The organism is Nocardioides segetis (assembly GCF_051390595.1).
Classification (GTDB): Bacteria; Actinomycetota; Actinomycetes; order Propionibacteriales; family Nocardioidaceae; genus Nocardioides.
This window is the reverse complement of the sequence record NZ_JBNINR010000006.1, coordinates 336,675-378,323: the sequence shown is the minus strand read 5'-3', so window position 1 is coordinate 378,323 and position 41,649 is coordinate 336,675. Positions and strand designations below refer to the sequence as shown.

Sequence of the window (41,649 nt, the reverse complement as noted above, 5' to 3'; positions counted from 1 at the left end):
CGCACGCCAGGCCCCATGCGACCGTCGCCAACCGCAGCCGGCAACCCAACCCAGCCACGCTGCCGGCCTTCCCCGTCACTGCCTTTCGGAACGAAACCACGCACCCCACCGCAGCCCACGGACATCCCCCGCAGCACGACCGGCAACAAGGAACGACACCAGCCCGGTCCCGCCCACCGGACCGCAACCCGACCACCGAACCACCCCCCTCCCGACCCTCCTCGTCGCCGCCTTTCGGAACGGAACCACGCACCCGCGCGAGCAAGCACCAGAGCTGGCACCAGAGCCGGCAACGGAGCAAGAACGGTCAAGCGACCACCCCCGCCACCGAGCACACTGGTCCCATGACCGGCCGTGACCGCCTCCGCGAGCTCCTCGACGCCGTTCTCGACGAGGACAGCCGCACGCTGACCGCCATGGCGGACCGGGCGTTCGCGTCGCCGTACCACTTCAGCCGGATGCTGTCCCGGGACACCGGGGAGGCGCCGGTGGCGATGCGGCGGCGGGTGATGCTCGAGCGGGCGGCGTGGCGGCTGCGCCAGGGCGGCAGTGTCACGGACGCCGCGTGGGAGGCGGGCTACGAGTCCGTCGAGGGGTTCAGCCGCGCGTTCACCCGGGCCTACGGGCACCCGCCGAGCGAGGCCGCCGGCGCCGCCGCCCAGGACGGAGGGCGGCGCAGCACCTGGCTACCGGCCGCCAACGGCATCCACTTCCATCCGCCCACGAGCCTGTGGGTGCACACCACGGAGCAGCCCATGAACCCCCTCACCGACCAGCTGGTCCGCCACGACCTCGACGACACCCGTCTTCTGCTGGACCTCGCCAAGGGACTCAGCGAGGAGGAGTTCCGCCGACCCCGGCTGGCGGGTCACGAGGTCAACTCCTGGGAGGGGCCGGAGGAGTCGATCGCGACGGTGCTCGAGCACCAGGTCGGCACGAAGGAGGTCTGGCTCGCCGCGATCGAGGGCGCCGACCTGCCGGAGCGGTCCGAGGGTGCGACGGCGGCCGATCTGGTCGCCCGGCACGACGAGGCGGCGGCGCGGTGGCTGGCGGTCGTCCGCGACGTCGACCGGCGCGGTGCCTGGGACGACCTGCTCGTCGACGCGCTCTGCGAGCCGCCGGAGAGCTTCCAGCTCGGCAGCGTCATCGCGCACGTCCTGACCTATGCGGCCCACCGCCGCCAGCTCGCCCGCCATCTGCTGCGCTCCGCCGGCGTCGACGTCGACGACGGCGATCCGATCATGTGGCTACGCACCGAACGAGGAGACCACGCATGACCCGCACGACCTACTACACCGCCACCACCCTGGACGGCTTCCTCGCCGACCCGGACGACTCGCTGGCCTGGCTGCTGCGCCAGGACCTCGACGAGTCGGGACCGCAGAACTACGGGGCGTTCATCGAGCGGATCGGCGCCCTGGTGATGGGCTCGACGACCTACGAGTGGGTGCTCGCGCATCTCGCGGAGACCGGCGAGTCCTGGTACTACGCCCAGCCGAGCTGGGTGATGACCTCCCGCGAGCTGCCGACCCTCGAGGGGGCCGACGTCCGCTTCGCCAAGGGCGACGTGACCACCGTGTACGACGACCTGCGGGCGGCGGCCGGCGACAAGGACGTGTGGGTGGTCGGTGGGGGCGACCTCGCCGGGCAGTTCGCCGACGCCGGGCTGCTGGACGAGGTGATCGTGTCCGTCGCGCCGGTGGTGCTCGGCGCCGGTCGCCCGTTGCTGCCGCGCCGCCTCGACCTGAGGCTCGAGGAGACCGCGCGCAACGGCGCGTTCGTGACCGCGCGCTACGCGGTCGACGGTCCGCTGACGGAGGACCGCACGGCTTGACAGCGGGGGGATGGTGGAGGGACAGGTCCACTGTCTCGGGAGGACATCGTGCGCCGTACCCCCACCATCCTCGTCGCGGTCGCCTCGACCTGGTGACCAGCGGCGTGTCCGTCGGCGTGCCCGGCACGCCGGCCACCTGGCAGACCGCGCTCGACCGCTGGGGGAGCGTCTCGCTCGCCGCGGCGCTGCGTCCGGCCGCCCGGCTCGCCCAGCGCGGCTTCGTCGTCGACGACACCTTCGCGTTGCAGACCCGCGAGAACGCCGAGCGGTTCCGCACCTTCACCAGCACCACCGACCTCTTCCTCGCCGACGGCGTGCCGCGAGCCGGCAGCAGGTTCCTCAACCCGGACCTCGCGCGCACCTACCGCCAACTGGGCGCGAAGGGGGTCGGCTGGCTCTACACCGGACGACTCGCCGCCGAGGTCGCCCGCACGGTGCGACAGCCGCCGCTCAGCGGCGCGACCGGCCTCCCGGTCCCGCCGGGCAGCATGACGGTGGAGGATCTCGCGACGTACGAGGCGCTCGTCCAGGCGCCGACGTCGATCGAGTACGGCGACCACGAGGTCTACGGCATGGCGCCGTCGTCCTCCGGGGGCACGACGGTCGGGGAGTCCCTCAACATCCTCGAGCAGTCCCGGCCCGCGGGCCCGGCGGGTGCTGTGCCCACCCTCCACCGCTACCTGGAGGCGACCGCCCTCGCTTTCGCCGACCGCGGGAGGTACGTCGGCGACCCCGCCTTCGTGGACGTCCCCACCGCCGCGCTGCTCGACGACCGCTTCGCCCGGGAGCGCGCCTGCTCCCTCGACCCCGACACCGCCGCCGCCAAGCCGGTGCCGGCCGGCGACGTGACGTCCTACGACGGCGTCTGCGCCGCCCCGGCCGGCGCGGGGACGACCGACGGCGACACCGAGAACCTCTCGACCACGCACCTCACGACCGCTGACCGGTGGGGCAACGTCGTGGCCTACATGCTGACCATCGAGCAGACCGGCGGCTCCGGGATCGTGGTCCCGGGTCGCGGCTTCCTGCTCAACAACGAGCTGACCGACTTCTCCACCGTCTACGACCCCGACGACCCCAACCGGATCGAGCCGGGCAAGCGGCCGCGCAGCTCGATGGCGCCGACGATCGTGCTCCGCGACGGGCGGCCGGTGCTGGCTCTCGGCTCGCCCGGCGGGTCGACCATCATCACCACGGTGCTGCAGGTCCTCCTCAACCGACTCGACCTCGGCCTCGGCCTCCCCGACGCGGTCGCCGCGCCCCGGGCGTCCCAGCGCAACACCGCCGCCGTGACCGCCGAGCAGGCCTTCATCGACACGTACGGCGCCGCGCTGGCGACGTACGGGCACACCTTCACCGTCGCCGGACCGCCCGGCTCGAGTGCCGCGGAGATCGGTGCCGTCGCGGCGGTCGAGATCGGTCCCGACGGCCGGCTGACGGCCGTGGCGGAGCCCACGCGGCGGGGAGGCGGGGCCGCCGGTGTGGTCCTGCCTACGCTGAGTCCGTGACGACCGAGGCATCGAGCGAGACCTGGACCGAGATCACCGACGCCGACGCGCTGACCGAGCTGCTCGGCGTGCCGACGCCCGCGGCGCGCGACAAGGAGCGGACCGCGCTGACCGACATCGACCGGGACTGGCTGGCTGCCTCGCCGTTCTGCATGGTCGCCACGGCCGACGCCGCCGGACGCTGCGACGTCTCCCCGAAGGGGGACCCGGCCGGCCGGCTGGTGCACGTCCTCGACGACACGACGATCGCGATCGCCGAGCGGCCGGGCAACCGGCGGGCCGACGGCTACCGCAACATCCTGGCCAACCCCCAGGTCGGGCTGAACTTCCTCATCCCCGGCCGGGGCGACACGCTGCGGATCAACGGACGCGCCCGGCTGGTCAGCGAGGCCCCCTTCCTCGACGACATGGTCGTCAAGGGACACCGGCCGCTGCTGGCGGTCGTGGTCGAGATCGAGACGGTCTTCTTCCACTGTGCCAAGGCCTTCCTCCGCTCGCAGCTGTGGCGCCCCGAGACCTGGGAGCCGGAGGTCAGCGTCCCGCGCCGGGCCGTCGTCGCCCAGCGCCTCGAGCGGCCCGACGACACCATCGAGGTGCTCGACGCCCACTACGGCCCCGACTACGAGGAGCATCTCTACGGCTGACCGGTGGACCCCGCGGCCTCGAGGAACCCCCGCAGCGCGGGCTCGGGCTCGGCGACCGTGGTGATGTTCGCGAGCGTCACCACGCCGAGGAGGGCGACGGCACCGGCCGCCGTCACGGCGGCCGGACGACGCCCGTGCCGCCAGGCGCGCGCTCCCAGGCGGGCGACCAGGACGGCGGCACCGGCGGCCAGCGCGACCATCGTCAGGTGGTAGATCGCGAAGTCCCGCACCAGGGCGGCGAAGGCGGGCGTCCCGTCCGAGGCGAGGGCGAGGTCGGCGGCGCCGGCCGGCACCATCGAGAGCAGCGAGGACAGGGGAGCCACGGCCCCCTGGATGTTCGCGATCAGCACCACCGTGGCGACGACGGCGAGCGCCAGCAGGGCGACCCGGCCCGGCCCGCGGCGTACCCGGCCGAGCGCGACGAGCAGCGCCGTCAGAAGAGCCGCCGCGGCGACGGCCTTCACCACGTGGAAGGCCGCCCAGTAGTCGACGGCGTCGGCCAGCTCCCCGGTCACGGCCCCGTCCCCGAGGCGCCAGTGGTCGGCGAGCGCGCCCGGCAGCGCGTCGCGGAGCGCCCCGACGCCGGAGTAGTCGCCGACGAGGAGGGAGGCCAGGAGCTGGGGCGCCAGCAGGACGGCGGCCACCAGGGTCGCGGTGGTCAGGGTGAGCGTGCGGGTCATGACGACGACGCTAGGAGCCGGCGCCGGCCACCGCGTCGGACCACGGTCTGATCCGGCGGCACGATGCGTCCACCCGCGGCACGACCGCCTACCCTGGACGCGTGTACCCCTTCCTCAAGGGCCACGGCACCGAGAACGACTTCGTCCTGCTGCCCGACCCCGACGGCACCGTCCACGGCGAGCTGAGCGCCGAGCGCGTCCGCGCGCTGTGCGACCGACGGGCCGGCATCGGCGGCGACGGCGTCCTGCGCGTCATCTCCACCGCGGCGATCGGCGCGGCGGGGGCAGGCCAGGACGCCGCCTGGTTCATGGACTACCGCAACAGCGACGGCTCGGTCTCCGAGATGTGCGGCAACGGGGTGCGCGTCTTCGGCCGCCATCTCGCCGAGCAGGGGCTCGTCGACCCGACCGCGCCGGTCCCCGTCGCGACCCGGGCCGGCGTCAAGGTCCTGACCTTCGCCGGCGGCGCCGTCGACGGCGAGATCACCGTCGACATGGGGATCCCGAAGGTGCTCGAGGAGACCACCGTCGCGATCGGCGAGCGGTCCTGGCCGGCGCTGCACGTCGACATGGGCAACCCGCACGCGGTCGCCTTCCTCTCCGAGGGGGCCGACCTCGCCGACATCGGCCCGCTGCTCGACGCCCCCACCCACGACCCGGCGGTCTTCCCGGCCGGCGTCAACGTGGAGTTCGTCGTACGACGCGGACCGGGTCACGTCGCGATGCGGGTCCACGAGCGCGGCTCGGGGGAGACCCGGTCCTGCGGCACCGGCGCCTGCGCGGTCATGGTCGCCACCGCCCTCGCGGACGGAGCCGCCCGCGACACGGCATACCGGGTCGACCTGCCGGGCGGCACCCTCCGGATCACCTGGACCGCCGACGATCGCATCCTGATGACCGGCCCGGCCGTGGTCGTCGCCGCGGGCACGACCTCTCTCTGAGTCTCAACACTGACACCGACGGTGTCACGGTGGGGCGCCCGCCCTATGCTCCGGACCATGGAACTCACCGGATCCTCCGCCATCGTCACCGGCGCCGCCTCGGGCATCGGTGCCGCCGCCGCCCGCCAGCTCGCCGCGAAGGGCGCGACCGTCGTCGTCGCCGACCTCCAGGCCGACAAGGGCGAGGCCCTCGCCGCCGAGATCAAGGGCGTCTTCGCCCAGGTCGACGTCACGAACACCGAGCAGATCGCGGGCGCGGTCAAGGCCGCCGCCGACATCGCCCCGCTGCGCGCGGTGGTCAACTCGGCCGGCATCGGCTGGGCACAGCGCACCATCGGCCGCGACGGCCAGCTCGAGTCGGCCCACTCCCTCGAGGCGTTCACCAAGGTGATCGCGATCAACCTGATCGGCACGTTCGACATGGTCCGCCAGGCCGCCACCGTGATGAGCCAGAACGAGCCCGACGCCGACGGGTGCCGCGGTGCCATCGTCAACCTCGCCAGCGTCGCCGCCTTCGACGGCCAGATCGGCCAGGCGTCGTACTCCGCCTCCAAGGGCGGCGTGGTCGGCATGACGCTCCCGGTCGCCCGCGACCTCGCGGCCTCCGGCATCCGCCTCAACACGGTCGCCCCCGGCCTGATCGACACCCCGATCTACGGCGAGGGCGAGCAGGCGGAGGCGTTCAAGGCCAAGCTCGGCGAGAGCGTGCTCTTCCCGAAGCGCCTCGGCGTCCCTGACGAGCTGGCCAGCATGGTCATCGAGTGCCTGACCAACTCCTACATGAACGGCGAGGTCGTCCGCGTCGACGGCGGCATCCGGATGCCCCCGAAGTAGTCCCGGCCCCCTGGGCGCCGCCGGGGCTCAGCCCTGGCACATCGTCTGGCCGTACGGCCCGTCCGTGGAGCGCCGCTCGGTGACCTTGCCGTTGATCGTGATCACGCAGGTCACCGGCGTCCCGGAGGGGCCTGCGCCGAAGAAGAGGCGCGCGTAGTCGGGGTTGCCGTAGGCGATCGTCGTGAGCGACCAGCGGGTCCCGACGTTCTTCACCGTCCCGGACGGGTCGGTCAGGCTGGTCGGCACCTGGTAGCCGACGATGCCGATCGGCGCCTTGGAGAAGACCTCCAGGCGCACCCGGATCTTCGGCAGCGACGCGCTGCCGCCCTTGCCCGTGAGCCCGGGCATGCTCAACGGCGGCAGGCTGCCGGCTCCCGCCGCGAACCCGCTGGGCGCGCTGCCGGGCCCGCCGGCGCTGGGGCTCGCGCTGGGGGTGGGCGTCGTCGTCGGTGTCGCCGACGGCACCTCCGTCGGCAATCCGCCGGGGCCGGCGTCGGCCGACGGGGACGGCGTCGCCCGCGGGCGTGCCGTCGTGCCGCCGTCGTCGCCGCCGCCTCGCCCGACGACGACGCTGATCACGATGATGAGGAGGGATACGCCCACCACGATCCATCCGCGGTGGTCGCCCCCCGGCCGACCGACTCTCACACCAGGTCAACGAGCGGAGGCCGCCGGCGGTACGTGAGGTGCGGCACGCGCGGTCCGGCCGATGTTCACCGACACGCAGCGTCGTGATCAGGGCCCGGTCGCCGAGGAGCGGTTCGCTGACGCAATGTGACGCTGCTCGGGGACGACCAGACCCGCCTGGCCGACCGGCTCGCCGACCTCCGGGTCGGCCGCCGTACGACGATCGTGGCGGGCCTGTCCGGCGCCTCGGTGCCCGCGCTGGGACTGCTCGGCCGCTCGCCGAGCCTCGTCGAGCGCCGCCGGGACCTGACGTCCGGCGTCCGCAGCGGCGAGGTCACCACCTCCTCCGCGGTGATCTGGTCGCGGGGGCTGCGACCCAGCCGGCTCATGGTCCGCCTGCACAGCGACGGTCGGCACCGTCGGCTGGTGCGCGGGCCGTGGACGGACGAGCGGACCGACTTCACCGCCCGGATCCACCTCACCGGCCTCGCCCCCGGCCGACCCTACGACGCCGAGGTGTGGTTCGAGAGCCCCGACGGCGAGCGCAGCGCGCCGCAGCGGCTCACCTTCGCGACCGCGCCGGTGCACGCCGCCGCCCAGTCCGTCGTGTGGTCGGGCGACACCTGCGGCCAGGGCTGGGGGATCGACCGCGCCCGGGGCGGCCTGACGACGTACCGCACCATGCTGGGGCTGCGTCCCGACCTGTTCGTGCACGTCGGCGACACGATCTACGCCGACGAGCCGATGGACGAGACCGTGCTCCTCGACGACGGCACCACCTGGCGCAACGAGCTGACCGAGGACGTCATGGTCGTCTCGGAGACCCTCGACCAGCTCCGCGGCCGGCACCGGTACCCGCTGCGCGACGACAACGTGCGTGCCTTCTACGCCGCCGTCCCGACCGTCGCGATGTGGGACGACCACGAGACCTGCAACAACTGGTGGCCCGGCGAGGTCATCGACGACGAGAGGTACGCCGAACGTCGCGCCGACGTCCTCGCGATCCGGGGGCGCCGGGCGTGGCAGGAGTACCAGCCGGTGCCGGTGCGCCGGCTGGCTGCGGCGGGCGGCGACGGATTCGCGGCCACGCGCCTCTATCGGCGGGTGCCGCGCGGGCAGCACCTCGACCTGTTCTGCCTCGACATGCGCAGCTGGCGCGGCCCCAACCCCGACACGGACCCCGCGCTGGCCGGAGACCGGACCCCGGCCGGACTGCTCGGCCCCGACCAGGAGGCCTGGCTGGTCCGCGCACTGCGCTCCTCGACCGCGACCTGGAAGGCGGTCTGCACCGACCTGCCGCTGTCGGCGCCCACCAACCGGGTCACCGACCTCGACGGCTACGCCAACAAGGACGACGGCCCGCCGATCGGACGCGAGCCGGAGCTGGCCCGGATCCTCTCCGCCCTCAAGCGGCACGGCGTGCGCAACGTCATCTGGCTGACCGGGGACGTCCACTACACGGCCGCCCACCACTACCACCCCGAGCGGGCCGCGTTCACCGACTTCGACCCGTTCTGGGAGTTCGTCTCCGGGCCGGTCGCCTCCTCGCCCTTCTGGGTCAAGGACGCCGAGCTGGACCGGACCTTCGGCCCCGAGGTCGTCTTCTCGCGGGGCGAGGCCGAGACCGGCCGCCTCGACATCGCGCCGCACCCCACGAACCAGTACTTCGGCCACCTCGACGTCGCCGCCTCCGGCCTCCTCACCGTCCGGCTCTACGACGGTGCCGGCAGCGTGCTGTGGGAGCGCGCGCTCGAGCCCGCGTGAGGAGTCTGCGCGAAATCGCTGCGCGCGGACCGTCGGTCGCCTAGCGTGCGACCGACGGGTGGCGTGCGTCGCGTCATGAGGGCCCCGTCGGACGAAGGCCGGTGTGGACAGCCATGACGGACATCTTCTTCATCCCGCGGGTCTCCCCGACCCGCCCCACGCGCCGAGCGGTCCGCTGGGCCGCCGCGGCCGCCGGTACCGCGCTGATCGCCGCCTCGGTGCAGGTCCCGGTGCGGGCCGCCGCCGAGGAACCGGTCGCGCCGGACGGCACCACCACCGTCACGCTGACCGCGACGGCCGACACCTGGGTGCGCACCGGTCTCGGCCAGCCCGGCCGACCGGCCGCGCCGGAGCTCCAGGTGGGGTCGAGCAACTACGGCCTGGTCAAGGCGCGGTCGTTCCTCGCCTTCGACACCTCCAACGTGGACCTCGCCGGCGCGACCGTCGTGGACGCCGAGCTGACGATGAGCAACTTCGCCACCGGCTCGTGCACCGGCTCCCCGGTGCGGGTCTCCCGCGTGACGTCGGCCTGGACCGAGAGCATCAAGTGGAGCACCCAGCCGCAGGCGACCGCGACCGGGTCGGCGACCACCAGCACGGCATACGGCAGGACCGGCTGCGCCGACGAGGGAGTGGCGGCCTGGGACGCCACCGCCATCGTCCAGGCCTGGGCCGGCGGCGCGGCCAACCACGGCGTGCAGGTCCGGGCCGACAGCGAGAGCAGCGCGACCGGCTACCGCCAGTACCGCTCGCTCGAGAACGGCGACTCCGCGAAGCTGCCGACGCTCACCATCACCTACACCCCGGCTCCCGAGCCCAACCAGCCTCCCGCCACCCCGGCCCAGCTGAACGCCACGCCCGGTGCCCACGGCTGGGTCCGCTCCGCCACCCCGACGCTCTCGGCCGTCGTGTCCGATCCCGAGGGCGGCCCCGTCGCGGCCGTCTTCGAGATCGTCGAGGGAGCGGACGTCGTGTGGACGGGCACCAGCGACGAGGTCGCCTCCGGTGGCACCGCGTCGGTCCAGGTGCCCGCATGCGTCCTCGCCGAGGGCACCGCGTACGTCGTCACCGCGACGGCCCGCGACGAGGCCGGCGACCTCAGCGCTGAGCCGACCGCCCTGTGGCTCGTCGTCGACACGGTCGCGCCGACGGCCGCGGTCTCCTCCGCGCGGTTCGTCGACGGCACCTGGACCACCACCGTGCCCTCGTCCGACACGCTGACCTTGACCGGCGGCGAGGGCACGAGCTGGTTCACCGTCACCGCGGACGGGCACGCGTTCGTGGTCGGCGCGGACGCCTCCGGCGTCGCCACCGTGCCCTACACCCCCGTCGCCGGCTGGCACGAGGTGGTCGTGGTCGCCGGCGACCCGGCCGGCAACGTCAGCGAGCCGGCCCGTCTCTCCTACGGCACCGGACCCGCGCCGGTGTGGTCGGCCCCCGCGGCCAACGCCACCAGCCCGGCGTCGTACGCCGTCGAGGTGTCGGGACCGCCGGGGTCGAGCTACGGCTCGCTGCACTGGCGGGTCGCGGGCGAGTCGGGCTGGCGGTCGGCGAGCGAGGTGACCACGGTGGACGGTACGCCGTGGTCCGGCGCGCTGGCCCCGTCGAGCGCGCGGTCGACCACCGGGCCGCTGACCTGGCACGCGACCGAGGAGCCGTACGGCAGCGGGACGCTCGCCCCGCCCGCGGTCCTGCAGCTGCGCGCGTGCTTCAACTACGCGGGCCGGCTGTCGTGCACCGACATCCGCAATCTGGCGCTGCAGGAGGCGGCCACGCCGTGAACCTCGGATAATCGGGAAGCATCTCGTGGCGCTCGTCGTTACGCTGGACGACGCCTATGACGAACCGTGCTGAAGACTTCTCCCTCGCCGACGCGCTGCGAGCCACCGAGGGCTGGGACGACCCCGACACCGAATTCGACGACTTCGAGTCCGGCTACGCGAGCGAGCCCGCTGGCGAGCTCCGTGCGGGGGAGGACCCGACCACCGGCGACCTCGACCTGGTCGAGCGCCACGAGCTGCGCCGGGTCGCCGGCCTGCGCACCGAGCTCGAGGACATCACCGAGGTCGAGTACCGCCAGCTCCGCCTCGAGCGGGTGGTGCTCGTCGGCGTGTGGACCGGCGGCGCCATCAGCGAGATCGAGAACGCGATGGCCGAGCTCGCCCTGCTCGCCGAGACCGCCGGCTCGGAGGTGCTCGACGCGATCTACCAGCGCCGCACCTTCCCCGACCCGGCGACCTACATCGGCCGCGGCAAGGTCGACGCCCTGCGCGAGATCGTGCGGGCCACCGGCGCCGACACCGTGATCTGCGACGGCGAGCTCGCGCCCTCCCAGCTGCGCAACCTCGAGGACAAGGTCAAGGTCAAGGTCGTCGACCGGACCGCGCTGATCCTCGACATCTTCGCGCAGCACGCGAAGTCCAAGGAGGGCCAGGCGCAGGTCGAGCTCGCACAGCTCAACTACATGAAGCAGCGCCTGCGCGGCTGGGGTGGCAACCTCTCCCGCCAGGCCGGTGGCCGGGTCGGCGCGGACGGCGGCGGCATCGGCGGCCGCGGCCCCGGTGAGACCAAGATCGAGACCGACCGGCGCCGGATCAACGACAAGATCGCCAAGCTCCGCCGCGAGCTGAAGGTGATGAAGGGGACCCGCGACACCAAGCGCCAGGAGCGCCGTCGCAACGAGGTCCCGTCGGTCGCGATCGCCGGCTACACCAACGCCGGCAAGTCGTCGCTGCTCAACCGGCTCACCGGCGCCGGGGTGCTGGTCGAGGACGCGCTGTTCGCGACGCTCGACCCGACCACGCGTCGTACCTCCACCGCCGACGGCCGGGTCTACACCATGAGCGACACGGTCGGCTTCGTCCGGCACCTGCCGCACCAGCTGGTCGAGGCGTTCCGCTCCACGCTCGAGGAGGTCGCCGACGCCGACCTGATCGTCCACGTCGTCGACGGCTCGCACCCCGACCCCGAGGGCCAGCTCGCCGCGGTGCGCGAGGTGCTCGCCGAGATCGGCGCGACCGACGTGCCCGAGCTGGTCGTGGTCAACAAGATCGATGCCGCCGACCCGCTCGTCGTCGACCGGGTGCTGCGTCGCGAGCCCCATGCCGTCGCCGTCTCGGCCCGCACCGGCGAGGGCATCGCCGAGGCGATCGCCGCCGTCGAGGCCGAGCTCCCGCGTCCCCGGGTCGAGTTCACCGCCCTCGTCCCCTACGCGCGGGGCGACCTGATCGACCGGATCCACAAGGACGGCGAGATCGGCACCCTCGAGCACACCGCCGACGGCACCCGGGTCACCGGCCGGGCCACCGAGGCGCTGGCCGGCGAGCTCGCCGCCTACGCGGTCTGAGCCCGGCCTCCTCTTCGTACCGGACGATTCGGTTGCGATTCGGCCAATTCGGCAACCCGATCGTCCGGTACGACGGATGATGCCGGCGTGACTCGGCACCGACTGCTCCTCGGCCTGCTCGCGCTCGTCGTCACGACCGTGGCGAGCACGGCCCTGCTGGCGCGCGCCGGCGCCCGGACCGACCCCTGCGTGGCCCGGGGCGAGCGCGCCGAGGCGCGGGCCGCGCTGGTGACCGGGTCCGGAGCCTCGGTCCTGGTGATCGGGGACTCCTACTCCGTCGGCGTCGGCGCGCGCCCGGAGCGGTCCTGGCCGGTCCGGCTGCCCGGCCGGGTCCGGGTCGACGGCTTCTCGGGCAGCGGGTTCTCCTCCGGCGCCAGCGCCTGCGGCGACGTCTCCTACGCCACGCGGGCCGCCGCCGGTGTCGCGGCAGCCGACCTCCTCGTCGTCGAGGGCGGGCTCAACGACGCCGACCAGCCGACCGCCGACCTCCAGGCCGGGTTCGACCGGCTGATGCGCGAGCTCGCGGGTCGCTCGGTGCTGGTGGTGGGACCGCCGCCGGCGCCGCGGCTGCGCTATGACGACGTGGCGGCCGTCGACGCGACGCTCGCCCGGCTCGCGGCCGACCACGGGGCGGCGTACCTGTCCATGCTCGACGTCGAGCTGAGCTACGACGACGACCGGCTGCACCCCGACGCGGCCGGTCACCGCGTGTTCGGCGACCGGGTCGCGGCGCGGGTCCGGGAGCTCCTGCCCGTCGAGTAGCCCGCGAGAACGAGCGGGCGCACCGAGACGCTGTGGAGGGGTGCGCGAGGACGTCGGCGCGACCCTCTAGGGTTCTGCGGTGACCACCACCGCAGACGACCGGACGTCCCCGGTCCGCGACCTGCTCGCGACGGCGGTGGAGGCCCTCGGCGGGCGGCGCCGCGACGGCCAGGTGGCGATGGCCGAGGCCGTCGCCGACGCCTTCGCCGCCAAGGAGCACCTGCTCGTCCAGGCCGGCACCGGCACCGGCAAGTCCCTGGGCTACCTCGTGCCCGCCCTGCTCCACGACCAGCGCGTCGTGATCGCCACCGCGACCCTCGCCCTGCAGCACCAGCTGGTCGAGCGTGACCTGCCGCGGCTGGTCAAGGCGGTGGGCACGGTCCCCGGCGTCGACGCGTCGTACGCCGTGCTCAAGGGGCGCTCCAACTACGCCTGCCTGCACCGGGTGCGCGAGGGCGCCCCCGACGACCAGGGCGAGCTGATCCAGGCCGAGGACGCCATGGGCGCGATGGGCCGCAAGGTGCTGGCGCTGCGCGAGTGGGCCGAGAAGGCCGCCGAGGACCGCCGCGGCACCGGCGAGCGCGACGACGCCCCGCGGCACACCGACAAGGAGTGGCGCCAGGTCAGCGTCACCGCGCGCGAGTGCGTGGGCGCGAGCAAGTGCCCGTTCGGGGAGGAGTGCTTCGCCGAGCGCGCCAAGGAGAAGGCGCAGAAGTCGCACCTCATCGTCACCAACCACTCCCTGCTGGCGATCGACGCCATCGAGGGCATCCCGATGATCCCGGAGTACGACGCCGTGGTGATCGACGAGGCCCACGAGCTCGCCGCGCGGGTCACCCAGGCCGCCACCGACGAGCTCTGGGCCGCGGAGGTCGAGCGAGCCGCCCGGCGCAGCATCCGCCACGTCGAGGGCGACGAGGCCGAGGACCTCGCCGACGCGGCCGACGCGCTGCGCGCCGCGATCACCGACGCCCCCGCCGGCCGCTTCGAGCAGGTCCCCGAGGCGCTCGCCGACGCGCTCGTGCTGGTCCGCGACGCCGCCCGCGCCTGCGCCGGCGCGTTCCCCAAGGCCGACGCCGGGAGCGAGCCCGACGCCGCGCTGACCCAGGCCAAGGGCATGGTCCAGGAGGTCTTCGCGACCGCCGAGCGGATGGCCGCCAATTCCGAGGCCGACGTGCTCTGGCGCACCGAGGGCACCGACCGGATGCCGCCGATCCTGTGCATCGCGCCGCTCCAGGTCTGGGGCCAGATGCGCGACAAGCTGCTCGCCGACAACACGGTCGTGCTCACCTCCGCCACGCTCATGCTCGGCGGCGACTTCTCGACCGTGGCGGGCTCGGTCGGACTGAAGCCGTCCGAGCGCAGCGACGGCACCGGGCCGCGCGGCGACGTACCCGACGACGCCCAGCCGTGGCGCGGACTCGACGTCGGCAGCCCGTTCGACTACGCGAAGCAGGGCATCCTCTACGTCGCCCGCCATCTGCCGCCGCCCGGCCGCGACGGTCTCGGCCCGGCACAGCTCGACGAGATCACCGAGCTCATCGACCAGGCCGACGGTCGCACCCTGGGGCTGTTCTCCAGCCGCCGCGCCGCCGAGGCGGCGGCCGAGCACGTCCGCAAGGCGCTGCCCCACCTCACCACGCTCGCGCAGGGGGAGGCGCAGCTGCCCGAGCTGGCGCGTCAGTTCGTGGAGGACCCCTACACCTGCCTCTTCGGCACCCTGGGGCTGTGGCAGGGGCTCGACGTCCCCGGCGACACCTGCCAGCTGGTCATCATCGACCGGATCCCGTTCCCGCGGCCCGACGACCCGCTGATGAGCGCGCGCCAGAAGGCCGCCGACCAGGCCGGCGGCAACGGCTTCATGCAGGTCGCCGCCACCCATGCCGCCCTGCTCCTCGCGCAGGGCAGCGGGCGCCTGATCCGCACCACCGAGGACCGCGGGGTCGTCGCCGTCCTCGACCCGCGGCTGGTGACCGCCCGCTACGGCTCCTTCCTCAAGGCCAGCCTGCCGCCGATGTGGCCCACGACCGACCCCGCGATCGTCCGGCAGGCGCTGGCCCGCCTCAGCGGCCGGGCGCCGAAGTAACGCCGACCCGGCTCAGATTGAACCCGAAATGACGCCGACCCGGCGCAGACTGAACTGTTCGACAGTTCAATCTGCGCCGGGTCGACGCGTTCAGCGCTTCAATCTGCGCCGGGTCAGCGCACCACGCGGGCGCTGACCGAGGCCTTGGCGTCCTTCTTGCCGGAGTTGGCCAGGGTGACCTCGACCCACTTGACCTTCTTGCCGAACGCGAAGGCCTTGGTCTTGTCGCCCTTGCGGTTGACCTTGACCATCTTGGCGACGGGCGCCTTGCCCTTCTTCTTGATCGTCACCACGACGTAGCCGCCCTTCTTGCGCTTGGGGACGTCGACGTGGATCCGCACGCGCGCCTTGCCCGACACCTTCGACTTGAAGCGGATGGTGCGCGAGGCGAGGTGGTTGAGCGAGGTGCGGTCGGAGAAGGAGCGGCGCGCGTTGGTGAGCTTCACGCCGCGCCACAGCCGGGCCCGCGGGTAGGCGGCGCCCTCGGAGTAGTTCAGCGCCGGCTGCCGGTTGGCGGCGGCGAACCAGCCGAACTGCGTGCGCAAGTCGGTGCCGCGCGCGGCCAGCGCGGTGCCGATCGCCTGTCGCGCGTTCGGGGCGCCGGCCGCGAGGTCCCAGATGTCGCGGACGACGACGGGCATGCCGCCGGGCCCGTTGACGGCCGGGAAGCGCTCGCTGAGGTACTTGAAGAAGATCCACGCGCCGTACGGCGCCAGGCCGCGGCGGTAGTCCATCGACTGCGCCGGCTGACCCAGCGGGCCGCCCTTGAGGTACTGGCGGTTGTCGTTGATGTCGTCGTAGATCTCGTCCTCGGCCCACGTCGCGGTGGCCTCGAGCAGCCAGGTCTCCTCGTTGACGTCGTAGGCGAACTGGACGGCGTGGAAGTACTCGTGCGCCGCGGTCACCTGCAGGTTCGCCAGCGGACCGGGGACCGGGCCGTACTCGGCGTAGTTGTTGTCGAGGACGCAGTACGCCGGCGCGGTGACGTGGCCGGCGACCCGCTGGTCGGTCGTGCAGTAGCCGTACAGGCCACGGGAGCCGAGGTCGGCGAGGTAGACGTCGAACAGGTTGGTGCCGCCACCGGCGGTGCCGTCGCCGACGGGCGGACGGTAGCCGGCCGCGGCGTACTTGCCGGCGACGTTGTTCATCACCGAGAGCACGGCGTTGACGTACGCCGGCGTGGCGGCGTCGGCGGTGCTGGAGACGTAGTGGACGCAGATGCCGCCGCCGCAGACCGGCGGGGCCTCACCGGTCGTGTAGCAGGGCAGGCCCGAGCCGGGCGTGCACTCAATGCCACCGCTGCCGGGCGGCGGACGGTGGGCGGTGTTGGGGCGGGCGAGCAGCCGTGCCGCCTCGTCCTGCAGCCCCTTCGGCAGGTCGTCGCGCGTGACGGCGAGGTCGCGCAGCGCCATGGTGAGGTCGGCACCCTCGGCGGTGGTGACGGGCGCCGCCGGGTCGGCTGCGCCGGACGCCGCGGGCTCGAGGAGCTCCTGCACGGCCTCCAGGGCCTGCTCGGCGAGCTCCTGGGCGACGGGGTCGTCGCCCGCGGCCACGGGTACGGCGGACGCCGGGTCCGTCGGGGCGGTGGGGTCGGCCTGAGCGACGCCACCGGACAGCGGCACGATCACGACGGCGGCGAGCAGAGCGCCCAGCAGGGTGCGGAGGGGCAGCCCGGGGAAGGGGAAGCGGCTGCGAGGAGGCATCAGGACCGGCCTTAAGGTGCGGCGACAGGACGTCCTGACCCTATGTCACCGGCCGGTCAGGCCGACCTCACACCCGCCGGAGAACCGCCGTCACCTTGCCGAGGATGGTGGCGTTGGTGCCGTCGATCGGCTCGAAGGCCGGGTTGTGGGGGAGGAGCCAGACCCGGCCGTCCTTGCGCTGGAAGGTCTTGACCGTGGCCTCGCCGTCGATCATCGCGGCGACGATCTCGCCGTTCTCGGCGGTGGGCTGCTGCCGGATCACGACGTAGTCGCCGTCGCAGATCGCGGCCTCGATCATCGACTCGCCGCTGACCTCGAGCAGGAAGAGCTGACCGTCGCCGACCAGCTGGCGGGGCAGCGGGAAGACGTCCTCGACCCGCTCCTCGGCGAGGATCGGGCCACCGGCCGCGATCCGGCCGACGACCGGCACGTTGGCGGGCACCGGCGCGGCGTCGCCGATGCCGGTCTCGTCGAACCCCTGGCGGTCGGGGTCCTCGACGGAGCCCATCGCGCGCCGCGCCGCCATCACCTCGGGCAGGAAGACCTCGAGTGCCCGCGGCCGGTTGGGGTCGCGCTTGAGGTAGCCCTTCTCCTCGAGCGTGCGCAGCTGGTGGGCGACGCTGGAGGTGCTGGTGAGTCCGACGGCCTGACCGATCTCGCGCATGCTCGGCGGGTATCCGCGCTTCTCGATGCTGTCCTTGATGTGGGCCAGGACCCGCTGCTGGCGCGGGGTCAGGCCGGTCGCGTCCGCCGGCCCGTCGGGCAGCTCGGTGACGCTGCTCGGCTGCCCGGTGCGGTCGGTGCCTGTGCGCTCGGCCATGGATGCCCTCCAGATCGGCTCGGGTGGTGCGGTCCGGGAGTGCCCGGATCCGTGGTCCGACGCTAACCGAACCCGTGGGGCCTTTTCAAACATCTGTTCGAACCGCGTGTCGCGCGCTGTAACTACCTGTCCTTACCGCTCCCTGAGCGGTCTACGGGTCAGGGAGCAGCGCGAACAGGTAGTTGCAGCGCGGGCGCGACACGCCGGTCGAACGCAGTTTCGAACAGATCCTGGATTTCTTCGAACACCTGATCTAATCTCGTACACATGTTCGATCGAACGCCTGATCGAACACCTTCCGTCGGACCCCCTGGATAGACCAGGGCCCACGTCCACTTCCCCCGGAGGTCACCATGAGCACGATCACCCTCGCCCCGCGCGTCGCCCCCGCCCGTCGTACGACGAGCGCGTCCCGCTCCCGCGGCCAGGTCCGGCTGACCCGGCGCGGTCGGGTGGTGGTCTTCCTGCTCGCGCTCGCCGTCGTCACGCTGGCCGCCGTGTGGCTGGCCGCCGGCTCGGCCGCGACCCGCGACGACGCCGGCGCGCCGCAGGTCGACCTGGTGACCGTCGCGCCGGGCGACACCCTGTGGGACATCGCCAGCGAGGTCGCGGCCACCTCGGGCGACGACGTGCGCGACATGATGCGCACCATCCAGCAGCTCAACACGCTCGACGGCAGCGTCGTCTACGTCGGGCAGGAGCTGCGGGTGCCGACCTCGTAGCGGGAGGACCGGGTTTCGCGCCCGGTGCTGCCCGGTGCGACCGGTCTGAGGCGCGTCGTCGTGCGCCACGAGCTTCTCCGCTGCCTCGACCCCAGTGGAGATGGGGCCACTCCTGGCCCTGGGGAATGACGAAGGGCGGGATCCGACCGAACCGGATCCCGCCCTTCGCGCGTCATCGCGCGGCGCGCTTGCCCCCCTTGGGGGTGCCGGGGTCGCGCCGGGGTCGCGGCTCGTGGTGGTGCGAGCTCAGGCCGAGCGCACGGGAGAGGCGGATGGCCAGCATGAAGGTGAGGAACAGGCAGAGCATCGCGCCCGCCGATGCGACGCCGAGGAGGACCCAGGCGCTGGACTTGTCGTCGTGGCGCGCGGTCGCGCCGAAGTCGATGGCGGCGATGACGAGATAGCCCCACGCCACGAGCGACAGGGTGATGCCGACGGCGAGCAGGAGCAGGGCGGGGCGGAATCTCGGCTTCGCTCGATCGCCAGCTCGCTTGCCACCCGTCACGGCGGTCATTGTTGCCGATGGGTGGCTGGATTGCCCCGGCAACCCGCCCATCGGGGCCGCCGCGGGGTCCGCGACACGCCCTGCGCGGGCCGTCGTACCGCGGCCGGAGTGCGTGGTGACCTGCACAAACGTGTGGCCGGAGCGGTCGGTCCCGAACTCCTGCCGGGGCCCGCTTGCATCGGTGGTGGCCGGGGCGTACGGTTACCACTACATCTAGTAGTTACAACGATGTAGTTCTCCACATCTAGTCCACAGGGCGACCCTCCGTCACTCACAGGACCGGGGTGGGAACCCACAGATCCCCCCTGGTTTTCCACAAGCAGCACGACCAGGTCGGGACTTGTCCACAGCTCGTACGCTCGGGAGGAGGGGCCATGCACTGTCCGTACTGCAAGCACAACGACACCAAGGTCCTCGACTCCCGGGTCGCCGACGACGGCTGCTCGATCCGGCGGCGCCGGGTCTGTCAGTCGCCGAGCTGTGAGAAGCGGTTCACGACCGTCGAGGCCATGCAGCTGACCGTGCTCAAGCGCTCCGGCGCGACCGAGCCGTTCACCCGCGAGAAGGCCGTCGCCGGCGTCCGCAAGGCCTGCAAGGGTCGCCCGGTGGACGAGGACGACCTGGCCCGGCTGGGCCAGGAGGTCGAGCACCAGCTGCGGCTGGCCGGCAGCCCGGAGATCGCCGCCCACGAGGTGGGCCTGGCGATCCTCTCCCCGCTGCGCCGCCTCGACGAGGTCGCCTATCTCCGCTTCGCCTCCGTCTACCGCGGCTTCGACTCGGCCGCCGACTTCGAGAACGAGATCTCCCTGATGCGGGCCGAGCGCCAGCTCACCTCCACCGCCGTGGTGGAGGAGCGCCCGTCGGCGAGTCTCGAGACAACAGCCCCGACGGGCTGACCACAGACGCCCGGCAGGTAGTGGGGAAGCTGCCTGCCGGGCCACCACCCTTCCCCGAAGGCACCGCCCCTGTCGATCGCAGGAGCTCCGTCCCGCCGCAATCGTGACGACCGCCGCACCCGCTGTACCTGTTGAACCGCCGCCCCCGCCGACCCGCCGCACAGAGGAGACCAGGAGAGCCATGACCGAGACGGCCCGCAACGAGACGACCACCGAGTCGGCCAGCTACCCGAAGGGCGGCCTGAAGATCGAGCGGGTCTTCAGCACCGAGGGCGTGCACCCCTACGACGAGATCACCTGGGAGCGCCGCGACGTCGTCCAGACGAACTGGAAGACCGGCGAGACCGTCTTCGAGCAGCTCGGTGTCGAGTTCCCCGACTTCTGGTCGCTCAACGCCTCCACCATCGTCACCACCAAGTACTTCCGCGGCGCCGTGGGCACGCCCGAGCGGGAGCGCGGCCTCAAGCAGCTCATCGACCGCGTCGTGTCGACGTACGTCAAGGCGGGCAGGGAGCACGGCTACTTCGCGAGCGCGGCGGACGCGGAGGTCTTCGAGCACGAGCTGACCTGGCTGCTCGCGCACCAGTACTTCTCCTTCAACTCCCCGGTGTGGTTCAACGTCGGCACGACCGCGCCGCAGCAGGTCTCCGCCTGCTTCATCCTCTCGGTCGACGACTCGATGGACTCGATCCTCAACTGGTACAAGGAGGAGGGCTTCATCTTCAAGGGCGGCTCCGGCGCCGGCCTGAACCTCTCCCGGATCCGCTCCTCCAAGGAGCTCCTCAGCAGCGGCGGCACGGCCTCGGGCCCGGTCTCCTTCATGCGCGGCGCCGACGCGTCGGCCGGCACCATCAAGTCGGGCGGCGCCACGCGGCGCGCGGCCAAGATGGTCGTGCTCGACGTCGACCACCCCGACATCGAGGAGTTCGTCGAGACCAAGTGGCGCGAGGAGGACAAGATCCGCGCCCTGCGCGACGCCGGCTTCGACATGGACCTCGGCGGCAAGGACATCACCTCGGTCCAGTACCAGAACGCCAACAACTCGGTCCGGGTCACCGACGAGTTCATGCGCGCGGTCGAGAACGGCTCCGAGTTCGGCCTGCGCGGCCGGATGACCGGCGAGGTCATCGAGACCGTCGACGCCCGCAGCCTGTTCCGCAAGATCAGCGAGGCGGCCTGGGCCTGCGCCGACCCCGGCCTGCAGTACGACGACACGATCAACGACTGGCACACCAACCCCGAGACCGGCCGGATCACCGCGTCCAACCCGTGCTCGGAGTACATGTCGCTCGACAACTCCTCGTGCAACCTCGCCTCGCTCAACCTGCTGAAGTTCCTGCGCGACGACGACACCTTCGACGCCCCGCTGTTCGCCAAGGCCGTCGAGCTGATCATCACCGCGATGGACATCTCGATCTGCTTCGCCGACTTCCCGACCGAGCCGATCGGCGAGACGACCCGCAACTACCGCCAGCTCGGCATCGGGTACGCCAACCTCGGCGCGCTGCTGATGGCGATGGGCCTCGGCTACGACTCCGAGGGCGGTCGCGCGATGGCGGCCACCGTCACGTCGCTGATGACCGGCACGTCGTACCGTCGCTCCGCCGAGCTCGCCGCGATCGTCGGCCCCTACAACGGCTACGCCCGCAACGCCGAGGCCCACCAGCGCGTGATGCGCAAGCACCAGGCCGCCAACGACGACGTGCGCACCCTGCACATCGCCGACGCCGAGGTCCACAAGCTGGCGACCGAGGAGTGGGCCAAGGTCGTCGAGCTCGGCAAGACCAACGGCTTCCGCAACGCGCAAGCCTCCGTGCTCGCGCCGACCGGCACCATCGGCTTCATGATGGACTGCGACACCACCGGCATCGAGCCCGACTTCTCGCTGGTGAAGTTCAAGAAGCTCGTCGGCGGCGGCTCGCTGCAGATCGTCAACCAGACCATCCCGCGGGCGCTGAAGAAGCTCGGCTACGACGAGGAGAAGATCGAGGCGATCGTCGCCTACATCGGCGAGCACGGTCACGTCGTCGACGCCCCAGGCCTCAAGCCCGAGCACTACGAGGTCTTCGACACCGCGATGGGCGAGCGCGCGCTCAAGCCCATGGGCCACGTGCTGATGATGGCCGCGTGCCAGCCGTTCCTGTCGGGGGCGATCTCCAAGACGGTCAACCTGCCCGAGTCGGCCACGGTCGAGGACATCGAGCAGATCTACCTCGAGTCTTGGAAGCTCGGCCTCAAGGCGACCGCGATCTACCGCGACAACTGCAAGGTCGGCCAGCCGCTCGCCGACGGCGGCGGCAAGGCCAAGAAGGACGCCGCCGACGCCGCGGAGGCCGCCGAGGGCAAGGTCGTCGAGAAGGTCGTCGAGAAGGTCGTCTACGCACCGACCCGCAAGCGCCTGCCGAAGTCCCGCCAGGCCCGCACGACGTCGTTCACGGTCGCCGGTGCCGAGGGCTACATGACCTCGGGCGCCCACGACGACAACACGCTCGGCGAGATCTTCCTCAAGCTCGGCAAGCAGGGCTCGACCCTGGCCGGCGTGATGGACGCCTTCTCGATCGCGGTCTCGATCGGCCTGCAGTACGGCGTCCCGCTGGAGACCTACGTCTCGAAGTTCACCAACCTGCGCTTCGAGCCCGCCGGCCTCACCGACGACCCGGACGTCCGGATGGCGCAGTCGATCATGGACTACGTCTTCCGCCGCCTGGCGCTGGACTACCTGTCCTTCGAGGAGCGCTCCGCGCTCGGCATCTACTCCGCCGAGGAGCGCCAGCGCCACCTCGAGACCGGCTCCTACGAGCCGATCGAGGAGACCGGCAGCGCCTCCGAGCTCCTCGAGTCCGCCCCGGTCGCCACGTCCGCTCCGGTCGAGGTCGAGGTCGAGGTCGTCGATGCCGACACCGACGACGACCCGCTCGCCGGCGCTCCGGTCGTCGAGGCCAAGACGGCCAAGACGACCGCCGAGCTCCTCGAGCAGATCACCGGCCACGCCGTCGACAGCCCGCTGTGCATGACCTGCGGCACCAAGATGCGTCCCGCCGGCTCCTGCTACGTGTGCGAGGGCTGCGGCAGCACCTCCGGCTGCAGCTGAGCCGAGGGCGTTTCGAGACGCAGGCGACTACGACGGCCTGGTCCCTCCTCGGAGGGGCCGGGCCGTTCGGCGTCGGTGATGCGAAGTTCCGAGCAAGGCCGGCCTGGGCCCAGTGGCCACGGACCGCGCAGTGGATGGTCACGAGTCGACTGAGGGATAGCGGCTACCGGCGCACCCGCCCGCGACGGGCTGGGTCGAGACGGTCCGAGGGGCGTGGGTCATCCAGGTAGGTAGCCGAGCCACAGGCCGTCGCGGGCCCGGGTCATCCCGACGAAGAGCTCGCGGCGGAAGCGCTCGAGCCGTTCGGTGTACGACGAGTCGGTCTCGCTCGTGCGCTGACGCGGGGGGTGGTGGCGCAGACCGGGCATGAGTACGTACTTGAAGTCGAGGCCCTTGGCCCTCTTGAACGTGCCGACCTTCACCCTGTCCTGCGTCGTACCGTCGTAGGCGGTCAGCTCGACGCTGGGAATGCCGGCGGTGCGCAGGATGCGCCGGTAGCGTCCGACCTCGGCGACGTAGGCGACCAGCACCGCCATGTCGCCGAGTGGTATGCCCGCGTCTCGGCTCCGAGCGATCTGGTCCACGAGCCGCTCTTCCAGGTGGGCCTGGGAGCTGGCGAGGAACTCGAGAGGCGGATTGCCGCTCCGGCTGACGTCGACCTGCCGTCTGCCGTGCTCGATCAAGCCTTCGAGATCGCTGAACCGGTCTCCAGCCACCTCGCGGGTCGCGCGCTCGAGGATCTCGGCGGTGTTGCGGTAGTTCACCTTCAACACGGTGGAGCGTCCTGTGATGTTGATGCCCGCCTCGATGAGGTTGAAGCCGCCCGGGTAGACCGACTGCTGACCGTCGCCGATCAACAGCAGTTGGCCATCGCGCGCGAGCGTCGAGAGGAACCGCAGGCCGGTCAAGGTGAGGTCCTGGACCTCGTCGACGATCACGGCTCCGTACTGCAGGAGGGTCGGCTCCGCGTCCAGGACGTCGAGCGCGTTGAGCAGGAGATCGTTGAAGTCGCAGACTCCGGCTTCGCTGATCAACTCGCCGTAGCGGCAATAGAGCGCCCAGAGGGCCTCCCGGCTTTCCCGCGGGAAGGTCGTCTTGCGGCCGACACGGTCGAGGTCGCGGTACGCCTCGAAGTCCAGGATTCCGCGACCCTTGATGACGTAGTCGATCTCCTCCCGCCAGTACTCCGGCCGCGGTTCGTACTGCGTGAGCCTGGTGGCGGCGGCCGTCTCCTGCCAGGCCTGGTCGAACGCGCCGCTGCAGGCGTCGATGTCGATCACGACATCGAGCCCGGCGGCCTCGAGCACGCGATATGCCAGCTGGTGCGCGCTCGCGAACTCGATGTTCGCGGCCCCAGCGACGGACATGCGCCGGGCGAGCGCGGCCTGCACGCGCGGAAGAGTCTTGACGAAGGAGGTGAACAGCACGGGGAGATCGGAGCGCTGGGCCAGATAGACAGCGCGATGGAGTCCGACCACCGTCTTGCCGGTACCAGCTGGACCGCGAATTCGGTAGGGCCCGTTCCACTGCGCGCGCACGAGCCTGTTCTGCTCCGGATGGATGAAGGTCATCCAGTCCTCGATCGGTTTGGCCAACAGGGCCTCATTGAGCGCGCCCTCGACCTCGTCGAAGCCGATCAGAGGCTCGTCGAGCTGTGCGTCCTGCGCTCGCGGCTTCCGTGGCACCTTCGCTCGCGTCAGCAGGGATAGCGGGGCCTTGGGCGGGCACGACAACTCCAGGTCGTCCGCGATCTCGTGGAGTCGGTCGTCCGCCAGGCGACGCGGTCGCGACAGGAGCCAGCCGATCAGCCGGTGAGCGCCGATCGCCGTGATCGGACCGATGGGGGTCGCCTTCATGTCCTGGTTCGTGAAGGCGAGCACCGACTCGATCGCGCTCGGGACGAGTCCGTGATCGGCGAGCTGATCGGCGAGCCGGTCGATGAGCGTGACTTGCTTGCGCACCGTCTCCGTCTCGTCGGCATCGCCTCGATAGAGCGTCCCGTCGGCGATGGTGACGTCCGCCCATTCCTTGGCATCGATCACCAGGACGCCAGGTGGACCTACCGCTATGAAGTCGATATTGGCCCGTGAACTGTTGGGCCATTCGCGGTCCTCGAGGATGCGCCAGCCGAACTGGACGAGTTCCTTGAGGTACTTCGAGAGCGTCTTCTCGGACTCGGCGGCGATCAAGAAGTTGTTGGCACGCTGCTCGATGGCTCGCGCGTACTCGCGTAGTCGATCGGCCTCGTCCCGTGCCGAGTCTCCAGCAGCCATCGGGTCCCTCCTGGCCGGCACGGTAGTGCGATCGACGGGGGTGGGGACGCGGAACGGTCCGATTCGGAGGACGCGCGACGCGGTGGTCGAACATGTGTTCGAAGGTGTGATAGAGTGGGCTCAGGCCGTACGGCGGGACGCTCCGAGTGGTCCCGGGGACCTGAGGCCCAGCGTTGCAGGACATGGCGCGCACCTGCCAGGTGCGCTGAGACCGCTGAGCCGAGGAGGCTCCTCCTGGAAGGCGAGACCTTGTCGTCGCGCCCTCAGGATGGAGACCCGATGTCGACCGCCACGCTCGCTGCACCGCATCCGGTGGTGGCCTGTGCTGCCGAGGTGCGTGGGGTGCTGGCCGGGGTGGGGGCGGTGCAGCCGGTGTTCATGTCGGTGGCCGAGAAGGAGACCGCCCTGGTCGAGCTCACCCGTGCCGAGGCCCAGCTCGCCGAGCTCAAGACCCGCATCCTCGCGACCGGTGACGACGTCGCGACCCGGCACGGTGCCCGCGATGTCGCGGCCTGGCTCGCCCACACCACCCAGACCGACCACCGCACCGCCCGAGCCGAGCTCCACCTCGCCCTCGCGTTGGACCGCCATCCGGGCGTGGCGGCCGGCATGCGAGCCGGGACCGTCTCGACCGCCCAGGCACGTGTCATCACCACCGCACTCGACGACCTCCCCACCGACCTCGGACCCGCTGTCGCCGGGTCGGCCGAGCAGACCCTGGTCGGGTACGCCGCCCACCACCCGCCCCGTGACCTCCAACGACTCGGCCGCCGGATCCTCGAGGTCGTCGCCCCCGACCTCGCCGACGCCGAGGAGGGCAGACGGCTCGAGGACGAGGAACGCCGGGCCCGGGAGAAGGCATCGCTGCGCTTCCGCGACCTCGGCGACGGGCGGACCCGGCTCTCGGGAGTCCTGCCCACCCCGGTCGCGCAACGCCTACGCCACTACTTCCACGCCTACACCAACCCCCGCACCCACGCCCACGCCGACGCCCACGCCGACGGTCAGGAGCACACCGCGCATCGGTTTGGTCGTCCGGGCGGTCATCCCCGAGGGGAACGGGTGCCGCAACACCGCGCCTACGCCCACGCGTTGGCTGCACTGCTCGAGACCCTCGACCCCGACCACCTGCCCGAGCAGGGCGGGGACGCGACCACCGTCATCGTGACCCTCACCCTCACCCAGCTGTTGAGCGACCTCGCGGCAGCGGGAGTGATCGCCGGCGACGGCGAGGAGGCCATCTCCGCCTCCGAAGCACGACGCCTGGCCTGCCAGGCCACGATCATCCCCGCCGTCCTCGCCACCACCAGCGAGGTCCTCGACCTCGGCCGACGCACCCGCCTGTTCACCCGCGCCCAACGCCGCGCCCTTCGCCTACGTGACCACCACTGCCGCGCCGAAGGCTGCACCATCCCCGCCACCTGGACCGAGGCCCACCACCTCACCCCCTGGACCCACGGCGGCACCACCGACCTGACCAACGCGATCAGCCTCTGCAACCACCACCATCACCGCATCCACGACCACCGCTACACCCACGAGCGCCTCCCCAACGGCGACATCCGCTTCCACCGACGCACCTAAGCCGTCGAGCGCATCCACCGAGCCACGACTGGTCAGGGTCCGAGCCCGGCCGTCCCGGGCCCCGGTCCGCGCGTTCACGCATGCCCAGGCGAGGGTGGCGGACCCACCTCGCTCGGGCGGCCACGGCCCGCCGGAGCCCGCGAAGCGGTCGCCGTCAGCAGTTCGTCGTGGTCTCCGCGTCGCAGCGGTCGCGGCCCGGCCCGCCGTCGGCGCGGTCGTTGCCGCGATCACCGACCAGCCGGTCGTTGCCACCGTTGCCGCGGAGCACGTCGTGACCGCCGTTGCCGTGGATCTGGTCGGCGCCACCGCGACCGACGATCCGGTCCTCGCCCTTCCAGCCGTACAGCGTCTCGGCGGCGGAGCTGCCGGTGATGACGTCGTCGGCGATGCCGCCCGTGAAGGACTCCAGTCCGTCGACGCGGATGTCGCCCTCGGCCCAGCGGACGAGGCCGGCCGCGACGTCGATCGTCAGCGGGCTGCGGAGCGTCTGGGCGGAGAAGGCATCGTGGCCGGAGCCGCCGATCCAGCGCGCGTCGGTCGCGGTGGGGGCACCGCTCGGCGGGGTGGCGCCGCTGACCTCGGCGTGGAACCGGTCGTCGCCGCTGCCGCCGCGGATCTCGCCCGTCACGCGGTAGCCGATGAACAGGTCGTTTCCGCGACCGAGGCGCACGGGGCTGGTCAGGTAGCTGGCCGAGACCCAGTCGTCGCCGGGCCCGGGACGCAGGTCCGCGGTGACCGCGGTGCTGGTCAGGACGTCGTCGCCGCGACCGCCCACGATCCGATCGCGACCGTCCGTGGCGTAGCCGAGGTCGTCCCCGTCGCCGAGGAGGACGGTGTCGTCGCCACCCTCGCCGAAGATGTTGTCGTCGCCGTCCCCGGCGCAGATGAGGTCGTCGCCGTCGCCGCCGCGGAACTGGTCGTTGCCGCCCCCGAGCACGACCACGTCGCGGCCCGGGGTGCCGTGGAGCTTGTCGGCTCCCTCGGTGCCGACGATCGTGGCGGTCCGGCCGTCGCACACCGCCGCGGGCGCGGCGTACGTCGCCGGCACGGCTCCGGTGCCGGCCCCGAGTGCGACGCCGCCGGTCAGCAGTGCGATCGTGCTCGCCGTCCGTCGAAGCAGGGTCTGCATGTGCTCAGCTCCTCGATCCCGGTCGCGGGAGCGACCTCCTGGAAGCCAGATGCCCGCTGGCCGGCGGGTCACACCTTCCGCACGTCGGATGCACCGGCGGCGAGCAGCTCCACCGCGGGTACGTCGGCCGGCGCCCACGCCAGGTCGAGGAGCGCGTGCGTCGGGCGCCAGGTGACGGCGGCGTGCTCGGTGAGCACCGGGGTGCCGCTGATCAGCTCGCAGTGGAAGGTCGTCAGCGTGACCGTGCCGAAGCCGTACCTGTGTGTCGTGGTCGCGAGCTCGGCGCCGACCGCGACCTCGCAGTGCAGCTCCTCGCGGATCTCGCGTTCGAGGGCTTCCCGCGCGCTCTCGCCGGGCTCGATCTTCCCGCCGGGGAATTCCCACAGCCCGCCCGTCTCGCCGCCGGGCCGGCGCTGCGCGCACAGGACGAGCCCGTCCCGGACGATGACGGCCCCGACGACCTCGATCTCCACCCGCCGATCGTCGCAGACGCGCGCTGACCGTCGTGTGCCGCGCGACGAACGACGGGCCTCCGCTCCGGCCCGTCGCGGACGGCTATCGTCGCGGACGTGAGCGCCCGCACCCAGCCCGACGTCGTACGGCGAGCCAAGGCTCTGCTGGGTCGGACGATCGTCGGTCACGGGGTGAGCGTGCGGATCACCGAGGTGGAGGCGTACGGCGGGTGCGAGGACCCGGCGTCGCACGCGTTCACGCGCACGCCGCGCTCGGAGATCATGTACGGGCCGTCGTACCGGCTCTACGTCTACCGCTCCTACGGCATCCACTTCTGTGCCAACGTGGTCACCGGACCCACGGAGATCGGCGCGGCCGTGCTGCTGCGCGCCGGCGAGGTCGTCGAGGGCCACGAGCTGGCCCGGTTCCGCCGCGGTGGGACCGCGCCCGAGCGCGACGTCCAGCTGGCCCGCGGGCCGGGCAATCTGGCGCAGGCGCTGGGGATCACGCTCGACGACCTCGGCACGGACCTGCTGGCCGATCACGGGAGCGGTCCGGAGTTCACCGGTGTCCGCCTCGGCCCCGAGCGCCGCGGCCGGCCGCGGATCGCCAGCGGGCCGCGGGTGGGGGTGTCGAAGGCGGCCGACGTGCCGTGGCGGTTCTGGCTCGACGGCGACCCGACGGTCTCGGCGTACCGCCGCAGTCCGCGCGCCCCGACGCCCGGCTGAGCCGGCTAGAACAACTAGCGGGCGGGCACGATCCGCTCCACGAGGCCGGACACCAACGCGCCGAGCTCCTCCGGCCCGTCGGCGTGCAGCCCGGGGAGGGTCAGGTGCTCGAAGAGCAGGCCGGTCATCGCGAGGTAGAGCACGCGCGCGGCCTCGGGCCCGCCGGGGAACCCGCCGTCGACGTGGTCGGCGGTGATCGCCTCGAGGTTCGCGCGGAAGCGGGCGGTGAACACCTCGCGCAGCGCGGGGTGGCGGGAGGCCTCCATCCGCAGCTCGAACAGAGCGAGGTGGCCGGGCCGGTCGGCGTTCGCGCGCTCGACCAGGTCGTGCATGAGGGCCGCCTCCAGGTCCCGGGTCCGGGGAGCGTCGAGCCGGTCGGCGACGTACGCCGGGTCCGGGGTGAGGCGGGCGAAGACGTGGTCGCAGAGCTCGCGGAGCAGGTCGTCGCGGGAGCGGAAGTAGTTGGACGTCGTCCCGGTCGGTGCTCCCGCCTGCTCGTCGACCCCGCGGAAGGTCAGCCCGCGCGCGCCGACGGCGGCGAGGAGGTCGGTGGCGGCGTCGAGGAGCTCGCCGCGACGGGCGGGGTTGCGGGCCATGGCCGCATCCTGCCCGAACATCCGCCGCCGAACAAGGACACTTGACGTACTTCATCTGTAGTGGTTTGCTCTCCGGCATGCCCGCGCTGACCTACTACATCGGTGTCACCCTCGACGGCTTCATCGCCGGACCGCAGGACGAGGTGGACTTCTTCGGCCTCTCCGACGACTTCCTGGCCTTCCTCGCCGAGGAGTACGCCGACCTCCAGCCCGGCCACCTGCGCGCCGCGCTCGGCGTGGCCGATGCGCCGCTGGCCCGCTATGACACCGTCGTGATGGGCCGGCGCACCTACGACCCGGCGCTCGCGGCCGGCATCGCCGACCCCTACGCCCACCTGCGCACCGTCGTCGTCAGCGGCTCCCTGTCCGCCGCGGACGGCCCGGTCGAGATCACCGCGGAGTCGCCGCTGGAGGTGGTCCGCCGCCTCAAGGCCACCGACTCGGCGTACGACGTCTACCTGGCCGGCGGCGGTCGCCTGGCCGGGGAGGTGAGCGGCGAGATCGACCGGCTCGTGGTGAAGAAGTACCCCGTGGTGGCGGGCAGCGGTGTCCGGATGCTCGACCGGCCCTTCGCGCCCGAGGCGTTCCGGCTCGAGGACCTGCGGACGTTCGACAACGGCTGCGCGGTGCTGACCTACGCGCGCCAGTAGGCTTCGCGCCCGTGACCACCGACAGCACCCAGCGCGCGACGTACGACAACGTCACCCTCGACCCGCAGGCCAACGTCTACTTCGACGGCGCCTGCGTGAGCCACACGTTCTTCCTCGCCGACGGCACCCGCAAGTCCGCGGGCGTCATCTTCCCGGCGAGCCTGACCTTCGGCACTGCCGCGCCCGAGGTGATGGAGCTCAACGCGGGGCGGTGCCGCATCCGGCTGGCCGGCGCGGAGGAGTGGCAGGAGTACGCCGCCGGGGAGTCCTTCAGCGTGCCCGGTGACTCGTCGTTCGACATCGAGGTCGTCGAGACGCTCGGGTACGTCTGCCACTACGGCTGACCCGCCGGAGGTGGATGCAACCCCGCGACGTCCGCCGCACGTGTAGGGAGCATGAGACCGAAGGCCCGCGACGCCGAGTTCGAGGATTTCGTCCGCCGCCGCCGCTCCACGCTGCTCGGCACCGCCGTGGTGCTGACCGGTGGGGACCACCATCTCGCCGAGGACCTGGTCCAGGGCGTGCTGGTGCGGCTGTATCTCGCCTGGGGACGGGCGAGTCGTCGCGGTGGCGTCGACGCGTACGCGCGGCGTGCGCTCGTCAACGCCTTCATCGACCACCGCCGGCGCCCGTCGGTGAGCCGGGAGCGGGTCACCGACGAGGTCCCGGACCGTCCGGGGCCCGGTGACGCGAGCGCGCTCGGGGAGGCCGCGGTCGACGCGGAGCTCCTCGCCGCGCTCCGGGCGCTCCCCGCCCGGATGCGGGCGGCCGTCGTCCTGCGGCACGTCGCCGACCTCAGCGTCGAGGACGCCGCGGACACGCTCGGGTGCAGCCCGGGGACGGTCAAGAGCCAGACGGCTCGCGGTCTCGCCAAGCTGCGGGAGCTCCTCCCGCAGACCGCACCGGTTCCGGCCGCACCCTACGAAGGAGACAAGTCATGACCGAGTCCCACGACCTCATCGATCGCCTGCACCGCCTCGGTGGCGCCGAGCCCGCCCCCGCGGACGAGACGGTACGCCGCGACCTCGCCCGGGGCCGGGGTGCGTCGCGGCGTCGCGCCCTGCGCGTCGGGACCGCGAGCCTCACGCTGGCCGCGGTCGCCGGCGTCGGCGTCGCGATCGCCGTGTCCGCCGACCGCACGCAGCCGACGTCTCCGGCTCCCTCGATCGCGGCGCCCGCCCCGGATGCGGGGGTCGAGCTCGTCGCCTACACCGGCCGGCAGCAGCCGGGGTTCGTGGTGACCAAGGTGCCGGCCGGCTTCGTGCTCGAGGGCGCGACGGCCTTCAACCTCAACGTCGCCCGCGCCGACGACCACAGCGGCCTCGACGTGTTCGAGGACAAGCTCGTCGTGATGCTCGAGTCGTCGTCGGTCACCGGCGAGCCCGAGGGGGCACCGGTCGCCGTCGGGTCGCACGCCGGCTGGCTGCGCACCTCGGAGGACGGCGCGCAGATCCTGACGTACGACGACGGCGAGCACCGGGTCGTCGTCCAGGCCTGGGAGACCCTGGGCCTGAGCGACCAGCAGGTCGTGGAGTTCGCCGAGGGCGTGACGGTGACCGACGAGGCGCAGGCCGGCGTCGGCTGACACCGGCCCGCGCGCCGGCGCGAAGCGCCCGGGGCTCGGATCAGTCCTCGGCGGGCGGCTCCTGGAGCGCCCGCACCTCCACGCGCGAGGACAGCGCCTTCGAGGCCTTCGCGGCCCAGTCGACCGCGGAGGCCTCGTCGGCGACGTCGATCACCCAGAACCCGCCGAGGTACTCCGGCGCCTCGACGAACGGCCCGTTCGCGGTGCGCAGCTCCGCGCCGGTGTTGTCGACGGTGGTCGCGGTCGACGGCGGCATCAGGCCCCCGGCGAACACGAAGGCGCCCGACTGCATCAGCTCCTCGATGAACGCGCCGGCCGCCGCCATCGCGGCCTCGAGCTCGGCCGGGTCCATGGTGGCCATGGTGGGCTCGGCGGCGGAGTCGTGGGGGAGGGACAGCAGGTACTGGGTCATCGGATCTCCTGGGGAGTCGTGGGGGTGTTGTCAGCAGTTCAACGTACGGGCCGGTCGGGATACGACAGCGGGCCGGAGATCTTGTGAAGGAATTTTCTCCGGTCGCGGCTTGACGCGGATAGTGTTTGTCCGAGTAATCTCAGATAAACACTATCCATGTTTGGAGGCAGGGCATGAGGATCGTCATCTTCGGGGCAGGGCTGATCGGTGGTCAGCTGCGTGACCGGCTGCGGGCGGAGGGGCACGACGTCGTCGCCCTCGGGCGCGAGGCGGGCGTCGACACCACGACGGGAGAGGGCGTCGCCGCCGCGGTCGCGGGAGCGGACGTCGTGGTCGACCTGACCAACTCGCCGTCCTGGGCCGACGACGACGTCCTCGCCTTCTTCCGGGACTCGACGAGCCACCTGCTCGCGGCCGAGGTCGAGGCCGGCGTGGGGCATCACGTCATCTTGTCCATCGTCGGGGCCGACCGGCTCACCGACGCGGGCTACATGCGCGCCAAGCTCGCCCAGGAGCAGGGCGTCCTCGACGGTCCTGTGCCGTTCACGATCGTCCGCTCGACCCAGTTCTTCGAGTTCGTCGCCGGCATCGCCGACGCCGGCACCGACGGTGACATCGTCCGCGCGACCCCCGCTCACCTGCAGCCGATCGCGTCCGCCGACGTCGTCCGGCGCCTCGCGGAGATCGTCACCGCGGCGCCGGTCAAGGGGACCGTGGAGATCGCGGGCCCGGAGCCGCTCGGCATCGACGCGCTGGTCCGCCGGTGGTTCGCGGCGACCGGCGACCGGCGTACCGTCCTCTCCGATCCGGCCGCCGGCTACTTCGGTGCCGTCCTCGACGACGCGGCCCTGACGCCGACGCCCGGCGCGGACGCCTGGCTGGCCCCCACGACGTACGACGCGTGGCTGGCCGCCCGCGCCTGAGGGCGGCCGCGACGCGACACTAGGGTGGGCGCGTGAAGCTGTCGGCGGGCGTGGAGTGGGCGATCCACTGCTGCGTGGTGCTCAGCCAGGCCGACCGCCCGCTGTCGGGCGGACGCCTGGCCGAGCTGCATGGAGTCTCGAAGACCTACCTCGCCAAGCACCTCCAGGCCCTCGCCCGGGCGGGCATCGTGCAGCCGAGCGAGGGCCGCGACGGCGGGTACGCGCTCAGCCGGGACTCGGCCGGGATCACCGTGCTCGACGTCGTCCGCGCCATCGACGGCCCCGATCCGGCCTTTCGCTGCACCGAGATCCGCCAGCAGGGCGACCTGGCCGCGCCGCCGGAGGAGTGCCGGCGACCGTGCGGCGTGGCGCAGGTGATGGCCGACGCGGAGCGGGCCTGGCGCACCTCGTTGTCCGGTACGACGATCGCCGATCTCGCCGCGACCGTCGACGGCGACGCGGTCCGCGCGGCACTCTGACGGCCCCCCGGGCGACCGGCGCAGTCCCTGTGGAGAGCGCCGGCACCGCGCGCCGATCTGGCGCAGGCTCGGGGCATGACCGACGACGACATCCCGCCCCTCCTCCCGCCCGACCAGATGCCGGCGATCGGCGACCAGGCTGCCCTCCACCGGCTGTGGCGTGCCGTGCTGGGCCGACTCGGGTTCGGCGCCCCGCAGCTGTGGACGCTCTTCGTCGACGGCGACCGGCCGCTGCACCTGGCCGAGATCGTCGGCGTCCCGCTCTCGCCGGGGCCCGACGACCTCGACACCCTGCGGGTGGTGGCGAGCCACGCGGTGGAGCACGACCTGGCGTGCGCCTTCCTCTACGCCCGTCCCGGCTCCGCGACGCGGACGCCCGGCGACCTCGCCTGGGCGCGCGGACTCGCCACGCTCGACGGTCGCTGGCCGGTGCATCTGGCCAATGACATCGAGGTGCGGGTGGTGTCGCCCGACGACCTCTGCGGCGAGCCGGGGGTCGGCGCGGCCTGACGCCGTGCGGCGGTCGCCGCCCGGCGTCAGCCCAGCCCGCTCAGGTCGTCCGGTACGTCGACGGAGTGCTCGCGCAGCACCTCGAGGGGGATCAGCCGCAGCGCCCGCTCGTTGGTCGAGGCCAGCACGACGGGCGCGGCCACGCCGTCGGCGTACGCCTGCAGCCAGCGGGCGGCGACGACGCACCACCGGTCTCCGGGATGCAGACCCGGGAACCGCCACTCCGGGCGCGGCGTCGACAGGTCGTTGCCGACCGCCTGCTGGTGGGCGAGGAACTCCTCGGTCATCACGGCACAGACCGCGTGGATGCCGGCGTCCTGCGGGCCGCACGAGCAGGTGCCGTCCCGGAAGAAGCCGGTCATCGGGTCGGTGCCGCACGGCTGGAGCTCACCGCCCAGCACATTGCGCTCGTCGCCGCCCGTGCCTGCCGCACTCGCCTCGGTCACGAGGTCGAGTATCGCCGATCGGTCAGCCGCAGTTGTCGCAGACGCCCGTCGCGGGCAGCGCCATGAAGCAGGTCGGGCAGATCGCGACGACGGGCTCGGGTGCGACCGGCTTCGCGGCCGGCTTCGGCTTGGTGGCGCGCGGTGCCCGGGCCGGCTTGGTGCCCGCGGCCGGCACCCGGCTCTCGCGGACCACGGGGACCGTCGGTGCCTCGACGACCGGCGGCACCCAGCCCGGTGGGGGCGGGTCGGTGATGCCGAAGCGCTCGAGGACCTCGCGGGCGGCGTCGGTCGGCTGGTGCTTGGGGCGGGTGACGATGTCGAAGGGCGAGGACGCGCCTTCGAGGAAGGTCTGCGCGTCGGGCCGGAGCGTCGCCGGGGGCCGACGGTGCCGCCAGCGCTGCGGCGTGGCGCCCTTCTGGGTGATGGTCACCAGGTCCGGACGGTCCCAGGCGACCAGCGCCCAATCGTCGTGGTGGCTGGTCGCCCAGATCGCGAGCGCCACGTCCCCGGCGTCGGCGGCGGCCCGCAGCGCGATCCGCTCGGGGTTCGAGAACCGGCCCTTGATGTGCAGGACGCCCGGCACCGGCTCGGTGACGTCGTACTCCTCGCCCTGGAGGTGGTCGATCAGCTTCGCGAGGTCAGGCGTGGTCTCCATCGCCCCCGAGCCTACTCCGGCGGCAGACTGGGCTGACGGGCACAGTCGGACGAAGGGCGGGTGACCAGGGCGTGACGAGCACGGAGACCAGCACGGAGACCAGCGGGAAGACGGCGTCGGAGACCGGGGGCGGCGCGCCGGTCCTGCTGGTCGTGATGGGGGTGTCGGGCTCAGGGAAGACCACGGTCGGTGCCGCGGTCGCCCGGCGGCTCGGGGTCGCCTTCGCGGATGCCGACGACCTGCACCCGCCGGGCAACGTCGCCAAGATGACCGCCGGCGTACCTCTCGACGAGGGCGACCGGCGTCCCTGGCTCGCGCTGGTCGGGCGGTGGCTCGCCGCCCACGACGCCACCGGCGGCGTGATCAGCTGCTCGGCGCTGCGCCGTGCCCACCGCGACCAGCTGCGGACCGCCGCGCCGCGGGTGACCTTCCTCCATCTGCACGGCACCCGCGCGGCCCTCGCCCGACGCCTGGCCGGCCGGACCGGCCACTTCATGCCCGCGTCGCTGCTCGACTCCCAGCTGGAGACGTTGGAGCCGCTGGGCCCGGACGAGGACGGTGTCGTCCTCGACCTCGACCAGCGGCTCGACGCCCTCGTCGCGGCCTACCTGCGCGCGTCCGACGGCGGCTGACGGCGGCTGACGGCGGTCGACGGCGGTGCCCCCGCGATGACGTGGGTCGATCGGCGGGGCGCGCACTGCCAGACTTGTCGCGTGAACGCACCCGAGCCCGCGGCTGCGCCCGTCATCCTCCTGGTCTCCGGCGACGAGATGGACGTCCTCGCCGAGCAGTTCCACCGCTACGAGCGCGAGTACGACGTGCGCGCGGCCCGCAGCGCCGCCGAGGCCAACGCGGTGCTGAAGGAGGCGCGCCGTGCCGGCCAGCCGGTGGCCATGATCGTCACCGAGTCCCGTCTGCCCGACGAGCAGATGCTGATGGCGATGCACGACTGGCGCTCGCTGGTGCCGACCGCCCGGCGCCTCGTGGTGATCCCGATCAGTCGCTTCGCCGAGGAGACCGCCGCGCTGCGGCCGTACCTGCAGAAGGGCAAGTTCGACACCTATCTGGTGTTGCCGCAGGGACGGCGCGACGAGGAGTTCCACTACGCGATCACCGAGCTGCTCAGCGACTGGGGAGCGACCGTGGCGACCTCGGAGATCGACTCGGTGCGGATCATCACGCCCGACGCCCGACCGCTCGCCCTCGCGATCCGCGACTTCCTCGACCGGCAGGGGATGCCGCACCGCACCTACACCCCGGACAGTCCGCAGGGTCGCGAGGCGCTGGCGCGGCTCGACGGCCCGCCGTCGTACCCCCTGGTGCACCTGACCACCGGCGTCTTCGCCGGCCGGCCGGTCCTCATGCCGACGTCGACCCGCGAGCTCGCCGCGATGATCTACGGCCGCCCCTCCGACATCGAGGTCGACACGGTTGTCGACCTCGCCGTCGTGGGGGCCGGGCCCGCGGGCCTCGCCGCCGCGGTGTACGGCGCGTCGGAGGGCCTGTCGACGGTCGTCGTGGAGTCGGAGGTGATCGGCGGCCAGGCCGGTACCAGCTCGATGATCCGCAACTATCTCGGCTTCCCACGCGGCATCTCGGGCCAGCGCCTCGGGCAGCGGGCGCGCACCCAGGCGATCCGCTTCGGCGCCCGCTTCTTCACCGGGTGGCCGGTCCTCGCGCTGCGGCCGGGCATCGACGGGGCGCCGCACACCCTGGTCACCGACGGCGGCGAGGTCTGCGCCCGGACCGTGCTCGTCGCCTCCGGCGTCGCCTACCGCCGCCTCGGGGTCGCGCCGCTGGAGGAGCTGGTCGGCGCCGGCGTTCACTACGGCGCCGCGATGACGGCCGCGCGGGAGATGGAGGACCGCGACGTCTACGTCGTCGGCGGCGGCAACTCCGCGGGCCAGGCGGCGGTGCATCTCGCCCGCTTCGCCCGGTCGGTCACTATCCTGATCCGCCGCGAGGACCTGGCGGCGACGATGTCGAAGTACCTCATCGACGAGATCGCGTGGAACCCGCGCATCGACGTCCGGCCCTGCACCGAGATCGTCGACGGCGGCCCCGACGACGGCGGCCAGCTCGGCTGGCTGCAGCTGTGCGACGTGCGCACGCGCGTCGAGGAGCGGGTTGCGGCCGGCGGCCTGTTCCTGCTGATCGGCGCGGCGCCGCACTGCGACTGGCTGCCGGCCGCGGTGCAGCGTGACGAGCACGGGTTCGTGCTGACGGGCCGCGATGTCCCGGCCGAGTGCTGGATCGACGGCCTGCCGCCCGAGAACCTCGGCACCTGCGTGCCGGGCATCTTCGCCGCCGGCGACGTCCGGTCGGGGTCGATGAAGCGGGTCGCGTCGGCCAGCGGCGAGGGCGCCTCCGCGGTCTCACTGGTTCACGGATACCTGGAGGGGCGGCGGGTACCACCCGCGCCATGACCTCCGGAATCGACCTGGGTCGTCCCACGTCGGGCGATGTCATCGACCTGATCGCCGACGATCACCGCCGCTTCGAGCTGCTCCTCTCCCAGCTGCGCCTGGGGTCCGCGGACCGTGACAGCGTGCGCCGCGCCTTCGCCGACGTGTTCGTCGCCCACGGCGAGGCGGAGGAGGAGATCGTCTACCCGGTGCTGCGCCGCGCCGCCCTCGACGTCCACCAGCACGACGTCGAGCACGGCCGGGAGGAGCACGCCGAGGGCAACGACGCCCTGCTGGTGCTGCTCGGCATCGAGGACACCGAGACGGAGGCCTTCGCGGACGCCGTGGAGGAGCTCAGCAATCTCGTCGCCCATCACGTCGCCGAGGAGGAGCTGAGCATCCTCGAGCCGGCCCGCACCGAGGTCTCGAACAAGGTGCGCTGGGACCTCGGCGGCAAGTGGGCCGACCGCCGCAACCAGCTGATCGACGGCGGCTGCGGGAGCGTGGAGAACGTACGCCGACTGGTCGCCGCCGCCCAACGCGAGGGCCTGCTGCAGGACGCGTGAGGCGGGCCCCGAGGCGCAGGAAGCCTCGGGACCCGCCGGCGGACGACTGCTTCCGCAGGCGGCACGTCCAGGCCCTCAGGGCACACTCCCACATGCGGCCCTGACGTTCTGGTTCCGGCGGGAGGGCCGGAGTGGCGGAACGTCGTCCGCGATCAATTCAGCCACACCGGAACGCGCTGTAACACGCTGTGACGCCAACCCGTCCAGATCGGGGGCGGAAGTTGCGATGCAGGTGACAACTGTTGGTGTCGTCGGGGTCGAGCCGGACGCCGATGACGTTGGCGAGCTGGCCGTACGTCGCGTCGGTCTTGGCGTCGAGCCGCGTCTCGGTCGCACTGCGCTGCCTGCCCGACTCGTCGATGCCTGCGCCGAGGCGGGCGCTCCGGGCGTCGATGCGCAGCGGGACTCGGCGGTCCGATCAGGCATCGCGCCGGAGCTGTTCGTCGAGCGCTCGAACGAGCCAGATGGTGGACTCGCGGGTGAGCGTCAGCCGGGGCAGCCGGGTCTGTGCGGGCTCGATGGTCACCCAGTCGGTGGGGTCGTCGAGCTGTCGCCGGATGTGGACGATCAGATCGAAGGCGTCGGCCGAGGCCGCTGCGGGGACGGTGTCCGCGGTCGCGCCGATCGCGGGCAGGCAGGTGGCCTCGCTGGCGTGGTAGCGGTCCTCAGGGTGGTCGTCCTCCTCGTGCTCTCGTGTGCACCATGCGGGACACGGCTCCAGAAGCCAGCTCGGTCGCCCGTCGTCCACGATGCGCCTCCGATCTCGAGTGGGTATCGCCTCGGAGGGCGAACGTAAGGAGAAGTGCCGACAGGAAGGGCGTCGGCGAGGCAGTTGTCCACAGGTATGCGAAGGCACACCAGTATTCCCATACCAGTATGCGCGACAGGTGCGCCGAAAGCCACCAAGGTGATGGCGTGCCACGTCGTGTTCCTCCCGCCGGATGGGCGGTCTACGCCCGCGAGATCGGCCACAACCTGAAGCGTGCTCGTGCCGCGCTCGGGATGAGCCAGGACGACGTCGCCTTCAGGGCGGGCATCGCGCCGTACACCTACCAGAAGTTCGAGAAGGGCGAGTCCAAGCCCGGCACGCCCCTCAACCCGGAGCTGTTGACGCTGGTGGCGATCAGCCAAGCGCTCGAGGTCGACGTCGCCGACATGCTGCCGCCCGAGGCACCGGATCTCACCCAGGGGCGCTGACGCGGGACGGGCCGGCACTACCGGCGTACCCGGATCGAGGCGCTCGCCGCCAGGTATCGCTGGTCGCCGGGATAGGTCACCGTGACCCGGTAGCGCTTGCCCGGGCGCGGGAGACGGACGACGACGCGCCCGTCGGTGAGCGCAGCGGTCACGACCTTCCCGCGCCGCTGGACGGTGACGACGCCGGCGCCGGCGCCCTGGTCGCCCCGCACCACGACGCGCAGCCGCGGGCGCCCCTTCTGGTCCCGCTTCTTCAGCACCTTCAGCGTGAGCTCGGGCGCCGTCCGCGCGGGGTTTGTGCCTGGCGGCGTGGGCAGGGGAGCGACGAAGGGCGCGGAGGTGGCGATGCCCGGCGTGACACCGGTGGCCGACGCGGTCACCCGCACCGTGATCTCGCGGCCGATGTCCGCGTCCGTGAGGCGATAGGTCTCGCCGGTGACCGCGGTCGGCAGGCCGTCGTCGCCCGTGCTGAGGATCGGCTCGCCGTCGCGCAGCCAGAGCCACTGGTAGGCGAGGTCCGCCCGCGCCCATCGCCACGTGCCGCTGTCGGCGGTGAGGCGAGCCCCCACACCTGGCGCCGGTGACTCCGCGACGATCTTCGGCGGGGTGAGGTTGATGGCCGCGCACGAACCGGTGGCGCCGACGGTGTATCCGTTGTCGCAGGCTCGTTCCGGGGGAGTGAGTGCCTGCTGTGCGAGCAGGTCGCGTGGCACCAGGGAGAAGCTCTGCCAGTGCACGGGCATGGGGGACTGGTCCTCGTCCCGGGGGATGTGGTGGAAGCCGACACTGACCCAGGCGACCGGGTCGGTGAGGGGCGCGGTCTCCTCGGCGACATAGTCGAGGACCGATAGGCCAGGGCAGCCTGTGTTGAGGTTGCCCGAGGCGTACTCCTGACATGCGTGGTCATTGGTGAAGCTGACCGGGGGGCGGGTGACCGGCAGGTACGGATTCTGGATGGCGTCGTTGACGATCTCGTACGAGCGCGGGTGCCCGTCGGCGTTGAGCGAGGCGGGATTCATGACCCGCCACCAGGTGGTGGCGGGCGTTTCCTCGGCAGTGAACGCCTCGCTCCGCACGCTGCCCTCGCCGCGCACCAGCGTCGGGCGTTCGGGGTCGACCTCGTAGTCCCACTGCTGGACCTGTTGGTCGCCGCTGCCGATGGCGAAGTCGACGCGATAGATCGCGTTGTGCCAGTGGGAGCCCGCGGCGCGGTCGGTCTGCGGGTTTCCCTCCGGACCGATCGGCCAGCCGAGGGCGGGATCCGTGGGGAAGAACCCCTCGCCGGGCGCCAGGTCGCCGGCGGCGCCGAGACCGACCGTGATGGCGCCCTGGTCCGTGAAGGTGACCTTCTGCTGGTACTCGTACCAGCCGGCTTTCGACAGCGAGGAGACCTCCAGGGCGCGTCCCTGTTGGGCATACCGATTTCCGAGGTCCGACCATGTTTCCTGGGAGTGCCAGCCCAGGCCGGTCTCGGTCTCGCCTACGCAGATCCCAGGGATGGTGCGTTCGACGAGCTGGGTGCCGCGCAGGAATGACTGCTCGACATCCATCCGATCCCCTGGGCAGGTGTCGGGGGTCTGGGTGAGCAGTTGCCCGTCACCGAAGCCGACCTCGGTGATGTCGTCGAAGGCGGGCCCACCGTTGTCGTAGGGAACGTGAAGGCTGGCGAGATAGAGCGAGCCGATGACCCTGATCCAGCCGGCGTCCTCGTCGCGGCCTTGACCGGCCTTGAACTGCACATCCTCGAGCACCAGACCCTTGAAGGGATGGATCCGGGCACACATCCGCCAGGAGGATCCGGTGGAGAGGGTGCGCGTCACGAGAGCGGACCCGCAGGCCGGATCTTCAGCGCCGGGAGGGTCAGCGGCGGCGCGGGCCGGCGCGACCAGGCCTGCGACCGTCGACAGCGTTGTTGCTGTGACTGCGACCGCGCAGGCCGTCGCGAGCAGCATGAAATGACGCCCACGTCCGTCAGCCACGATCCTGCACCCCCGCCGGGAGAAGAGCGACCGCACGTCGGCTGAGGTTCACCACGAGGTCGCCCGTGCTCAGGTATTGGCCCGACGGCAGCGCCACCAGGAGCTGCACGCAGCGCTCGGCGCCGCACGCCCCAGCCGTCCCCGCCCCCGACGGGTCAGGAGCGGTGCCATCGTGGCTGTGAGGTGTCCATACTCCGCCGATGACCCGCACCTCGTCGCCGGTGAGGAGGGGCGCGCCGGTCAACTGGCGAAACTGGTCGACGAACGCGGGGGCGGGCATGGCCGCGAGCGCGAGGTCGAGTGCCACCTGGGTCTC

At 72.4% G+C, this 41,649-nt stretch carries 42 protein-coding genes (1 of these 42 cut by a window edge); 27 read left to right on the top strand and 15 right to left on the bottom strand.

Annotated elements, in window-relative coordinates; genetic code table 11:
* Window positions 1-344: 344 nt before the first annotated feature.
* The 4 genes from ACPZVR_RS14440 (at window position 345) to ACPZVR_RS14425 (ending at window position 3,986) form a co-directional block, all read left to right on the top strand.
* Window positions 345-1,277 (top strand): helix-turn-helix domain-containing protein, encoded by a 933-nt coding sequence (locus tag ACPZVR_RS14440; protein ID WP_436700286.1) that lies wholly within the window; start codon window positions 345-347, stop codon window positions 1,275-1,277.
* The gene (locus ACPZVR_RS14435; RefSeq protein ID WP_436700285.1) at window positions 1,274-1,834 is read left to right on the top strand and encodes a dihydrofolate reductase family protein; all 561 of its coding nucleotides are present in this window, start codon (window positions 1,274-1,276) and stop codon (window positions 1,832-1,834) included. Before ACPZVR_RS14440 ends, ACPZVR_RS14435 begins: the two co-directional genes overlap by 4 nt.
* A 92-nt stretch (window positions 1,835-1,926) precedes the next feature.
* Entirely contained in the window at window positions 1,927-3,342 is a 1,416-nt protein-coding gene (locus ACPZVR_RS14430; protein ID WP_436700284.1) for a gamma-glutamyltransferase family protein, read from the top strand.
* The gene (locus tag ACPZVR_RS14425) at window positions 3,339-3,986 is read left to right on the top strand and encodes an MSMEG_1061 family FMN-dependent PPOX-type flavoprotein (protein WP_436700283.1); all 648 of its coding nucleotides are present in this window, start codon (window positions 3,339-3,341) and stop codon (window positions 3,984-3,986) included. Before ACPZVR_RS14430 ends, ACPZVR_RS14425 begins: the two co-directional genes overlap by 4 nt.
* On the opposite strand, the gene ACPZVR_RS14420 is transcribed toward ACPZVR_RS14425, so the two are convergent.
* Window positions 3,977-4,666 carry a hypothetical protein gene (locus ACPZVR_RS14420; protein ID WP_436700282.1) on the bottom strand — a complete coding sequence of 230 codons (690 nt, stop codon included), beginning with the start codon at window positions 4,664-4,666 and terminating at the stop codon, window positions 3,977-3,979. The two genes, ACPZVR_RS14425 and ACPZVR_RS14420, sit on opposite strands and share 10 nt — an antisense overlap.
* 101 nt (window positions 4,667-4,767) lie before the next feature.
* On the opposite strand from ACPZVR_RS14420, the gene dapF reads away from it, so the two are divergent.
* Complete coding sequence (dapF, locus tag ACPZVR_RS14415) at window positions 4,768-5,607, top strand: diaminopimelate epimerase (RefSeq protein ID WP_436700281.1); 840 nt, start codon at window positions 4,768-4,770, stop codon at window positions 5,605-5,607.
* A 57-nt stretch (window positions 5,608-5,664) separates the two neighbouring features.
* Window positions 5,665-6,441 carry an SDR family oxidoreductase gene (locus ACPZVR_RS14410; RefSeq protein ID WP_282403177.1) on the top strand — a complete coding sequence of 259 codons (777 nt, stop codon included), beginning with the start codon at window positions 5,665-5,667 and terminating at the stop codon, window positions 6,439-6,441.
* A gap of 27 nt (window positions 6,442-6,468) precedes the next feature.
* On the opposite strand, the gene ACPZVR_RS14405 is transcribed toward ACPZVR_RS14410, so the two are convergent.
* Window positions 6,469-7,047, bottom strand: a complete 579-nt coding sequence (locus ACPZVR_RS14405) for a hypothetical protein (RefSeq protein WP_436700280.1) — start codon at window positions 7,045-7,047, stop codon at window positions 6,469-6,471.
* Window positions 7,048-7,215: 168 nt separating this feature from the next.
* Between ACPZVR_RS14405 and ACPZVR_RS14400 the strand changes: the two genes are divergently transcribed.
* The 5 genes from ACPZVR_RS14400 (at window position 7,216) to ACPZVR_RS14380 (ending at window position 15,026) form a co-directional block, all read left to right on the top strand.
* Complete coding sequence (locus tag ACPZVR_RS14400; protein ID WP_436700279.1) at window positions 7,216-8,832, top strand: alkaline phosphatase D family protein; 1,617 nt, start codon at window positions 7,216-7,218, stop codon at window positions 8,830-8,832.
* A 113-nt stretch (window positions 8,833-8,945) separates the two neighbouring features.
* The gene (locus ACPZVR_RS14395) at window positions 8,946-10,613 is read left to right on the top strand and encodes a DNRLRE domain-containing protein (RefSeq protein WP_436700278.1); all 1,668 of its coding nucleotides are present in this window, start codon (window positions 8,946-8,948) and stop codon (window positions 10,611-10,613) included.
* 56 nt (window positions 10,614-10,669) lie between these two features.
* Entirely contained in the window at window positions 10,670-12,178 is a 1,509-nt protein-coding gene (gene hflX / locus ACPZVR_RS14390) for a GTPase HflX (protein ID WP_436700277.1), read from the top strand.
* Window positions 12,179-12,265: 87 nt separating this feature from the next.
* Window positions 12,266-12,940, top strand: coding sequence for an SGNH/GDSL hydrolase family protein (locus ACPZVR_RS14385; RefSeq protein WP_436700276.1), 675 nt, complete (start codon window positions 12,266-12,268; stop codon window positions 12,938-12,940).
* Between the two features lie 79 nt (window positions 12,941-13,019).
* Window positions 13,020-15,026: an ATP-dependent DNA helicase gene (locus ACPZVR_RS14380; RefSeq protein ID WP_436700275.1), complete on the top strand. Its 2,007-nt coding sequence runs from the start codon at window positions 13,020-13,022 to the stop codon at window positions 15,024-15,026.
* Window positions 15,027-15,139: 113 nt separating this feature from the next.
* On the opposite strand, the gene ACPZVR_RS14375 is transcribed toward ACPZVR_RS14380, so the two are convergent.
* Window positions 15,140-16,729, bottom strand: coding sequence for an MXAN_6640 family putative metalloprotease (locus ACPZVR_RS14375; RefSeq protein ID WP_436700274.1), 1,590 nt, complete (start codon window positions 16,727-16,729; stop codon window positions 15,140-15,142).
* A 67-nt stretch (window positions 16,730-16,796) separates the two neighbouring features.
* Window positions 16,797-17,549 (bottom strand): transcriptional repressor LexA, encoded by a 753-nt coding sequence (lexA, locus tag ACPZVR_RS14370; RefSeq protein ID WP_436700273.1) that lies wholly within the window; start codon window positions 17,547-17,549, stop codon window positions 16,797-16,799.
* A 353-nt stretch (window positions 17,550-17,902) separates the two neighbouring features.
* Between lexA and ACPZVR_RS14365 the strand changes: the two genes are divergently transcribed.
* Window positions 17,903-18,271 (top strand): LysM peptidoglycan-binding domain-containing protein, encoded by a 369-nt coding sequence (locus ACPZVR_RS14365; protein ID WP_436700272.1) that lies wholly within the window; start codon window positions 17,903-17,905, stop codon window positions 18,269-18,271.
* 172 nt (window positions 18,272-18,443) lie between these two features.
* Here the strand turns inward: ACPZVR_RS14365 and ACPZVR_RS14360 are convergent, their stop codons facing one another.
* Window positions 18,444-18,776 carry a hypothetical protein gene (locus tag ACPZVR_RS14360; protein WP_436700271.1) on the bottom strand — a complete coding sequence of 111 codons (333 nt, stop codon included), beginning with the start codon at window positions 18,774-18,776 and terminating at the stop codon, window positions 18,444-18,446.
* Window positions 18,777-19,150: 374 nt separating this feature from the next.
* Between ACPZVR_RS14360 and nrdR the strand changes: the two genes are divergently transcribed.
* Window positions 19,151-19,672 (top strand): transcriptional regulator NrdR, encoded by a 522-nt coding sequence (nrdR, locus tag ACPZVR_RS14355; RefSeq protein ID WP_436700270.1) that lies wholly within the window; start codon window positions 19,151-19,153, stop codon window positions 19,670-19,672.
* Window positions 19,673-19,853: 181 nt separating this feature from the next.
* Complete coding sequence (locus ACPZVR_RS14350; protein ID WP_436700269.1) at window positions 19,854-22,763, top strand: vitamin B12-dependent ribonucleotide reductase; 2,910 nt, start codon at window positions 19,854-19,856, stop codon at window positions 22,761-22,763.
* Window positions 22,764-22,981: 218 nt separating this feature from the next.
* On the opposite strand, the gene ACPZVR_RS14345 is transcribed toward ACPZVR_RS14350, so the two are convergent.
* Window positions 22,982-25,036 carry a nuclease-related domain-containing DEAD/DEAH box helicase gene (locus ACPZVR_RS14345; protein ID WP_436700268.1) on the bottom strand — a complete coding sequence of 685 codons (2,055 nt, stop codon included), beginning with the start codon at window positions 25,034-25,036 and terminating at the stop codon, window positions 22,982-22,984.
* 279 nt (window positions 25,037-25,315) lie between these two features.
* Here ACPZVR_RS14345 and ACPZVR_RS14340 point away from each other — a divergent pair, with 279 nt between their 5' ends.
* Window positions 25,316-26,620, top strand: coding sequence for an HNH endonuclease signature motif containing protein (locus ACPZVR_RS14340; RefSeq protein ID WP_436700267.1), 1,305 nt, complete (start codon window positions 25,316-25,318; stop codon window positions 26,618-26,620).
* A 154-nt stretch (window positions 26,621-26,774) separates the two neighbouring features.
* Here ACPZVR_RS14340 and ACPZVR_RS14335 read toward each other — a convergent pair whose 3' ends face one another.
* Window positions 26,775-27,749, bottom strand: coding sequence for a calcium-binding protein (locus ACPZVR_RS14335; RefSeq protein ID WP_436700266.1), 975 nt, complete (start codon window positions 27,747-27,749; stop codon window positions 26,775-26,777).
* A 68-nt stretch (window positions 27,750-27,817) separates the two neighbouring features.
* Window positions 27,818-28,222, bottom strand: coding sequence for a (deoxy)nucleoside triphosphate pyrophosphohydrolase (locus tag ACPZVR_RS14330; RefSeq protein WP_436700265.1), 405 nt, complete (start codon window positions 28,220-28,222; stop codon window positions 27,818-27,820).
* Window positions 28,223-28,318: 96 nt separating this feature from the next.
* On the opposite strand from ACPZVR_RS14330, the gene ACPZVR_RS14325 reads away from it, so the two are divergent.
* Window positions 28,319-28,930, top strand: coding sequence for a DNA-3-methyladenine glycosylase (locus ACPZVR_RS14325; protein WP_436700264.1), 612 nt, complete (start codon window positions 28,319-28,321; stop codon window positions 28,928-28,930).
* 14 nt (window positions 28,931-28,944) lie between these two features.
* Here the strand turns inward: ACPZVR_RS14325 and ACPZVR_RS14320 are convergent, their stop codons facing one another.
* The gene (locus tag ACPZVR_RS14320; RefSeq protein ID WP_436700263.1) at window positions 28,945-29,526 is read right to left on the bottom strand and encodes a TetR/AcrR family transcriptional regulator; all 582 of its coding nucleotides are present in this window, start codon (window positions 29,524-29,526) and stop codon (window positions 28,945-28,947) included.
* Between the two features lie 77 nt (window positions 29,527-29,603).
* On the opposite strand from ACPZVR_RS14320, the gene ACPZVR_RS14315 reads away from it, so the two are divergent.
* The 4 genes from ACPZVR_RS14315 to ACPZVR_RS14300 are packed head-to-tail and all read left to right on the top strand — an operon-like array spanning window position 29,604 to window position 31,761.
* The gene (locus ACPZVR_RS14315; RefSeq protein ID WP_436700262.1) at window positions 29,604-30,176 is read left to right on the top strand and encodes a dihydrofolate reductase family protein; all 573 of its coding nucleotides are present in this window, start codon (window positions 29,604-29,606) and stop codon (window positions 30,174-30,176) included.
* 11 nt (window positions 30,177-30,187) lie between these two features.
* Window positions 30,188-30,520: a pyrimidine/purine nucleoside phosphorylase gene (gene ppnP, locus ACPZVR_RS14310; RefSeq protein ID WP_436700261.1), complete on the top strand. Its 333-nt coding sequence runs from the start codon at window positions 30,188-30,190 to the stop codon at window positions 30,518-30,520.
* Between the two features lie 51 nt (window positions 30,521-30,571).
* The gene (locus tag ACPZVR_RS14305; RefSeq protein ID WP_436700260.1) at window positions 30,572-31,117 is read left to right on the top strand and encodes a SigE family RNA polymerase sigma factor; all 546 of its coding nucleotides are present in this window, start codon (window positions 30,572-30,574) and stop codon (window positions 31,115-31,117) included.
* A complete protein-coding gene (locus ACPZVR_RS14300; RefSeq protein ID WP_436700259.1) occupies window positions 31,114-31,761 on the top strand; it encodes a hypothetical protein in 648 nt (215 codons plus the stop codon). Before ACPZVR_RS14305 ends, ACPZVR_RS14300 begins: the two co-directional genes overlap by 4 nt.
* Before the next feature lie 40 nt (window positions 31,762-31,801).
* On the opposite strand, the gene ACPZVR_RS14295 is transcribed toward ACPZVR_RS14300, so the two are convergent.
* Window positions 31,802-32,173 carry a YciI family protein gene (locus tag ACPZVR_RS14295; RefSeq protein ID WP_436700258.1) on the bottom strand — a complete coding sequence of 124 codons (372 nt, stop codon included), beginning with the start codon at window positions 32,171-32,173 and terminating at the stop codon, window positions 31,802-31,804.
* A gap of 173 nt (window positions 32,174-32,346) precedes the next feature.
* On the opposite strand from ACPZVR_RS14295, the gene ACPZVR_RS14290 reads away from it, so the two are divergent.
* From ACPZVR_RS14290 to ACPZVR_RS14280, 3 genes are all read left to right on the top strand, one after another.
* Window positions 32,347-33,096 carry an SDR family oxidoreductase gene (locus ACPZVR_RS14290; protein ID WP_436700257.1) on the top strand — a complete coding sequence of 250 codons (750 nt, stop codon included), beginning with the start codon at window positions 32,347-32,349 and terminating at the stop codon, window positions 33,094-33,096.
* A gap of 32 nt (window positions 33,097-33,128) precedes the next feature.
* Entirely contained in the window at window positions 33,129-33,575 is a 447-nt protein-coding gene (locus ACPZVR_RS14285) for an RrF2 family transcriptional regulator (RefSeq protein WP_436700256.1), read from the top strand.
* Between the two features lie 75 nt (window positions 33,576-33,650).
* Window positions 33,651-34,085: a hypothetical protein gene (locus ACPZVR_RS14280; RefSeq protein ID WP_436700255.1), complete on the top strand. Its 435-nt coding sequence runs from the start codon at window positions 33,651-33,653 to the stop codon at window positions 34,083-34,085.
* Window positions 34,086-34,111: 26 nt separating this feature from the next.
* Here ACPZVR_RS14280 and ACPZVR_RS14275 read toward each other — a convergent pair whose 3' ends face one another.
* Both ACPZVR_RS14275 and ACPZVR_RS14270 read right to left on the bottom strand, forming a co-directional pair.
* Window positions 34,112-34,531, bottom strand: coding sequence for a DUF2237 family protein (locus tag ACPZVR_RS14275; RefSeq protein ID WP_436700254.1), 420 nt, complete (start codon window positions 34,529-34,531; stop codon window positions 34,112-34,114).
* Window positions 34,532-34,553: 22 nt separating this feature from the next.
* Window positions 34,554-35,186 carry a hypothetical protein gene (locus tag ACPZVR_RS14270; RefSeq protein WP_436700253.1) on the bottom strand — a complete coding sequence of 211 codons (633 nt, stop codon included), beginning with the start codon at window positions 35,184-35,186 and terminating at the stop codon, window positions 34,554-34,556.
* Window positions 35,187-35,257: 71 nt separating this feature from the next.
* Here ACPZVR_RS14270 and ACPZVR_RS14265 point away from each other — a divergent pair, with 71 nt between their 5' ends.
* The 3 genes from ACPZVR_RS14265 (at window position 35,258) to ACPZVR_RS14255 (ending at window position 38,157) form a co-directional block, all read left to right on the top strand.
* On the top strand, window positions 35,258-35,818 hold the full coding sequence (locus ACPZVR_RS14265; RefSeq protein WP_436700252.1) for a gluconokinase: 561 nt from the start codon (window positions 35,258-35,260) through the stop codon (window positions 35,816-35,818).
* An 81-nt stretch (window positions 35,819-35,899) separates the two neighbouring features.
* Window positions 35,900-37,612: an NAD(P)/FAD-dependent oxidoreductase gene (locus tag ACPZVR_RS14260; RefSeq protein ID WP_436700251.1), complete on the top strand. Its 1,713-nt coding sequence runs from the start codon at window positions 35,900-35,902 to the stop codon at window positions 37,610-37,612.
* Window positions 37,609-38,157, top strand: coding sequence for a hemerythrin domain-containing protein (locus ACPZVR_RS14255; protein ID WP_436700250.1), 549 nt, complete (start codon window positions 37,609-37,611; stop codon window positions 38,155-38,157). Before ACPZVR_RS14260 ends, ACPZVR_RS14255 begins: the two co-directional genes overlap by 4 nt.
* Window positions 38,158-38,575: 418 nt before the next feature.
* On the opposite strand, the gene ACPZVR_RS14250 is transcribed toward ACPZVR_RS14255, so the two are convergent.
* Window positions 38,576-38,905, bottom strand: coding sequence for a DUF6907 domain-containing protein (locus ACPZVR_RS14250; RefSeq protein WP_436700249.1), 330 nt, complete (start codon window positions 38,903-38,905; stop codon window positions 38,576-38,578).
* Window positions 38,906-39,072: 167 nt separating this feature from the next.
* Between ACPZVR_RS14250 and ACPZVR_RS14245 the strand changes: the two genes are divergently transcribed.
* The gene (locus tag ACPZVR_RS14245; protein ID WP_436700248.1) at window positions 39,073-39,354 is read left to right on the top strand and encodes a helix-turn-helix domain-containing protein; all 282 of its coding nucleotides are present in this window, start codon (window positions 39,073-39,075) and stop codon (window positions 39,352-39,354) included.
* Between the two features lie 17 nt (window positions 39,355-39,371).
* On the opposite strand, the gene ACPZVR_RS14240 is transcribed toward ACPZVR_RS14245, so the two are convergent.
* Window positions 39,372-41,174, bottom strand: a complete 1,803-nt coding sequence (locus ACPZVR_RS14240) for a copper amine oxidase (RefSeq protein ID WP_436700247.1) — start codon at window positions 41,172-41,174, stop codon at window positions 39,372-39,374.
* A gap of 151 nt (window positions 41,175-41,325) precedes the next feature.
* Window positions 41,326-41,649, bottom strand: the final stretch of a protein-coding gene (locus tag ACPZVR_RS14235; protein ID WP_436700246.1) for a hypothetical protein. It continues 456 nt past the right edge of the window; 324 of the gene's 780 nt are visible here — the last part of the coding sequence; the start codon falls outside the window, past its right edge; it ends in the stop codon at window positions 41,326-41,328.

Coding starts and splice junctions, on each gene's coding strand:
- ACPZVR_RS14440 (WP_436700286.1), top strand. CDS start 345: ATGACCGGCCGTGACCGCCTCCGCGAGCTCCTCGACGCCGTTCTCGAC.
- ACPZVR_RS14345 (WP_436700268.1), bottom strand. CDS start 25,036: ATGGCTGCTGGAGACTCGGCACGGGACGAGGCCGATCGACTACGCGAG.
- ACPZVR_RS14315 (WP_436700262.1), top strand. CDS start 29,604: ATGCCCGCGCTGACCTACTACATCGGTGTCACCCTCGACGGCTTCATC.
- ACPZVR_RS14320 (WP_436700263.1), bottom strand. CDS start 29,526: ATGGCCCGCAACCCCGCCCGTCGCGGCGAGCTCCTCGACGCCGCCACC.
- nrdR (WP_436700270.1), top strand. CDS start 19,151: ATGCACTGTCCGTACTGCAAGCACAACGACACCAAGGTCCTCGACTCC.
- ACPZVR_RS14300 (WP_436700259.1), top strand. CDS start 31,114: ATGACCGAGTCCCACGACCTCATCGATCGCCTGCACCGCCTCGGTGGC.
- ACPZVR_RS14410 (WP_282403177.1), top strand. CDS start 5,665: ATGGAACTCACCGGATCCTCCGCCATCGTCACCGGCGCCGCCTCGGGC.
- ACPZVR_RS14350 (WP_436700269.1), top strand. CDS start 19,854: ATGACCGAGACGGCCCGCAACGAGACGACCACCGAGTCGGCCAGCTAC.
- ACPZVR_RS14295 (WP_436700258.1), bottom strand. CDS start 32,173: ATGACCCAGTACCTGCTGTCCCTCCCCCACGACTCCGCCGCCGAGCCC.
- ACPZVR_RS14280 (WP_436700255.1), top strand. CDS start 33,651: ATGACCGACGACGACATCCCGCCCCTCCTCCCGCCCGACCAGATGCCG.
- ACPZVR_RS14340 (WP_436700267.1), top strand. CDS start 25,316: ATGTCGACCGCCACGCTCGCTGCACCGCATCCGGTGGTGGCCTGTGCT.
- ACPZVR_RS14375 (WP_436700274.1), bottom strand. CDS start 16,729: ATGCCTCCTCGCAGCCGCTTCCCCTTCCCCGGGCTGCCCCTCCGCACC.
- ACPZVR_RS14395 (WP_436700278.1), top strand. CDS start 8,946: ATGACGGACATCTTCTTCATCCCGCGGGTCTCCCCGACCCGCCCCACG.
- ACPZVR_RS14365 (WP_436700272.1), top strand. CDS start 17,903: ATGAGCACGATCACCCTCGCCCCGCGCGTCGCCCCCGCCCGTCGTACG.
- ACPZVR_RS14305 (WP_436700260.1), top strand. CDS start 30,572: ATGAGACCGAAGGCCCGCGACGCCGAGTTCGAGGATTTCGTCCGCCGC.
- ACPZVR_RS14420 (WP_436700282.1), bottom strand. CDS start 4,666: ATGACCCGCACGCTCACCCTGACCACCGCGACCCTGGTGGCCGCCGTC.
- ACPZVR_RS14270 (WP_436700253.1), bottom strand. CDS start 35,186: ATGGAGACCACGCCTGACCTCGCGAAGCTGATCGACCACCTCCAGGGC.
- ACPZVR_RS14335 (WP_436700266.1), bottom strand. CDS start 27,749: ATGCAGACCCTGCTTCGACGGACGGCGAGCACGATCGCACTGCTGACC.
- ACPZVR_RS14255 (WP_436700250.1), top strand. CDS start 37,609: ATGACCTCCGGAATCGACCTGGGTCGTCCCACGTCGGGCGATGTCATC.
- lexA (WP_436700273.1), bottom strand. CDS start 17,549: ATGGCCGAGCGCACAGGCACCGACCGCACCGGGCAGCCGAGCAGCGTC.
- ACPZVR_RS14435 (WP_436700285.1), top strand. CDS start 1,274: ATGACCCGCACGACCTACTACACCGCCACCACCCTGGACGGCTTCCTC.
- hflX (WP_436700277.1), top strand. CDS start 10,670: ATGACGAACCGTGCTGAAGACTTCTCCCTCGCCGACGCGCTGCGAGCC.
- ACPZVR_RS14290 (WP_436700257.1), top strand. CDS start 32,347: ATGAGGATCGTCATCTTCGGGGCAGGGCTGATCGGTGGTCAGCTGCGT.